The organism is Bacillus sp. MT94, assembly GCF_058792475.1.
In genome coordinates this window covers 823,316-880,986 of record NZ_JBXAEZ010000002.1, presented here as the reverse complement: position 1 = coordinate 880,986, position 57,671 = coordinate 823,316, and the positions used below count along the sequence as shown (strand labels likewise).

Below are 57,671 nucleotides of genomic sequence, written 5' to 3'. Positions count from 1 at the left end.
ATTGCGGATTTTCCAGAGAGCCAACCTTTCTCCATTGGGCGGTTTGTACGAAAGTATTTTGTTTTGTAGAAGAGATACAACATAAATGAGACGATAATACAGAAGACTAATACTGGCATAATGAACACTCCCATCGTTTTATGAAAAAAATAGTGGAGAAAAAAGAAATATCTAAACTTTCTAACTTTTATTATAAAGCAATTGTTCGCATGTATGAAATACTTTCCGTTATAATGAGAGATAAAGTGAAGAAGTTGATTAAAAAGGAGATTATACATATGCATGAGCAAATTTTAGGAGCAATTAAAGAGTTTGATACAATTATTATTCATCGCCACGTGCGTCCGGATCCAGATGCATTAGGTTCACAGGGTGGCCTTGGTACAATTCTAAAAGAATCGTTTCCAGAGAAAAATATTTATACGGTTGGGTACAATGAACCGTCGTTAGCATACTTACGAGTAATGGATGATATTGAAGATAGTATATACGAAAATGCGCTTGTTATTGTTTGTGATACTGCGAATCAAGAACGTGTTGACGATCAACGCTATACAAAAGGGAAGATGTTAATTAAAATTGATCATCATCCAAATGAAGATCCATATGGAGATATTACGTGGGTAGATACGACAGCGAGTTCGACAAGTGAAATGATTTATGAGTTTTATAACTATGGAAAAGATAAAGGATTAAAAATAACAAAAGAAGCAGCCCGCCTTATTTTAGCAGGAATTGTTGGAGATACAGGTCGTTTCTTATTCCCAAATACGACAGCAAAAACACTTCGTTACGTAAGTGAGCTTGTTGACATGGGTGTGAAATTCACAGATTTATACAATGAAATGTATAAGACAAAAGAAAAAATTGCTCGTTTAAACGGTTATATTTTACAAAACTTTACGATGGTAGAAGAAGGAGCAGCTTACATTAAATTAACGAAAGAAGTATTAGAAGAATTTGATGTACTTCCTTCTGAAGCATCTGGTGTTGTTGGAGCGCTTGGCAATATTGATGGATTAAAGGCGTGGGTTCTATTTTTAGAGGAAGACGACGTAATTCGTGTTCGTCTTCGTTCAAAAGGACCAGTTATAAACAAATTGGCAATGCAATATAACGGCGGAGGACATCCGATGGCTTCTGGTGCCAAGGCATCTTCTTGGGAAGAAGCGGATCGTCTTTTTGCTGATTTACGTGAGATTTGTAAATAAGGGACTATATGTTAGAACGAAAAGAAGGAGCGGCGCTAAAGCCCTCCTTCTTTATTTTTCCTTTTCTATAGTAATGCTAATTTCAAGCACTGTATCAAAAGATATTGTATCGACTTTAAAACGGTATAGTCGATCGTAATGTTTGTACGTTTTGTTTTCGATTACCTTTTTGAGTAGGTCTTTATTTTTTGCGATACTTTGAATGTTTTTCGTTAAAAGATGCTGGAGATCATTATGGATAGATGTAGTCATATTTTCGAGTGTAAGATTGTCTAAATCGTATTTTTCTCGATTGATAAGTTTTATTTTAATCTCTTGAATGGTTAAGAGCCGTTTATTTTCAGTGTTCAATTTTTCTTGATCTTCGAGAAGGACGTGGAGCTTTGCTTCTTGTTTTTCTATAATTTCTCTTTGTTCTGCTATTTTACTAGCTTGTTCTTCTTGAAAAACACCGTATATGTACAAAAAAATAAACCAGCTCAACACGCCTCCGACAGCAGCACCAGCTAATACTAAGTACCATCTTTTTGCTGTATTGGCACTTGGTACTCTCATACATGTTCCTGCGTTAGCCATTTAATAATAATGAGACCTGTTTGCATACCACCAGTTGCGAAAAAAATAAGGAGAATTTGTTTTACGATATCTTTCATATCTCCGCCAAAGAAACTTCTTTCAAAGCTATAAAAGGTATCGAATGTTCCACCAATTGCTGCAACGAGTGCCCAAATTCTTAAATTTTGGGCGAATTGATTAATGTAAGTTAGAGCTGGTTTTCCGATAAGAAACGCACCAAATCCACCAATTAATGAACCGCCAAGTATAACCCCAAAGGCAATAAAATAACTAATAATAAGCAGAGAGAAAAAAGTATGTTCTCTTACATCCATCGTCATTCCCCTTTCTTCTTCATATATATGGACAAAGTATAAGAAGTATGTTTTGATTTCCGCTTTCCTCATCACCTATAATAAAAGTAGTCAAATAGGTAAAGAGAGGGTACAACAGTGAAGTTTGTGCATTTACAATGTCAAACCGTTTTTAGTTTATTAAAAAGTGCTTGTAAAATTGATGAGCTTGTAGTCAGGGCGAAAGAACTTGGTTTTTCATCGCTGGCTATTACGGATGAAAATGTTATGTATGGCGTTATTCCGTTTTATAAAGCATGTAAGAAACATGGTATACAGCCTGTTATTGGATTAACCGCTTCTATTTTTAGTGAAGAAGAAGAAAGGTCTTATCCACTTGTATTACTTGCTGAGAATGAAATAGGCTACCAAAATTTATTAAAGATTTCTAGCAGTATTATGACAAAATCCAAAGAAGGTATTCCTAAGAAGTGGCTTGCGCATTATGCGAAAGGATTAATTGCTATTTCACCAGGTAAAGATGGCGAAATTGAGCAATTATTACTAGAAGACAATGAGAGTCAGGCTGAAGAAGTAGCTCGCACATATCAAAATATGTTCGGCCATTTTTATATGAGTTTGCAGCATCATGCGATTCAAGATGAGTTGCTTTTACAAGAGAAAATACCTGAATTTATTAGTAGGGTTAATATTCCAGTCGTTGCAACAAACGATGTGCGCTATATCAATCAAAGTGACGCACTTGTTCACGAATGTTTACTATCTGTTGAAAGTGGAACGAAAATGACTGATCCAGATAGGCCGAGGCTGAAAACAGATCAATATTATTTAAAGTCATCGGATGAAATGGAAGCACTATTTTCCCATGCGCCGGAAGCAATCCAAAATACAATGAAAATTGCAGAGCGTTGCCAAGTAGAAATACCGTTCCATGTAAATCAACTTCCGAAGTTTCCTGTTTCGTCTAATGAAACGAGTGATATATACTTGCGTCGTGTTTGTGAAGAAGGTTTACGGAAACGATATGGTGCGCCGAAAGAAGTGCATATAAAGCGTTTAAATCATGAATTAAATGTTATTTCTCGTATGGGATTTAGTGATTATTTCCTCATCGTATGGGATTTTATGAAGTATGCACATGAAAATCATATTTTAACAGGACCAGGTCGTGGATCGGCAGCTGGTTCACTCGTCTCATACGTATTAGAAATTACAGATATTGATCCGATTGAATACGATCTATTATTTGAAAGGTTTTTAAATCCTGAACGTGTGACGCTTCCCGATATTGATATTGATTTTCCAGACGTAAGACGTGATGAGATGATTCGCTATGTGAAAGATAAATACGGTCAGCTCCGTGTTGCGCAAATTGTAACGTTTGGTACGCTTGCAGCAAAAGCGGCAATTAGAGACATTGCCCGCGTAATGGGGCTTCCGCCGCGAGATATTGATATATTTTCAAAACTTATCCCATCAAAGCTTGGTATAACGTTAAAAGATGCATATGAAGAATCACAATCACTTCGTGAGTTTATACAAGGGAATCTTCTGCATGAGCGTGTGTTTGAAATCGCAAAACGTGTAGAAGGTTTACCACGTCATACGTCTATTCATGCGGCTGGCGTTATTATGAGTCAAGAACCGCTAACAGGCAGTGTAGCAATTCAAGAAGGACATAACGATGTTTATGTTACGCAATATCCAGCCGATGCGCTAGAAGAACTTGGGTTGCTTAAGATGGACTTTTTAGGATTACGTAATTTAACGTTACTTGAAAATATTATAAAATTTATCGCGAACAAAACAGGAAAAGAAATCGATATAAGAAACTTACCTCTTCAAGATGAAAAGACGTTCCAATTATTAGGGAGAGGGGATACAACAGGTGTATTCCAGCTTGAGTCAGGTGGTATGCGAAATGTACTTCGCGGGTTAAAACCGAATGAGTTTGAAGATATCGTAGCTGTTAACTCATTATACAGACCGGGACCGATGGAACAGATACCGACCTTTATTGAATCGAAACATGGAAAAAGAAAAATTGAATATTTACATCCGGATTTAAAGCCAATTTTAGAAAGAACATACGGCGTCATTGTATACCAAGAACAAATTATGCAAATTGCATCGAAGTTAGCAGGGTTTTCGCTTGGTGAAGCAGATTTACTGCGCCGTGCAGTGAGTAAAAAGAATCGTGATATTTTAGATCAGGAACGTAAGCATTTTGTCCAAGGTTGTTTGCAAAATGGTTACAATGAGACGTCTGCTGAGAAAATTTATGATTTAATTGTAAGATTTGCGAATTACGGTTTTAACCGAAGTCACGCTGTAGCTTACAGTATGATCGGATATCAGCTTGCCTACTTAAAAGCGAACTATACGCTGGAATTTATGACGGCACTATTATCAAGTGCAATTGGAAATGAAGATAAAATTGTACAGTATATACGAGAAACGAAGCGAAAGGGTTTTCATGTTTTGCCGCCGTCTCTTCAAAAAAGTGGTTACAACTTCCAAATAGAGGGGAATGCGATACGTTACAGTTTACTTTCGATTCGAAATATTGGAATGGCTACAGTGACGGCATTATTAGAAGAACGAGAGAAAAAAATGTTCGAAGATTTATTTGAATTTTGTCTCCGTATGCCGTCAAAGTTTGTAACAGAGCGCAATTTAGAAGCTTTCGTCTGGTCGGGATGTTTTGATGATTTTGGTGTTTCGAGAACGAATTTATGGAAAAGTCTTAAAGGGGCGTTGGAGTACGCAAATCTCGCGCGTGATTTAGGGGATGCTGTTCCAAAATCAAAATACGTACAAGGAGAAGAGCTATCTTTTATTGAACAACTAAATAAAGAGAAAGAAGCACTTGGCTTTTATTTATCAAGTTATCCGACTGCGCAGTATGTAAAGTTATCAAAAGAATTAGAAATTCCATCTCTCGCTCAGGCGATGCGACACAAGAAAAAAGTACAAAGAGCTATTGTGTATATAACAAGTGTGAGAGTGATTCGTACGAAAAAGTTTCAAAAGATGGCATTTATTACATTCTGTGATCAAAATGATGAAATGGAAGCGGTCCTCTTCCCGGAAACGTATATACATTTCTCGGATAAGTTACAAGAAGGAGCAATTGTTTTAGTTGACGGCATGATTGAGCTAAGAAATCATAAGCTGCAATGGATTGTAAATGGACTATATCCGCTAGAGGAAATGGATGTTTATGAAGAAAAGAAAGATGCATCTGTTTACGTGAAATTGCCGTCTCAGTATGAGAAAAAGCTTTTAAATCAGGTTACGAAAATATTGTTCGACTATTCAGGTTTTGCGAAAGTACTAATTTATTATGAAAAGGAACATAAAATGGTACAATTATCTCGAAGTTTATCGATTCATCCAAGTGAAGAATGTTTAGGAGCACTTCGTAAAATTGTCGGGGAAGAAAATGTAGTTGTGAAAATATAATGGACAATTTCCCTACACTTCGATTATTATAGTAGTAGTGTTCGTGGTCAGACCACTTGGAGAAATTGATATCAGCAAGAATAATTTGAGGAGAGTGGATAGTTTGTCAACACTTCGTGAAGAAGCACTTCACATGCATAAAGTGCATCAAGGAAAATTAGAAACTGTATCAAAAGTAAAAGTAGAAAATGCAAAAGATTTAAGTCTTGCATATTCTCCAGGGGTTGCAGAACCTTGTAAAGAAATTTATGACGATAAAAGTAAGGTATATGAATATACGATGAAGGGAAATATGGTAGCAGTTGTGACAGATGGAACAGCTGTACTTGGTCTTGGTAACATTGGACCTGAAGCATCTCTTCCAGTAATGGAAGGTAAAGCTGTATTATTCAAGAGCTTTGCTGGTGTAGATGCATTCCCGATTGCCTTAAATACAAACGATGTAGATAAAATTGTTGAAACTGTAAAATTAATGGAGCCAACTTTTGGCGGCGTTAACTTAGAAGATATCGCAGCACCAAACTGCTTCATTATTGAAGAGCGTTTGAAAAAAGAAACAAATATTCCTATCTTCCATGATGATCAACACGGAACAGCTATCGTAACAGTAGCAGGTCTTGTAAATGCACTGAAATTAGTTGGAAAGAAAATGTCTGACATTAAAGTTGTCGCAAATGGCGCAGGTGCAGCAGGTATTGCAATTATTAAACTTTTATATCGCTATGGTGTACGCGACATTATTATGTGTGACCGTAAAGGGGCAATCTATGATGGTCGTCCTACAGGTATGAATCCGGTGAAGGATGAAGTTGCAAAATATACAAATAAGAATCGTATAGAAGGTTCTTTAGCTGATGTTGTACAAGGTGCGGACGTATTCATTGGTGTATCTGCAGAAGGTGCATTAACAGAAGAGATGGTTCGTACAATGAATGACAATGCGATTATTTTTGCAATGGCAAATCCAGTTCCAGAAATTATGCCAGAATTGGCAAAAGCAGCGGGCGCAGCTGTTGTTGGAACAGGTCGTTCTGACTTCCCGAACCAAGTAAATAATGTACTGGCGTTCCCTGGTATTTTCCGCGGTGCACTTGACGTACATGCGACACAAATTAACGAAGAAATGAAGATGGCAGCTGTACAGGCTATTGCTGAGCTTGTAGCAGAAGACGAGTTAAATGCAGACTATATTATTCCGGCACCATTTGACGCGCGTGTAGCGCCTCAAGTAGCGGCTTACGTTGCAAAAGCAGCAATGGAGACAGGAGTAGCTCGCCGTCAAGTAGATCCAAATGAGATCGCTGAAAAAACAAAACAATTAGCGCTGATTGGTAAAGAATAAGCGAGGAATTTCCATTGACATCATCAAATACAAAAGTATATCTCGAAATTGTAAAAAAAATTCGTTCCATTATGGAAGAGGATGGATTGGTAGCGGGGGATCGTTTGCCGTCTGAGCGCGAGTTAAGTTCACGTTTAAACGTAGGACGTTCCTCTGTAAGAGAAGCATTGCGTGCTTTAGAACTGGTAGGATTGATTGAAACGAGACGTGGTGAAGGGACGTTTATTCGAAACTTTTATGATAACGGTCTTGTACAATTAATTGCTCCGTTCTTACTGCAAGATGAGAAAACAATTCGTGATTTATTACAAACAAAACGATTGCTTGAGAAAGATATGATTCGAATTGTATGTAATTTACCGAAAGAAACGTTTTCTAAAGTACTAAGTAGATTACACCAAGTACTTGAAGAAAATGAAAGCTCAATCCCAACGCTTCATCAAACGTTCTTTAAAACACTTATTGAACAAGTCGATAATTATTTACTATATCGCATTTGGATGATCGTAAATGATTACGTAGCAACTCTTTCTTGTAAAGTTTCAAGAGATTCTATCGATATGTATAGAAAGCTTTATGCTACTTTGGAAGAAAAACAAGAAAATGATGCACTAAAAATTTACGATGAATTAGTAGAGAATATACAGTTTCACTCGTAATGTATAAAATTTGTCGAAATGACCATGACACGTTATGACAAACATTCTACCGCGTAGCGGTTAAAGTTAAACGTAAAGAGTGAGGTTATTAGACAGATTGAGAAGATAAGGCTAACATCAAACTTTGGTGTTAGCCCCATTTTCTTCTTACGCTAACCTTAGCTCTCAACGAAGGGGGTCAAATTGTGCTAAGAGATTTATTCGTGAAAAAGAAAAAGTACGCTGCAATACCTTCAGAACAAGTACGAAAAGATGTGCCAGATGGCGTTATGACAAAATGTCCGGAATGTAAAAAAATCATGTATACGAAAGAACTTCTAAAAAATTTAAAAGTATGTGTGAATTGTGGATATCATCATCCTATGAATGCATGGGAACGTCTTAATAGTATATTGGACGAAGGGTCATTCCGTGAGTATGACAAAGAAATGGTTTCATTAAATCCACTCGAGTTTCCAGGTTATGAAGAGAAACTAGAGAGCGATCGTAAGAAGACTGAATTGAACGAAGCGGTTGTAACTGGTGAAGGAACAATTGATGACATGCTTGTTGTTGTTGCAGTAATGGATTCTCGTTTTCGAATGGGGAGCATGGGCTCTGTAGTAGGAGAAAAAATCGCCCGTGCGGTTGAAAAGGCGTACGACTTACAAGTTCCATTTATTATCTTTACTGCTTCGGGTGGTGCCCGTATGCAAGAAGGGATATTAAGTTTAATGCAAATGGCAAAAACAAGCGTAGCTTTGAAAAAGCATAGTAATGCAGGAGGGTTATTCATTTCTGTTATGACTCACCCAACGACGGGCGGGGTTTCAGCGAGTTTCGCTTCACTTGGTGATTATAATCTTGCAGAACCAGGTGCACTTATCGGATTTGCTGGTAGACGTGTAATTGAACAAACGGTGCGTGAGAAACTACCGGAAGATTTCCAAACGGCAGAATTCTTACTAGATCATGGTCAATTAGATGCGGTGGTGCATCGTGATGATATGAGAGAATCGCTTCGCAAGATTTTAGAAGTTCATCAAGGAGGGGAAATGGCTGTATGGCAGAGCTAGAATTTGAAAAACCAGTTGTTGAGCTAAGAAATAAGATTCGTGAACTGAAAGACTATACGAAAAACAGCCAGATGGACTTCAGTGAGGAGATTCGTATTTTGGAAGAAAAGCTAGAAAATTTAGAGGAAGATATATACGGCAATCTAAAAGTATGGGACCGTGTTCAAATTGCTCGTCATGCAGAACGACCGACAACGCTCGATTATATTGAGCACTTATTTACTGATTTTTTCGAATGTCATGGAGATCGTCTATTTGGCGATGATGCAGCGATTGTCGGCGGCATTGCGAAATATAAAGGGATGCCTGTAACTGTAATTGGGCATCAGCGCGGAAAAGATACGAAAGAAAATATTCGCCGTAACTTTGGAATGCCTCATCCAGAAGGATATCGAAAAGCACTGCGTCTCATGAAACAAGCGGAAAAGTTTAATCGTCCTATTATTTGTTTCATCGATACGAAGGGAGCTTATCCTGGTAAAGCAGCTGAAGAACGTGGACAAAGTGAAGCTATTGCCCGCAACCTATTTGAGATGGCAGGTTTAACGGTACCAGTTATTTGTATCGTTATCGGTGAAGGCGGTAGTGGTGGTGCGCTAGGTCTTGGAGTAGGAGATTACATTCATATGCTAGAAAATTCCACTTATTCTGTTATTACACCAGAGGGTGCAGCGGCAATTCTTTGGAAAGATGCAGGAAAAGCAAAGGAAGCTGCAGAAGCAATGAAAATTACAGCAGCAGATTTGAAAGAATTAGGTGTAATTGATGAAATTATTCCAGAGGCAAAAGGTGGAGCTCACCGTAATCTTTTAAAACAGTCAGAAAATATAGACTTAATGATTAGAAAAACTTTTGAACAATTAAACGGAATTTCGAAAGATGAATTAATCGAAAAACGTTATGAAAAATATATGAAAATTGGGCAAGTTTCGTTTTCAAACGCTTCCATTGGGATAAAATAAGAAAAGCGTGCGTTCCTCTTCGCGAATGCACGTTTTTATTATGAAAAGACACATCTTCTCCATTGTGTTTTTATATTTTTTCGTGTTATTTTATTATAAGGCAAATAATCTTTATGAGGTGAGTACAAATGAAACGTATTGGTGTATTAACAAGTGGTGGAGATTCACCTGGTATGAATGCTGCCATTCGTGCAGTTGTTCGTAAAGCGATTTTCCATGATATTGAAGTATATGGTATTTACCATGGATACGCTGGATTAATTTCTGGTCACATTGAAAAATTAGAACTTGGTTCTGTTGGCGATATTATCCACCGCGGTGGTACGAAATTATATACAGCAAGATGTCCTGAGTTTAAAGACCCAGAAGTACGACTAAAAGGTATCGAGCAATTAAAGAAACATGGTATCGAAGGACTTGTTGTTATTGGTGGAGATGGTTCTTACCAAGGCGCTAAAAAATTAACTGAACAAGGATTCCCATGTGTTGGTGTACCAGGTACAATCGACAATGATATCCCTGGAACAGACTTCACAATTGGTTTCGATACAGCTTTAAACACTGTTATTGATGCAATTGATAAAATCCGTGACACAGCTACATCTCATGAACGTACATATGTTATCGAAGTAATGGGACGTCACGCTGGTGATATTGCATTATGGGCTGGTTTAGCTGATGGTGCAGAAACAATCTTAATTCCAGAAGAAGAGTATGACATGGATGATGTTATCGCTCGTCTGAAGCGCGGTAGTGAACGTGGTAAAAAACACAGTATTATCGTTGTAGCTGAAGGTGTTGGAAGTGCAATTGACATCGGTAAGCACATTGAAGAAGCAACAAACTTTGATACTCGTGTAACTGTATTAGGTCACGTACAACGTGGCGGATCACCAAGTGCACAAGACCGTGTATTAGCAAGTCGTCTTGGCGCAAGAGCAGTTGAATTATTAATTGCTGGTAGAGGTGGACGTTGTGTAGGTATTCAAGATAACAAACTTGTTGATCATGATATTATCGAAGCGTTAGCTCAAAAGCATACAATCGATAAAGATATGTATCAATTATCTAAAGAATTATCCATCTAATCGGCGTAATGTCAGATATTTGGGAACGGTTTCATAATTTTCGGAGGTGCAATATGCGTAAAACTAAAATTGTATGTACTATAGGTCCTGCTAGTGAAAGTATTGAAAAATTAGAGCAATTAATCGAAGCAGGTATGAACGTTGCTCGTTTAAACTTCTCTCATGGTAGCCATGAAGAGCACGGAGCTCGTATTAAAAACATTCGTGAAGCTTCAAAGAAAACTGGTAAAACAGTTGGTATCTTACTTGATACAAAAGGTCCAGAAATCCGTACTCACGACTTCGTAGACGGACAAGCTGAGCTTGTAACAGGTGCAGAAGTAGTTCTTTCTACTGAGCAAGTATTAGGTACTGCAGAGAAGTTCTCTGTATCTTATGCTGGTCTTTATGACGATGTAGACCCAGGTTCTCGCATTCTAATCGATGACGGTCTTATCGAACTAGAAGTAATCGAAAAAGCTGATGGAAACATCCGTACAAAAGTTCTTAACAGCGGAACTGTAAAAAATAAAAAAGGTGTTAACGTACCAAACGTAAGCATTAAGCTTCCTGGTATCACTGAAAAAGACGTAAAAGATATCATCTTCGGTATCGAGCAAAAAGTTGATTTCATCGCAGCTTCATTCGTACGTAAAGCGTCTGACGTATTAGAAATCCGTGAATTATTAGAAGAGCATGGCGCTCAATACATCCAAATCGTACCGAAAATCGAAAACCAAGAAGGTATCGACAACATCGATTCAATCTTAGAAGTTTCTGACGGTTTAATGGTAGCTCGTGGTGATATGGGTGTAGAAATTCCACCAGAAGAAGTACCATTAGTACAAAAACGTCTAATCAAAAAATGTAACGTGTTAGGTAAACCAGTTATTACTGCGACACAAATGTTAGACTCTATGCAACGTAACCCACGTCCAACTCGTGCTGAAGCAAGTGACGTAGCTAACGCAATCTTCGATGGTACAGATGCAATCATGCTTTCAGGTGAAACAGCTGCTGGTCAATATCCGGTAGAAGCAGTAACAATGATGGCTAACATTGCAGTACGTGTTGAAAAATCATTACAATACGAAGATATGTTCAAAAAACGTATTAAAGAGTTCACTCCAACAATTACAGATGCAATTAGCCAATCTGTTGCGCATACAGCACTTGCTCTTGATGTAGCTGCAATCGTAGCTCCAACAGAAAGTGGACATACTGCGAAAATGATCTCTAAATACCGTCCAAAATCTCCAATCGTAGCTGTAACATCTGACGAGCAAGTAGGACGTCGTCTTGCACTTGTTTGGGGTGTACAAGCATTTATGGCTGAGAAGCGCGCAGCTTCAACTGACGAAATGTTAGATACAGCAATTCAAACAGGTATGGATGCAGGTCTAATCGGCCTTGGAGATACTGTAGTAATTACTGCTGGTGTTCCAGTTGCTGAAACTGGTACAACAAACTTAATGAAAATCCACGTTGTTGGTGAAGAAGTTGCTAAAGGACAAGGAATCGGTCGTAAAGCTGCAAAAGGTAAAGTAGTTGTAGCAAAAACAGCTGCTGAAGCTGTAGCGAACGTAAACGAAGGTGATATCCTTGTTACAACAAGCACTGATAAAGATATGATTCCTGCAATCGAAAAAGCTGCTGCTTTAGTTGTAGAAGAAGGTGGCTTAACAAGCCATGCTGCTGTTGTAGGCGTATCAATCGGTATTCCTGTTATCGTTGGTGTAAACGGCGTAACAGCAACTTTAAAAAATGGCCAAGAAGTAACAGTTGATGCAGCACGCGGAATTGTTTATAATGGACATGCGGAAGTGCTATAAGTAATACGGAGAGAAGGATCGGAGTCCTTCTCTTTTTTTTACACAAAAACGAGATAGAGTTAGCTTAAAACGCCTAGAATTGCTTTTAAAAGCTGTTTGTTATGGGTTTTAATATGAAAGGGTATTATATTTCATATGATGTATATAGGCGTTGTGAGGGCGTTAAAAGTGAGTTGTGAGAGAGGTGTAGAACTATGAAGTGGTTACTATTCTTGTTTATTTTAATACCGGCGATTGAGATTACGGTCTTAATCGGATCAAGTCATGTAATAGGTTTATGGTCTACGTTCGCTATGATTGTATTTACAGGTGTAGTAGGTGTGTATTTGGCGAAAAGACAAGGATTTAAAGTGCTTGGAGAGATTCAATCTAAGTTGAATAGAGGGGAAATGCCAGGTGAGGCAGTACTAGATGGTATTTTTGTATTTGTAGGAGGTATTCTCTTAGTGCTTCCTGGTTATGTGACAGATGTGCTAGGGTTTATCTGCGTGATCCCTATTACGAGAGCTTTATTGAAGCCGCTTGTTATGAAGTGGATGGAATGGAAGTTTAGAAAGAACTCTACTATTATCATTCAGAAGTAGCGCTTAGATTATAACGATCTAAGTGCTATTTTTTTGTCTTGTAAGAGGAGGGGAGCTTTCTGATTGAGGCTTTGCTTTACCGCACTATTTGTGGGGGGATGATGAGTGGGGATGAACAAAATGTCCGCTTATTATATTTGCTATATAATTTTCGTTTGAACTCTTGTTGTGCTTCGATTAAACGTGTGATTTTTTAGTGCTATTAATTTGGATGAATAAGATGGTGCGAAATGCAGCCAAATTAAAGTTTTGCTTTTGTATATAAAGGAGCGATTGGTGTAAAGAATTCATATAAAAGGTGGTGATTGTTAGTTGAAGCCTTATTTTATGCCATTTTGTATATTTATTCATTTACATAAAAAGTAATAAATGTAAGTAATAATTATAGATAAAATAGAATAAAAATGTATTTTTAGCTAGAATATGTGTTTTTTTTATGCAAAAAAACAAGAGGATTATCCTGTTTCTGGGTAATGCTCTTGTTGCGTGTAAGTAGTGTGAAAAATAGGTAAAAGGAATAATCAGTGGGAATTTCCCACTGATTATAGCTTGATTTTTTGTATGAATTAGAAACTGTTATTTTGAAGGTGAACCTTTAATATATTTCCACAAGTCATGGAAGACATTAGCTTTGTGTAATGTATTAAGTAGTACTAAGGTGACTGGACCGATGATTAATCCTAAAAAGCCAAAAAGTTTAAAGCCGACAAATAGAGCGACGAGTGTTGCTAATGGATCGAGACCGATGTTAGATGAAAGTACTTTCGGTTCCATAATTTGTCTTTGGACAATCACGACGATGTATAAAATGAGAAGACCAATGGCGAATGCGGTATCGCCAGTGAAAAATACGTATATAACCCATGGAACGAAGACTGCGCCTGTTCCTAAATATGGTAGTAAATCTACAACTCCTGTAATAATCGCAATAGTAATGGCGTATGGTACGCGTAATATTAAAAGTCCGATCAGTACAATAACGGTTGTCATAGATACGAGTGTAAGTTGTGCTTTCACAAAACCGAATAAAGCTTTTTTTAAGTCGACAAAAATAGTTTTTCCGTAGCCATGTACACGATTTGGTAGTAATTTTCTTGCTTTTTGAGCAAGACGGTGCCAATCGTAACTAATGAAGAAAGTGGCTAATAAAATGAATACAAGGACAGTTAAAGTTGTTGGCAGTGCACTAATGAAATTCGTTAACCCGCTTATAATGGCGGTTAAAAGTTCTTTCATTTGTGTTGTTGCCTCTGTTCCTAAGTTTTGAATGTTTTGTGTAATTGTATAGCGCTGTGGTTCTCCAAGATGATTAAATTTAGAGATTAAATCATCGTAGAGAGGCATAATATGATTAAGTGCAAATTGCTGGGCGAATGTAACGATATCTGGAAACTTTACTGTAACAAGTTGTAGTAAGTATGTTGTGGCAGATATTGCTTCAGTCACAAGATATGTAACAAGTCCAACGATAGCTCCAAATACGAGAATTAAGCTAACGAGTACTGCTAGTGCGCGAGGAAATTGTAGTTTTTGATTAAGGAAATTGACGACAGGATTAATCAAATAAGCAAATGCAAAAGCGATAATAAAAGGATAGATAAGCCCTGACATGTATAGTAATACATAGAACCCAGCTACCGTTGCTACAATGACAAATATGAGTCGCAATATCATATATAGTAAGTTTCGGTTCAAAGATGTATACCTCCCATTCCAATTTGGATTATCCTAATTCGTTCAACTTATAACGAGTGTGCCCCACTGATTAAAGTTTCACTTTACCCCGCATTAACGGGCAGTAAATCTCCTACCCGAAGTGCGGCTGGATCAAAGGAGTTAGATGGAGATAAACTGCCCGTAAAAGCCCGATTGGTTCAACTAATAATCAGTGGAAAATGCCCCACTGATTAAAGTTTCACTTTATGTTATAGTGGAATGATGGATTTTTCTTGCTTTTTCAGTATGTGAGTGACTGTGAAAGCTTGGTGTTGATGCTTCTACTATATGGTAAAAACTTCATTTTCTCTTCTTTTTATTTTACCTGTTTCTAATTAGAAAAGAAAGAAGAGACGCCTGTTTTTTAAAATGTATACATGCTTAAATTTTTATGGTGAAAGTCTCAATTTATCATTTTAAAATACATAAAAAATGAAGTGATTCATGTTGAATAGGCATCGATATATCATGTATAACGATAGGTTTAAAGGTATTTTTGTTTGGAAATGAGTTCATTATTTTCAGAAAGGAAGTGCAAACATGATTAGTCAGTCAACGTTATTTTTATTCATACTACTTATTATAGGACTTATTGCGAAAAACCAATCGCTTACTGTGGCTATTGGTGTGTTATTTTTATTGAAGTTTACGTTTTTAGGAGATAAGGTCTTTCCTTATCTACAAACGAAAGGAATTAACCTAGGTGTAACGGTCATTACAATAGCGGTGCTCGTACCGATTGCGACGGGGGAAATAGGTTTTAAACAACTTGGAGAAGCGGCAAAATCTTATTATGCGTGGATTGCTTTAGCTTCAGGTGTAGCGGTCGCTTTGTTAGCGAAAGGCGGCGTACAATTGTTGACAACGGATCCTCACATTACAACTGCGCTTGTTTTTGGGACAATTATAGCGGTTGCGCTATTTAATGGGGTTGCTGTTGGTCCGTTAATTGGGGCTGGAATTGCCTATGCGGTTATGAGTATTATACAAATGTTTAAATAAGGAATTTTATAGTAATATAAAATTTTTGAATTCTTTCTGTTCACAAAAGTCAGATAATTGTTTATAATAGGATTAGAAACTTTGAAAAGTTACATAACAGCAGAGACTTTACACCAGATAAAATAAAAACAACATAAAACAATTTTATAATGATATTGTTTTATGTTGTTTTTATCATAAAACTCTTCGGAATGTATTTTCCTCACTAACTTGTTGTTTTGAGCGTGAGGATTCGGGGAGACATTCACGCTCATGCTTTCCATGTAAACAATGGACAATAAGAGGGGAACATCGCAACAAATTTGCATGATCGTGCATTTTGCTTGCCTAAAGAGTGAACGGGCGTTCATAATTCATAAGGGGAGCAAATAGATATAAGGAGCAAGGTTGGGAGAATTTTCAGGAAAAGGAGAGAATGTCATGACTGTTATTCGAGGTTTAGAAGGGGTAGTAGCAACAACATCATCTGTGAGCTCTATTATTGATGATACATTAACTTATGTTGGGTATAATATTGATGATTTAGCTGAGAATGCTACGTTTGAAGAAGTAGTGTACTTATTATGGCACCGCAAGCTTCCTAATGAAAAAGAACTAGCGGAATTTAATGAAATTGTATCTGAATACTATAAAGTTCCAGGTGAGATTTTAACATATTTGAAACAAGTAGATTTAAAAATTGCACATCCGATGTCTGTTTTACGAACTGCAATTTCCATGCTATCATTATACGATGAGAGCGCTGAAATTATGGATGAAAAGTCCAATTATTTGAAAGCGGTTAAATTACAGGCTCAAGTGGGAACTTTAGTTGCTGCTTACGCGAGAATCCGTAAAGGTTTAGATATTGTTGAGCCAAGAAAAGATTTATCATTAGCTGCAAACTTCTTGTACATGTTAAATGATCGCGAGCCAAATGAAGTTGAAATTGAAGCTTTTGATAAGGCACTTGTACTTCATGCAGATCATGAGTTAAACGCTTCTACATTTACTGCACGTGTTTGCGTAGCTACACTGTCAGATGTATATTCTGGTATTACAGCAGCAATCGGTGCATTAAAAGGTCCTCTTCACGGTGGGGCAAATGAAAATGTAATGAAGATGTTAACTGAAATTGGCGAAGAAGAAAATGTAGAGTCATATATTCATAATGCTCTTCAAAATAAAGTGAAAATCATGGGCTTTGGCCACCGTGTGTATGAGCAAGGTGATCCACGTGCAAAACACTTACGTGAAATGTCTAAGAGATTATGCGTGCTTTTAGGAGAAGACAAATGGTATAATATGTCTATCAAAATTGAAGACATTGTAACAAAAGAAAAAGGTCTTCCACCAAATGTCGATTTCTATTCAGCTTCTGTATACCATTGTTTAGGAATTGACCATGACTTATTTACACCTATTTTTGCAATTAGCCGTATGTCAGGCTGGTTAGCTCATATTCTAGAACAATATGAAAACAACCGTTTAATCCGTCCGCGTGCTGATTATAATGGACCAACGCATCAAGTGTATGTTCCAATCGCACAAAGATAAGTGAAAAACACTATTTCGATAGTGAAAATACGCTTTCAAAAGTCTGATTTTTTCGGAAAGATGTAATGATTAGAATATTTTAATTTGACTAACGGTTTGAACTGAGGGGTTATTCCCTCAGTTTCATACATATGAAATTTCAAACATGGGGGTTATCACATTGACGACAGGTGAAAAAATTACTGTAACTAATGGTGTTATGAATGTACCAAACAATCCGATTATTCCATTTATTGAAGGAGATGGAATTGGTCCTGATATTTGGGCAGCTGCATCTCGCGTAATAGAAGCAGCAGTTGAAAAAGCTTATGATGGTGAGAAGAAAATCGTTTGGAAAGAAGTGCTTGCAGGGGAAAAAGCATTCAACCAAACAGGCGAGTGGTTACCAGAAGAAACTTTAAATTTAATTCGCGAATATTTAATCGCAATTAAAGGTCCACTTACAACTCCAGTTGGCGGTGGTATTCGTTCTCTAAACGTAGCACTTCGTCAAGAATTAGATCTATATGTATGTCTACGTCCAGTTCGTTATTTTGAAGGTGTTCCTTCACCTGTAAAACGTCCGGAAGATACTGATATGGTTATTTTCCGTGAAAATACAGAAGACATTTATGCTGGAATTGAATATGCACAAGGATCTCCAGAAGCAGAAAAAGTTCTTACTTTCTTAAAAGAAGCAATGGGTGTTAATAAAATCCGCTTCCCAGAAACATCTGGTATTGGTATTAAACCAATCTCAGAAGAAGGGACAAAGCGTCTTGTTCGTGCTGCAATTCAATATGCAATTAATGAAAAACGCTCTTCTGTTACATTAGTTCATAAAGGAAACATTATGAAATTTACAGAAGGTGCTTTCAAAAACTGGGGTTACGAAGTAGCGGAACAAGAATTCGGCGACAAAGTATTTACTTGGGCTGAATATGATCGCATTGTTGAAAAAGATGGTAAAGATGCAGCAAATAAAGCGATGGCAGACGCTGAAGTGGCTGGAAAAATCATCGTAAAAGATTCTATTGCAGACATCTTCTTACAACAAATTTTAACTCGTCCACGTGAGTTCGATGTTGTTGCAACAATGAACTTAAATGGTGACTATATCTCTGATGCACTTGCTGCACAAGTAGGTGGAATTGGTATTGCACCTGGTGCAAACATTAACTATGTGACTGGACATGCTATCTTTGAAGCTACACACGGTACAGCTCCAAAATATGCAGGTTTAGATAAAGTAAACCCATCTTCAGTTCTTCTTTCAGGTGTATTATTATTAGAACACTTAGGATGGAATGAAGCAGCGAAATTAGTAACAGATTCAGTTGAGAAAACAATTGCATCAAAAGTAGTAACATATGACTTCGCTCGCCTAATGGAAGGCGCAACAGAAGTGAAGTGTTCTGAGTTTGCTAATGAGCTTATTAAAAACATGGATGTAGCGATAATCAAAAACGCATAATTAAAGCGGGGGGTAAATTATGACAATCAAACGCAAGAAAGTTTCAGTCATCGGTGCAGGATTTACAGGAGCAACAACGGCATTCTTATTAGCACAAAAAGAACTTGCAGATGTTGTATTAGTGGACATTCCACAACTGGAAAATCCAACAAAAGGGAAAGCGTTAGATATGTTAGAAGCGAGCCCAGTACAAGGTTTTGATGCTAACATTATTGGAACATCTGATTACGCAGATACTGCTGATTCTGACGTTGTCGTTATTACAGCAGGTATTGCACGTAAGCCTGGTATGAGCCGTGATGACTTAGTAGCAACGAACTCTAAAATTATGAAAAGTATTACGCGCGACATTGCAAAACATTCACCAAATGCAATTATTGTTGTGTTAACAAATCCAGTTGATGCAATGACATATTCTGTATTTAAAGAAGCAGGATTCCCGAAAGAGCGTGTAATTGGCCAATCGGGCGTATTAGATACAGCTCGTTTCCGTACATTCATCGCACAAGAATTAAATCTTTCTGTGAAAGACATTACAGGATTTGTTCTTGGTGGACACGGTGACGACATGGTACCTCTTGTGCGTTATTCTTATGCAGGCGGTATTCCGTTAGAAACGTTAATTCCGAAAGAGCGTTTAGAAGCAATCGTAGAACGTACACGTAAAGGTGGCGGTGAGATTGTAGGCTTATTAGGAAACGGTAGTGCATATTACGCACCAGCAGCTTCTTTAGTTGAAATGACAGAAGCAATCTTAAAAGATCAACGCCGTGTATTACCAGCTATTGCGTACCTTGAAGGTGAGTATGGTTATAGTGACCTTTACTTAGGGGTACCAGTAATTCTAGGTGGTAACGGAATTGAAAAAATTATTGAATTAGAACTTCTTGCAGATGAAAAAGAAGCGTTAGATCGCTCTGTAGAATCTGTACGTAACGTAATGAAAGTTCTTGTTTAATAATTGAATAGTAGTGAAAAAGATTCGGGATTCCGAATCTTTTTCTACTATTTACCGAATTGTTTTTTTGAAATAATATGAAAACGCTATCATTTGTAGTATCCTATAATGAAACTATAGATTTATACTATACATTGCCCTCATCATAGTAAATTTCGGATAAGGTATCGCTTTTAGTAGGATAATAAGGTGAAAAAATCGGAGGGGGTTGTAACATGTTAAAGAAAAAAGTTCAAATTGGTCGTAAAATGGATGAAATTACAGTAGGAGAGAAATTATCTATCACTGAAAAAATTGAGGATAAAGATTTGTTATTGTACTTAGGGTTAACGAATGATGCCAATCCATTATATATTCAGCATGATTACGCATCCCAAACTCCGTATGAAAAGCCGATTGTACCAAGCATTATGCTAACGGGAATGATTACAACGGCGGTTACGAAATATTTACCGGGTCCAGGAAGTCATATTACGAGAAAGGACCTTACGTTCGTGAAGCATGTTCACCATTATGAAACGTTACAAATCCACTTTGAAGTTGTGGCTGTTTCTGAGGAGGAACATACAATTGATATGCTTGTATCTGCTCATGATGAAAAAGGAGAAACTGTTGTAAAAGGTTCATTAACAGTCACGCCGCCTTTTAAATCTGTTTCCATTATGGAAAAAGCATTAGATAATTTTTAAAAGATGAAAATATGAATAGCGCTAGCATACCTTGAATAAGGATGCTAGCGCTATTTTTAGTTGAAAAATCCTTCTTTGAACCCTTCAGCAAATTCTGAGCACCCCGTTTTAATCGTATCCCAGCTCGGTACGTTAAAAGTAAGGAAACATGTTACTACTAAAGTTAAAATAGGTAGTAATAGTCGCATAATAGACCCCTTTTTATATTCAGATTATTGGATTAACAATATTTACTATATTATAATTTAATAATTTAAGTCAATGGAAGGAGTGATTCTTTAAGATGAGGTGGAAAGGAGAAAACGTTATCTTTGAAACGGTAAGAGAAGCTGAAGTGTGGGCAGACGGGGTTGCGAATGAAATGTACGGGAGAGTATTTGATGGATATGAAACACCGGATTATAAAATAGCGTATGCTCTTTCGTTTTTCCTAGCACAAAATCAAGATTTTATAGTTCATACGGAAGTGAGCTTTAAAGAAGAGAGAGTAATCTATAAAGTTTGGCAAAATCCTGTATAGTTGCAGGTGAATCGTAATTACTTCTATTTTCTCAATTCTACACAAACGATCTCCATGAATAGACAATTATATTGAGAGGGACCTTGTTTTCTAGTATGATGAGAATAACGGGGAAAATACTAGGATGAAGAAGGTTTCAAGTCTATAACTTGGAGGAAAAGAATGAACAATCGTATTTTAGTAGTTGATGATGAGGAATTTATCTTAACTTTAATCGAATTTAATTTACAACAAGCTGGGTTTGAAGTTATAACAGCGATGGATGGAGAAATGGCGCTTCAAAAAGCGACAACAGAACGCCCAGATTTAATTATATTAGATTTAATGCTTCCGAAAATGGATGGTATGGAAGTGTGTAAAGAATTACGATTGCAGCGCGTTATGACGCCGATTTTAATGTTAACGGCAAAAGATGATGAGTTTGATAAGGTGCTAGGCCTTGAACTTGGGGCAGATGATTATATGACGAAGCCATTTAGTCCAAGGGAAGTTGTTGCTCGTGTGAAGGCGATTTTGCGCCGCACGAAATTACAACAAGAAGAACAAGTTGCAGAAGCGCCAGATGAAGATAGCATCACAATTGCAGAACTTAAAATTTTACCGGAGTTTTATGAGGCTTATTTCCAAGGAAGAAAGCTTGAATTAACACCAAAAGAATTTGAACTACTTGTGTATCTTGCGAAAAATAAAAGTCGCGTGTTGACGCGTGATCAATTATTAAGTGCTGTATGGAATTACGATTTTGCTGGTGATACACGAATTGTTGATGTTCATATTAGCCATTTGCGCGATAAAATTGAACAAAATACGAAAAAACCGACGTACATTAAAACGATACGTGGTTTAGGATATAAATTAGAGGAGCCAAAAGGGAATGAATAAATTTCGTTCCAGGCTTCTTTTTACATTTGTTTCTCTTATTGTATTTATTTTAGTTGGACTAGGTTTATTGCTAGAAACTGTGTTTGAAAACTACTATATAGATCATGCTAAAGAGAGAATGGTAAAAGAGACGGAGTATGTTGCGGCGTTAGCAGAAGAGCAAGGTTTTGATAATGTCTTAAAAAATCCATACGTATTTGAAAAGTTAGAAGAAAAAATACCAGCTTCTATCGTATTTGTGGATGAAAAAAAGAAAGTTCAATATAGAAAAGGACAAGAATTGGCATTTAGTCCAGAGACGATTAAAGAACTTACTTCGGAATTGGCAAAACAACGAAGTAAAGTGATTACGAAAGAGACAGATCGAAAGAATGAATTTTATCATGCGGTGTTCGTTCAAGATGTAGAAGGAAAACAAGGATACGTTTTGGTGAAAAGTACAATCGATCCTTTAAAAGACGTACATCAAAAAACGTGGGGATTATTAATTATCGGATTTGTTATTGCTTGTCTCGTAGTTGTATTTTTAGGTATGAAAATTACAGGGCAATATATTAGGCCGATTGAATCGGTTACAAAAGTTGCAATTGAATTGGCAAAGGGTAATTATAAAGCACGTGCATACGAAAGTCATTCGGATGAAACAGGAATGCTGAGTAAAGCGATTAATATTTTAGCTCGTAACTTACAAGAGATGACACTTGAACAAGAAATGCAGCAAGATCGTCTGCATACGTTAATTGAAAATATGGGAAGCGGAATGATTTTAATTGATAGCCGCGGGTATATAAACCTTGTAAACCGCTCTTATAAGGAAACTTTCCACGTAACAGATGAAGAATATTTAGATCGCTTATATTATGAATCGTTTCATCATACAGAAATTATTGAGCTTGTAGAAGAAATCTTTATGACAGAAGTGAAAGTGCGTAAACAAATGTTATTGCCACTTGGAATTGAGCGGAAGCATTTCGAAGTATATGGAGCGCCGATTATCGGGACAAACCATGAATGGAAAGGGATTGTTCTCGTATTCCATGACATAACAGAGTTAAAGAAATTAGAACAAATGAGAAAAGACTTTTTAGCGAATGTTTCTCATGAATTAAAGACACCGATTACTTCTATTAAAGGTTTTTCAGAAACACTCTTAGACGGAGCGATGGATAATAAAAAATTCTGCGAACATTTCTTGCACATTATTTTAAAAGAAAGTGAGCGCATGCAAGGATTAATTGAAGATTTATTAGATTTGTCAAAGATCGAACAACAAGGATTTAAATTAAATATGGGAACCGTTGACATGAAGGGGCTGCTTGAAGATATTCATATGGTGCTTGATAATAAAGCAGGAGAAAAAGAAATCTCTTTACAAGTGAATGTATTAAAACGTGCTTCTGTTATTGGAGATCCAAGTCGTTTGAAACAAATCTTTATTAATTTAATAAATAACGCGATCGTATATACACCGGCTGGAGGCGTTGTTTCAGTAGAGTTAGCGGAAGATAAGTATAATGCTTATATAAAAGTATCGGATACTGGAATTGGTATTAGTAAAGAGGAAATTCCGCGTATTTTTGAACGCTTTTACCGAGTGGATAAAGCGAGAAGTAGAAATACTGGTGGTACAGGCCTCGGATTATCAATTGTAAAGCATTTAGTAGAGGCGCATCACGGTACAATTACAGTGGATAGTGAAGTTGGGGAAGGGACAACATTTACAGTTGTTTTACCAAAATCAGCAACTGAAAAATAGGATGAAGGATGTTTACAATATATTAACAATGGCTTAATTAAATATTAATAAAGCTCTGTTAATATAATACATGAAAACCCCTTCATCCAAGGAGTAATTTTGGACGAGAATAGTTAAGCTGTTCTCGTCACTTCCCTTTATGCCAATATAAGTCTGTTTTATATATGAAAGAAAATAACCGTTATTTTTCTTCTCTCTATTAGTCATGTTAATATAGAGAGAGGAAAGGAACGGTTTTTTTCTGTGAAAAAAATCATTTCAAATTTGTATGGGGAGGTTTCAATTTTGGAAAAAAAGGTCGTATTAGTAGATGGTAATAATATCGCGTATCGTGCTTTCTTTGCACTACCGCTTTTAAATAACGACAAAGGTATACATACGAACGCAATTTACGGTTTTACAATGATGTTAATGAGAATATTAGAGGAAGAAAAGCCAACTCATATGTTAGTGGCGTTTGATGCAGGCAAAACAACCTTCCGTCATAAAACGTATAGTGAGTATAAAGGAGGACGTCAAAAGACTCCACCTGAATTATCAGAGCAGTTCCCGTTTATTCGTGAGATGCTGGATGCATTCAACGTACCGCGTTATGAATTAGAAAATTATGAAGCGGATGATATTATGGGAACGCTAGCAAAAGAAGCGAGTGAACAAGGAGCAAGTGTAAAAGTTATTTCAGGAGATAAAGATTTACTTCAACTTGTTTCTGATAACACGCTTGTATGTATTCCGCGAAAAGGGATTACGGAAGTAGATGAATATACGAAAGAAGCTTTATTTGAAAAATATAGCTTATCACCAAAGCAAATTATCGATATGAAAGGTTTAATGGGAGACCAATCAGATAATATTCCGGGTGTACCAGGAGTTGGTGAAAAAACGGCGATTAAATTGTTAACACAGTTTGGAACGGTTGAAGAAGTGTATGAAAATCTAGATCAAGTAAGCGGGAAGAAATTAAAAGAAAAACTAGAAGAAAATAAAGAACAAGCTCTTATGAGTAAAGATCTTGCGACTATTATTACAGATGCGCCGATTACAGTTCATGTGGATGATATGGCGTATAAAGGATATGAAGCAAGTGATGTGATTCCAATGTTCGAGAGTTTAGGATTTACATCTCTTTTAAATAAATTAGGCGTTACGCCAGAAGAAACAGCTCCAGCTGAATTAGATGATATTACATTTGATATTGTGGAAGAAGTTACAGAAGAAATGCTTCAGCAAGATAGTGCGCTTATCGTAGAAGTGCAAGAAGATAATTATCATAAGGCGGACATTCAAGGCTTTGGTATTCAAAATGAAAATGGTTGCTACTTTATTCAGAAGGATATTGCTCTTGCATCGGATGCATTTAAAGCATGGCTTGCAAATGGAGAAATGAGAAAGCATACATTTGATGCGAAGCGAGCAATCGTTGCACTGAAATGGAATGGGATAGATATGCAAGGGATTGACTTTGATCTATTAATCGCTGCTTATTTACTTGACCCGGCTGATACAGATAAAGATTTCCGTACTGTAGCGAAAATGAAAGAAACGCATGCTGTGAAATCAGATGAAGAAGTTTACGGAAAAGGTGCGAAGCGTGCTGTTCCAGAGTTAGAAGTAGTAGCGGAGCATGTGGCTCGTAAAGTGCATGTATTATATGATGTAAAGCAAACATTCGTTGAAGAGTTAAAGAAGAATGAGCAATATGAACTGTTTACAGAGTTAGAACTGCCACTTGCGCGTGTATTAGCTGATATGGAAGTAAAAGGTGTAAAAGTTGATACGGAGCGTCTTCGTAATATGGGAGAAGAACTCGCAGGTAGATTAAAGGAAATGGAACAGGAAATTTATAAGCTTGCGGGAACAGAATTTAATATTAATTCACCGAAGCAGCTTGGTGTAATTCTGTTTGAGAACTTAAACTTACCGGTTATTAAAAAGACGAAAACAGGTTATTCTACGTCAGCTGATGTATTAGACAAGCTTATGGATCGCCATGAAATTATTCCAAACATTTTACATTATCGTCAATTAGGGAAGCTAAATTCAACTTATATTGAAGGTTTACTGAAAGTTGTACATGAAGATTCATCTAAAATTCATACTCGCTTTAATCAAGTGTTAACGCAAACAGGTCGATTAAGTTCAACGGATCCGAACTTGCAAAATATCCCGATTCGATTAGAAGAAGGAAGAAAGATTCGTCAGGCATTTGTTCCATCAGAAGAAGGTTGGATTATGTATGCGGCTGACTATTCACAAATCGAACTGCGTGTATTAGCTCATATTGCAAATGATAAAGGGCTAGTTGAAGCATTCCAGCATGACATGGATATTCATACGAAAACAGCTATGGATGTATTTGGCGTTGAAAAAGATGAAGTCACTTCAAATATGAGACGACAAGCGAAAGCTGTTAACTTCGGAATTGTGTATGGTATTAGTGATTATGGTCTTTCACAAAACTTAGGAATTACAAGAAAAGCAGCAGCGGAATTTATTGAAAAGTATTTAGAAAGTTTCCCTGGTGTACAAGAATATATGGAGGACATCGTAAAAGATGCGAAACAAAAAGGATATGTGGCTACATTATTAAATCGTCGCCGTTATATTCCAGAAATTACGAGTCGTAATTTCAATTTACGTAGCTTCGCTGAGCGTACAGCGATGAATACACCAATTCAAGGTACTGCAGCAGATATAATTAAAAAAGCGATGATTATTATGGCAGATCGTTTAGAAGAAGAAGGATTACAAGCGCGTCTTCTTCTGCAAGTACACGATGAATTAATATTTGAAGCACCAAAAGAAGAAATTGAAAAATTAGAGCAGCTTGTACCTGAAGTAATGGAGCATGCAATTGAACTCGCAGTTCCGCTGAAAGTTGATTATTCTTACGGTCCAACTTGGTACGACGCAAAATAAGGAAGTGATGAAATGCCTGAATTACCAGAGGTTGAAAACGTCAGACGGACACTTGAAAATCTTGTAACAGGAAAAACGATTGAAGATGTTATTGTTACTTATCCAAAAATAGTGAAACGACCGGATGATGCAGAAATCTTTAAAGAAATGCTAAAAGGCGAGAAGATTGAAAATATAAAGCGAAGAGGAAAGTTTTTGCTTCTATATGTAACAAATTATGTTATTGTTTCACATTTGCGTATGGAAGGTAAGTTTTTACTACATCAAGAGGACGAGCCGATTGATAAACATACGCACGTCCGTTTCTTATTTACAGATGGAACTGAATTACATTATAAAGATGTGAGAAAGTTTGGTACGATGCATCTCTTTAAGAAAGGTGAAGAGATGAACCAAATGCCTCTTGCTGACTTAGGTCCGGAGCCGTTTGATGCTGAAATGACACCACAGTATTTACAAGAAAGATTGCAAAAGACAAATCGTAAAATAAAAGTTGTGCTATTGGACCAGCGTCTTTTAGTAGGGCTTGGAAATATATATGTAGATGAAGTTTTATTCCGTTCTCAAATTCATCCGGAACGAGAAGCTTCGTCTTTGACAATAGAAGAAATTGAGCGAATTTATGAGGCTACCGTTACAACGCTAGGCGAAGCAGTGAAGCGTGGCGGAAGTACAATTCGAACGTATATCAACTCACAAGGGCAAATTGGTTCGTTCCAAGAACTCCTAAATGTATACGGAAAAAAAGGAGAACCGTGTGTAACTTGCGGTACGATATTAGAAAAAACAGTTGTTGGCGGAAGAGGAACGCATTACTGCCCAATTTGTCAGCCAAGAATATAGAAAAGAGATAACATCGGATAGGCATTTGTCATATACATACAGCAGAGCTATGTATAAGGGAGGAGCTTACCGATGTACCTTTATTTATCTCTTATTTTATTAGCTTTTACATTAAGCTTAGATAGCTGTAGTGTAGGGCTAACATATGGTTTAAGAAGCGTAAGAATTCCACTAAGATCAATTATAATTATCGGAATGTGTTCAGCGGCTGTTATGCTTGTTTCAATGGGAATTGGACATATGATCGCGAAAGTATTTTCACCTGTTATAGCAACGCGTATCGGTGGGCTTGTTCTTATTGGAATAGGGATTTGGGTATTGTATCAATTTTTTCGAAGTGAAAAAAAAGAAGAACCGAAGCAAGAGGAGAAGGTCTGGAAATTAGAGATTGCCTCGCTAGGGCTAGTGATTCAAATTTTACGGAAACCGACTGTAGCAGATTTTGATAAATCAGGCACCATTTCTGCAGGAGAGGCATTGCTTCTTGGTATCGCTCTTTCTGTAGACTCATTTGGTGCCGGAATTGGTGCATCTTTATTAGGGTATGCACCCGCTATGATGGCGATATTAGTAGCGATTATGAGTTCTTTGTTTTTATTTATTGGAATGAAACTTGGAACGGTTTTATCGAATATGAAGTGGTTACAAAAATTTACATTCCTGCCTGGGGTATTACTCATTATAATTGGAATTTGGAAAATGTAAGTATGGGCGTGGAACATTAGTTTCGCGCCTTTTATTATGAGGAGGCTTATTATGACAGTAGTAATTGGATTAACAGGAGGCATTGCAAGTGGAAAAAGTACAGTATCTCAAATGTTTCGTGAACTAAGCATACCGGTTATTGATGCAGATATTATTGCACGAGAAGTTGTAGAGCAAGGAAAACCAGCATATAACAAAATAGTAGAAGTATTTGGAACGGAAGTGTTACAAGAAGATGGAGAACTAGATCGTCCAAAACTGGGAAGTGTCGTTTTCTATAATGAAGAAAAACGATTGCAGTTAAATAAAATTGTTCATCCTGCAGTGCGTGAGGAAATGAATAGGCAAAAGGAGATGTACATAAAAGAAGATATGCAAGCGGTTGTGTTAGATATTCCTCTCTTATTTGAAAGCAAATTAACAAGTCTTGTTGACCGCGTTTTAGTTGTAGCAGTTAAGCCGCATACGCAATTAGAGCGTTTAATGAAACGAAATAACTTTTCAGAAGAAGAAGCAACAGCTCGTATTCAATCTCAAATGCCGTTAGAAGAAAAAGTGAAAAATGCAGATGAAGTGATAAATAATGATGGCACAATTATGGGAACGAAAACACAATTGCAGGTAATTTTAAAGAAGTGGAACATTATTGACTAAAAAATTGTGAAATTAATGAAAATGCTTAGTGACATATCTTCTTTTTGTGTTATACTATTATTGGGATTGGAGATAAATAGTATAACGCATTCAAGGGGGATAACATATTATGACTCGTGTGGCAATTAATGGATTTGGACGTATTGGGAGAATGGTATTTCGTCAAGCAATAAAAGAAAGCGCATTCGAAATTGTAGCAATCAATGCAAGCTATCCATCTGAAACGTTAGCACACTTAATTAAATATGATACAGTTCATGGCAAGTTTGACGGAACAGTAGAAGCATTTGAAGATCACTTATTAGTTGATGGAAAAATGATTCGCCTTTTAAACAACCGCGATCCAAAGGAATTGCCTTGGACAGATTTAGGTGTTGAAGTTGTAATTGAAGCAACTGGTAAATTTAATTCGAAAGAAAAAGCAATTCTTCACGTTGAAGCTGGAGCGAAAAAAGTTATTTTAACAGCGCCTGGTAAAAATGAAGATGTAACAATTGTAGTTGGTGTGAATGAAGACCAATTAGATATTACAAAACATACTGTTATTTCAAATGCATCTTGTACAACAAACTGTTTAGCGCCTGTTGTGAAGGTGTTAGATGAGCAGTTTGGAATTGAAAACGGTTTAATGACGACAGTTCACGCTTATACAAATGACCAAAAAAATATTGATAACCCACATAAAGATTTAAGAAGAGCACGTGCTTGCGGACAATCAATCATTCCGACAACGACAGGTGCTGCGAAAGCGCTAGCAAAAGTTCTTCCGCACTTAAACGGAAAACTTCATGGTATGGCACTTCGTGTACCAACACCAAACGTGTCTCTTGTGGACTTAGTAGTAGATGTAAAACGCGATGTGACAGTTGAAGCTATTAATGATGCATTCAAAACTGTTGCAAACGGTGCGTTAAAAGGTATTGTAGAATTCAGCGAAGAGCCTTTAGTATCTATCGACTTTAATACAAATACACATTCAGCTATTATCGATGGTTTATCTACAATGGTAATGGGTGATCGTAAAGTGAAAGTACTTGCTTGGTATGATAACGAGTGGGGCTACTCTCGTCGTGTTGTAGATCTTGTAACGTTAGTTGTTGAAGAGTTAGCGAAACAAGAAAATGTGCAACACATTTAAGTGAATAAGGGAGGAGAGGGCAAGGCAATATTTGCCCTCTTTTTTTATTTTTTTCTGAAAAGGAAAAAAATTATATAAGTATATTTTAAAAAGTGGACATACCACGAAACGTTGTGATTACTGCATTTGTGAATCGTTTATTTTTTTTAGGGAAAAGTAAAGAGGAAAATATGACAGAAAATCGAAAAAACTGTTGTTGCAAAATGAAAATAAACAAAGTATACTAACACTCGTAAACTTAAGAGCTGAGGTACGTAGTCACTACTTAAAGGGTTAGGACCTCTCTGGACTAACTTTCCCCCGTGGTAGTGGAGCAAGCCAAATTGCAAATTAGTTTTCAATTCGAACAGTTAGAATAAATTTACAAGGGGGAACTGTAGAATGGATACTATGGATACGATGGGTCGTCACGTGATCGCTGAACTTTGGGATTGCGATTTCGACAAGCTTAATGACATGCCGTATATTGAACAATTATTTGTGGATGCAGCACTAAGAGCTGGTGCTGAAGTGCGTGAGGTTGCTTTCCATAAATTTGCACCACAAGGTGTAAGTGGAGTAGTAATTATCTCAGAATCACATTTAACAATTCATAGCTTTCCGGAGCACGGTTACGCAAGTATTGATGTTTATACTTGTGGGGATCGTATTGATCCAAATGTTGCTGCAGAATATATTGCAGAAGGTTTAAACGCGAAAACGCGTGAGAGCATCGAGCTTCCTCGAGGCACTGGTAGCTTCGAAATTAAGCAGAGAGAAACAAAAGCTCTTTAAAAAAGAACATAATTGATTTAAAATGTAAAGAGGTGTATAATGCACCTCTTTTTTAGTTTATAAAAAAGGAAAAATATAACGTACTCGTTAGTTGAATACATTGGACTCTTGCAAATGAGGTAGTGCCCTATATACCATCTTATTTTTAAGTATGAGATGATAAAGTGATGCGCTGAAACTTAAAGTGGTAAGAGAGTTAGAATGAGTTATATAATATTGTATATATATTTTAGGTGAATTGAGTAGAGAAAAATAAAGAGTATAGTGTAAAGGAGTGAATGAATTGCGTTGTCCATCCTGTTCTCATAATGGTACAAGAGTGTTAGATTCGCGTCCGGTAGACGAGGGGCGCTCTATTCGAAGAAGAAGAGAGTGTGAAAGTTGTTTAAGTCGCTTTACGACCTTTGAAAGGGTAGAAGAGTCACCTCTTATCGTTGTTAAAAAAGAAGGCACACGAGAAGAGTTTAATAAAGAAAAGATTTTACGCGGTTTAATTAAAGCGTGTGAAAAAAGACCAGTATCTTTAAGACAATTAGAAGAAGTAACACAAAGCGTGGAACGTGAACTGCGTAATTTAGGTATATCAGAAGTGAAAAGTGATATGATTGGTGAAATTGTTATGGAAGAACTTCGCGATATTGATGATGTTGCTTATGTACGTTTTGCTTCTGTATATCGTCAATTTAAAGATTTAAATGTATTTATTGAAGAATTAAAAGATATACTGCAAAAAGAAAGAGAGTAGAAGTTGTATTTTATTCTCTTTACATACCGTAAGTAATAGGATAAGAGAGCTAGAAGCGAAAGCTAATAGCTCTTTTTCACTAAGAATTTATATAATGAAGATAGAAGGAATGAAGTAGAGGATAGATTGGATGAGAGAAAGGAAAAGCAAGAATGGAAAAACAGTCATGGATGGAGCTATTGCCGATTGATCGTTATAAAGTAAGTGCGAAAGGGCTACTGCATAATTACGACCGAAAAGTATTGACGATGTTGTATCAGCCGTTAATAGGTAGTAGAGCTTTTAGCTTATACATGACACTATGGGGGGAGCTAGAGCAAGATCGTGTATTTGGAAAAGAGAATACACATCATTCCCTTATGGTGACTATGCAAATGCAACTTCCTGAAATATATGAGGAACGAGTAAAGTTAGAGGCAATTGGGCTTTTGAAGGTATATATTAAGAAAGAAAAAGATATTCGAATGTTCATATATGAGTTGCAACCACCTTTATCTCCGAAGCAGTTTTTTGATGATATTGTTTTAAGTATCTTTTTATACAATCGATTGAGTCGGACAAAATATAATCAAGTAAAGCAATATTTCTTAGAAGAAGAATTTGATTTTGCTTCTTATGAAAATGTTACGCGCTCTTTCAATGATGTGTTTGGTTCGTTTAATCCAGGACAGCTTGAGCATGCGCAAGAAGACCTTCGTATTCCAAAAACGACAACTATGCCAAGTAACGAGAAGGGAGACGCTCCGAAAGTTTGGAATGATTTCTTTGATTTCTCTTTATTTGTAGATGGATTGTCCGCTCTTGTTCCTAAAAAGGCGATTACAGATCAAGTAAGAGACTGCGTTATAACACTTGCTTACGTGTATGGTGTAGATGTGTTATCGATGCAAAATATCGTTCTTGGTGCGGTGACGGAGATGCAAACAATTGATATGGAAAGGCTTAGAAAAGGAGCGCGCGATTGGTATCAATTTGAAAATGGTCAAGCATTACCGGTACTAAGTGAAAGAGTACAGCCTCATGCTGCACGTACGATGAAAGAGAAAGAGCCTTCATCACAAGAGGAGATGTTAATAAAGCAGCTAGAGGAAATCTCGCCAAAACAACTATTGAAAGAGATTTCTGGTGGTGCAGAGGCAACGAAAGCGGACTTGCAAATCGTTGAAGATGTCATGATTAATCAAAAATTGACACCAGGAGTTGTGAATGTACTTATTTATTACGTTATGCTACGCTCAGATATGAAACTTGCGAAAACGTATGTCGAGAAGATTGCTGGGCATTGGGCACGTAAAAAGGTCGGTACAGTAGCGGACGCGATGGCGTTAGCGAAAGAAGAGAACCGTCAATATCAAGAGTGGGCTGAGACGAAGAAAAAAGGCCGTACGGCGAAGAAAACGGTACGAAAAGAAATGGTGCCAGATTGGCTTAAGGAAGAAGAGCTGAAAGAACAAGAGAAAGAAACGGCGAAGAAAGATGTAAGTGTAGAAAAAGATGCAAGTACGCTAGAAGATGAACGAAAACGATTAGAAGAAGTGTTAAAAAAATATAAGCGTGATTAATAGAAGAGAATGAACGCTCTTTGAGGTGAGAAAATGGAGCATATTCAAAATTCATTTACAAAATTAATGGAAAATGAAAACTTTAAAAATAGATATGAAGTATTAAAGGCAGAAGTAATGGCGCACCCGCGTGTGAAAGAATTTATAGACGAACATAAAGGTGAAGTAACGACTTCTATGATTGAGCGCAGTCTTGTGAAGTTATATGAATATATTGGACAAAGTGTAGGTTGCGTGGATTGTCCGGATTTAGGTGCATGTAAAAATATGCTGCAAGGATACGAGCCAAAGCTTGTTATTCAAGGGAAGATGATTGATATTCAATACGATCGTTGCGTTAGAAAAGTAGCATATGACGAGAGAAAGAAATATGAAAAACTCGTTCAAAGTGTATATATGCCAACGGATATTTTACAGGCAACTATGGAAAACTTAGACCCTTCTGACTTAAATGCACGTATCGATGCAATTGGCGCAGCGAATGAATTTTTAAGTACATATGAACCAGGTAAAAAAGCACAAGGTTTATATTTGTACGGTAAATTTGGTGTAGGAAAAACGTACCTTTTAGGAGCAATTGCGAACGAGCTTGCTCGAAAGAAAATAAGTTCGATGCTCGTATACTTCCCGGAATTTTTACGTGAAATTAAAAGTTCGATTCAAGATAATTCGATTGGCGAAAAGATTGATGCGGTTAAACGCGTGCAAGTTTTAATGTTAGATGATATCGGGGCAGAAGCGATGTCGAGCTTTGTGCGTGATGATGTGCTTGGTGCAATCTTGCAATTCCGTATGTTAGAAAACTTACCGACGTTCTTTACGTCTAATTTTGATTTTAAACAATTGGAACATCATTTAACGTATACACAACGTGGTGAGGCTGAAGAAATGAAGGCAGCACGTATTATGGAACGAATTAAATATTTAGCGAAACCAATTCCAATTGGTGGGAAAAACCGTCGTCATAAGTAAAAGAGCAAGCTGAGAAGCTTGCTCTTTTGTATTATAGTGATATTTTCTTTTCAAATATGAGATCGAAATATTCAGGTTGTCCAGAACTGCCAATCGTAGGGGCAACAATCTGTACGAACCTCCAGTCATCTCTAGCATGTTCTTGAATAATTTCTTGGTAGTCTTCAGCTAGTTTTGAGCGAGTGAGCCCCCAATGAAATTCGACTTTTACGAATTTATATTCAAACATTCAGATACCTCCCTTTAGTAATAAGTAAAGTATACAATAAAAAAATTCATAGTAGCTTGTATCATTTTTTTCTCCCTCCCTTAATATATATAAAATTAGCAAGCCATATTGAGTGGATTTTCTAACGATAGGAAATGTAATTCTACTAAGAGTGAACTTCACGCGGGACGGACTCTTATAGGATTTGTAACGTATAGATACAGTCCTTTAGAGCAGGGATAAAAGGGGGGACAAAAGTGATTGAAATTTGCTTCGAAGAAAAAAATGATGCTATGCACGTATATAGACAATTGCTGAAAAGAGCGGAAGTATTATATAAGGAAACGAGTGTGTATTTACAGGAACAAAAAGTGGTGATTCACATACCAGTACGTGAATCAAATTATATTGAAAAGATCTTATTGCCGGTAATGGTGTATTTTATTGTGAATGTGAAACAAAATGAGTGGATTTATACGATCTTAAAAGAAAAGTTTTTTTATGAAGAACAAGAAGAGTGTCATCAAATATTGCACATGGCACATGAGATTTTAAAGGGAAGAAGAAAAGGGGTAGCTCAGGATTTAACGCGTAACGCATTTGAGTCATATATTAAGTCTTCTTTAAATAATTGGCTTTGTGATCCGCTCTCATTCTCGTTTTCATCATATATCCGTTTTCGTCTTCGTACATATAGGGAAATGGTGGCTAAACTTGCGGAAGTGGCAATTGATGAATATAAGATGGAGCAAGAATACCAAATGTTCATTGAGACGCTTCGGCAACAAGTAAGTAGCCGTAAATCACGCTTGTCCTGCGTGCATCTTATTTTTGATGAAAGCTTTATCTTTTATGATGATAAAGGTAGACGTTTAAAACAGGAGAAGTTGGTCCAATATATAGATGAGGAATTGTTAAAGCAAAATGATGTATATATTGATACGAAAGTAATTGCGCCGCTTCTTTCTATTTCGCCCAAAAAGATTTATTTATATACGAAAGAACAAGACCATAATATGATTATTACTTTGCGAAATGTGTTTCAAGAACGGGTCCAATTACATGGATTACATGATTTTGAGCGCAATGTGAAAAATTTAAAAAATAAAGGTAACGCCCTTGATTTTCTAAGTTTTTGAGCATATAATTACCTACATAAATGAAATATATCGAAATGTTATGATGAGGACATGAGTAGTTTTCTACGATTTTCAGAGAGGGAAGCCTTAGGGTGTGAGCTTCCTAGTACGGGATTATTACTTACCACCTCTAAACTTTAGCAGTGAACGGTTTTTCTAGTAATTGCTAACGGACAACACCGTTATGTTGAACTTGAGCAATTAACAATTATGTTAATTGGAACAAGGGTGGAACCACGAATTCAACACTCGTCCCTTTTTACGGGATGAGTGTTTTTTATTTTGAGAAAAAGAGGAGTGACCAGTGATGGCAGATGTAGTTAAAATTACTTTCCCTGATGGAGCTGTGAAGGAGTTTCCAAAAGGCGTAACAACTGAAGAAATCGCAGCTTCTATTAGCCCAGGCTTAAAGAAAAAAGCTGTAGCTGGAAAATTAAACGATGAGATGATCGATCTTGTTACACCAATCGAAGAAGATGGTGCAGTTTCTATTATTACATTAGATTCTGAAGATGGCTTATATATTTTACGCCATTCAACAGCCCACCTTTTAGCACAAGCGTTAAAACGTTTATATAAAGATGTTAAGCTTGAGCTTGGCATTGGTCCAGTAATTGAAAATGGCTTCTATTACGATATCGATATGGAAGAAGCAATTACAGTTGAAGACTTCAAGAAAATCGAAAAAGAAATGCAAAAAATCGTGAACGAAAACTTAGAAATCGTTCGTCATGAAGTACCACGTGCAGAAGCACTTCGTCGCTTTGAAGAAATTGGTGATGAGTTAAAATTAGATTTAATTAACGATCTTCCAGAGGATGCAGTTATTTCAATCTATGAGCAAGGCGAATTCTTCGACCTTTGCCGTGGTGTTCACCTTCCATCTACAGGGAAAATTAAAGTGTTTAAATTATTAAGCGTTGCAGGTGCTTACTGGCGCGGCGATAGCAATAATAAAATGTTACAACGTATTTACGGTACTGCATTCGTTAAGAAAGCAGAATTAGATGAGTATTTACGTATGCTTGAAGAAGCGAAAGAGCGCGATCACCGTAAATTAGGTAAAGAATTAAAACTATTTACTAATAGCCAAAAAGTAGGACAAGGTTTACCACTTTGGTTACCAAAGGGTGCAACAATTCGTCGTATTATCGAGCGTTACATCGTTGATAAAGAAGCAAGCTTAGGCTATGATCACGTATACACTCCAGTATTAGGAAGTAGAGAGTTATATGAAACTTCTGGTCACTGGAATCACTACCGTGATGGCATGTTCCCATCAATGGAAATGGATAATGAAGAATTAGTTCTTCGTCCAATGAACTGTCCTCACCATATGATGGTTTATAAAAATGATATTCACAGCTACCGTGAATTACCAATCCGTATTGCGGAACTTGGAACAATGCACCGTTATGAAATGTCAGGTGCGTTATCTGGGTTACAACGTGTACGCGGAATGACTTTAAACGATGCGCACATTTTCGTTCGTCCAGATCAAATTAAAGAAGAGTTAAAACGTGTTGTAAACTTAACTCTAGAAGTGTACAAAGATTTCGGTTTAGAGAACTACTCATTCCGTCTATCTTATCGTGATCCAGCAGATACTAAAAAGTATTATGCGGATGATGAGATGTGGGAAAAAGCACAAGGTATGTTAAAAGAAGCTATGGATGAAATGGGTCTTGATTACTATGAAGCTGAAGGTGAAGCAGCATTCTACGGTCCAAAACTTGATGTTCAAGTTCGTACTGCTCTTGGAAAAGACGAAACACTTTCAACTGTACAATTAGACTTCTTACTTCCAGAACGCTTTGAATTAACTTATGTTGGCGAAGACGGTAAGCAACATCGTCCAGTTGTAATTCACCGTGGTGTTGTATCAACTATGGAACGCTTCGTAGCCTTCTTAATTGAAGAATACAAAGGTGCATTCCCAACTTGGTTAGCTCCAGTTCAAGTACAAGTAATTCCAGTTTCTCCGCAAGTACATTTAGACTATGCGAAGAAAGTACAAGACGAATTGCGTCGTGCTGGTATCCGTGTTGAATTAGACACTCGTGAAGAGAAGATCGGTTACAAAATCCGTGAAGCACAAATGCAAAAAATTCCGTACATGCTTGTAGTAGGTGATAATGAAGTAACTGAAAACGGCGTAAACGTACGTAAATATGGTGAACAAAAATCAGAAACAATCGCATTAGATGCTTTTGTTGATATGATTAAAGTAGAAGGAAAACGATAAGAAAAAGCCGCGGTATACCGCGGCTTTTCTTTGTAATATAAAAGAGAAAAACTAGAAAAAATAACCATGTAACACTTATCATAAAAAAGTATTGCAAGTATGTTAGTTGTTTGTTACAATATTTCTTGTTGTTAGTAAAACACATCGCGTCTTCTTGACAGACGTCATGTCCTATGATAAACTCATCAAGGATAATAGAATATTGTTTTGTGGAACAAGTAGAAGCACCCGCTTCTCACCTGATGGACGCATTCGCAGTTAGCAGGTAAATGTATTTCTTACTTAAGATTTTACAAGTGTGGGTGTCGTATGCCCGCACTTTTTTTGTCGGGTTCTATGACTACAAAATATGTTCTGAGAAAACCTTGGAGGTGGCTTACTATTAGCAAGGATATGATGATTAACGAGCAAATTCGTGCACGTGAAGTACGTTTAGTTGGCGCAAATGGCGATCAACTTGGAATCAAGTCTCGTAATGACGCTTTAGACTTAGCTGCAAATCTTAATCTTGATTTAGTATTAGTTGCTCCAAATGCGAAACCGCCAGTATGCCGCATTATGGACTACGGTAAATTCCGCTTTGAGCAACAGAAGAAAGAAAAAGAGCAGCGCAAAAATCAAAAAGTAATTAGCATGAAAGAAGTTCGTTTAAGTCCAACAATTGATGAACACGACTTTAACACAAAACTTCGTAATGCTATCAAGTTTTTAGAGAAAGGCGACAAGGTTAAAGCGTCAATTCGCTTTAAAGGACGTGCCATTACTCATAAAGAAATCGGTCAACGTGTTTTAGATCGCTTCTCAGAAGCTTGTGCTGAAGTTAGTACAGTTGAATCTAAGCCTAAAATGGAAGGACGCAGTATGTTCTTAGTTTTAGCACCGAAAAACGATAAGTAATAGATAGAGGAGGAAATACCTATGCCTAAACAAAAAACTCATCGCGGCGCTGCAAAGCGTTTCAAAAAGACTGGATCAGGTAAACTGAAACGTTCTCACGCTTACACAAGCCATTTATTCGCTAACAAATCTACAAAAGCTAAACGTAAACTACGTAAAGCTGGTGTAGTAAGCGCTGGTGACTTCAAACGCATTCGTCAAATGCTTGACAACTTAAAATAAGTTCGGCTGATATATAGAACAATTAGGAGGTAATATTATGCCAAGAGTAAAAGGTGGTACAGTTACTCGTCAACGTCGTAAAAAAGTAATTAAATTAGCAAAAGGTTACTACGGTTCAAAAAATACATTATTCAAGGTTGCTAACCAACAGGTTATGAAATCTCTAATGTATGCATTCCGTGACCGCCGTCAAAAGAAACGTGACTTCCGTAAATTATGGATTACACGTATCAACGCAGCAGCTCGTATGAATGGTCTTTCTTACAGCCGCTTAATGCACGGTCTTAAAAATGCTGGCATCGAAGTTAACCGCAAGATGCTTGCTGACTTAGCTGTTCATGACGAAAAAGCTTTCGCTGAATTAGCAACAGTTGCAAAAAACAACATTAACTAATTAATTAGTTGAAACCTTAGAAGAATTTTCTTCTAAGGTTTTTTGTTTGTGTTCAGAGAGAAGTTTGAAGTTCTAAAGATTAACGGATGTGTTGTTATCGATATGACAAAATCAACATAAAAACTATAGTGATATAGAAGAATATACATATGAAGTCAGGAGAATCCTCCTGGCTTTTTTTAATTATGCACGTTTGGAAAGAAGAGTATCTTTCCTAGCCGAAACGACACTGCTATAATGGAAAGATGATATGGAACTTTCATCAGATGAACAATTTAAGAGTGATGACTGAAACGTATTTGCAAATTAAGGACAAGCTATTTTATAAAGAGGTAGATAGCTGACTTATTCATAAGAACTGAAACATAATAATGAACTTTGAGATGAAACAACATTGTTGCGTAAAATGCGATGTTGGAGGAGGACAATAGAATGGACTTACTACAACTATTTAAATTACAAAAAGAATTAGATGACCGTATTGCAAAAGAACATGACTTACAACCGAAAAAATTGTTAAAAGAAAAAATGTTAGCTCTTCTTGTAGAAATTGGTGAACTTGCAAATGAAACACGTTGTTTTAAATATTGGAGCAACAAACCAGCTTCGGAACGTGAAGTAATATTAGAAGAATACGTAGATGGTTTGCATTTTATTTTATCAATCGGAATTGATTTAGGTATTGATAAAAACTTCTTATTCTATAAATGTGCACAAACGAATAAAACACAAGTGGAAATTTTCTTAGACACATATGCGAAAGTAATTCGTTTTACAGATCAACCATCTATTACAAACTATATTGAATTATTTACGAGCTATCTTCGACTTGGACAAGCACTTGAATTTGAGCAAGAAGAGATTGAAAAAGCATATTTAGATAAAAATGAGGTAAATCATCAGCGTCAAACACAAGGATACTAATTTAATTTTTGAATATTTCAATTTAATTATTGTATAATGAATTGACTGAAGAAAAAGGAGGGTGTTGGCAATGACAAAATTAGACGCGACATTGACAATGCTAAAAGAATTAACGGATGCACGTGGTATTGCTGGTAACGAACGTGAACCACGTGAAGTAATGAAGAAATATATCGAGCCGTTTGCGGACGAACTTTCTACTGATAATTTAGGGAGTTTAGTTGCGAAAAAAGTAGGGGAAGAAAACGGTCCGAAAATTATGGTTGCAGGTCATTTAGATGAAGTTGGATTTATGATTACACAAATCGATGACAAAGGTTTCCTTCGCTTCCAAACGGTTGGTGGCTGGTGGTCACAAGTTATGCTTGCACAGCGCGTGACGATTGTAACGCGTAAAGGAGATGTAACAGGTGTAATTGGTTCAAAACCACCGCACATTTTACCTCCAGAAGCTCGTAAAAAGCCAGTTGAAATTAAAGACATGTTCATCGATATCGGTGCTTCTAGCCAAGAAGAAGCGATGGAGTGGGGCGTACGACCAGGAGATCAAGTTGTACCGTACTTTGAATTCCAAGTGATGAAGAATGAAAAAATGTTACTTGCAAAAGCGTGGGATAACCGAATTGGTTGTGCAATTGCAATTGACGTATTAAAACAATTAAAAGATGAAAAGCATCCAAACGTTGTATATGGCGTTGGAACTGTACAAGAAGAAGTTGGTCTTCGTGGCGCAAAAACATCTGCGAATTATATTAAACCAGATATCGCGTTCGCAGTAGATGTTGGTATCGCTGGAGATACACCGGGTGTAACGTCAAAAGAAGCACAAAGTAAAATGGGCGATGGACCACAAATCATTTTATATGATGCTTCTGTTATTGGACATACAGGTTTACGTGATTTCGTAGTTGATGTTGCTGATGAATTACAAATCCCGTATCAATATGATTCAGTAGCGGGCGGAGGAACGGATGCGGGTGCGATTCACATTGCTGTAAATGGTATTCCTTCTATGGCAATTACAATTGCAACGCGCTATATCCATTCTCATGCGGCAATGTTACATCGTGATGATTATGAAAATGCAGTGAAGTTAATTGTAGAAGTTATTAAACGTCTTGATAAAGAGGCTGTACATAACATTACATTTAATTAATAGAAAAAGCGAAGGAGATTCTCCTTCGCTTTTTTATGTTTTAAAAAGGCCGTTCTAATCCCGCTGCAGTATGAGCGCCTAAAATAATTAAACGAGTTAATTGCATCGCCATAAAATGCGGGGTATATATCATTCCTCTTTTAAGCCATGACATAATCATCCCTAGATGGGCACCAGTAACATAACTAATGAGAATATCGCGTGGAACCATTAGTTTTTCATCGTTAGGTTGTGAAATAGAGAGGCTTAATGTTAAATGCGTTTGAATTGCTTTCATCATCTTATACGTATAGTTTCCGGCAGCTTTATCACCAAGCATGACGTTATAGAAGTTAGTGTTTTCTGCAATATGTTCGAACAAGGCCAAAAAACTTGGATGTGGCGAATCAAATGTTAGTTGGAAATCTTCTTTATTTCTATTTCTCGGTTTAATTACTTCAGTTAGCTTTTCTAACATTTCTTCAATGCTTTTGTCTAGTAAGTCATATTTATCGTGGTAATGGCTATAAAATGTAGCGCGGTTTACAGGAGCGCGTTCTGCAATATGTTGAACAGTAACATTTTCAAAACCTTTTTCGCCTACTAAAGCGACAAAAGCATCCTGTATGAGTTGTCTCGTCCGTTTTACACGTGGATCATTTGTATTTTTAATAGACATTTTTATTTCTCCTCGTTTAATTTTCTGTACTTAAACAACATATTGGTATTATATTGTTGTTTAAACGACATTTCATACGTAAATTGTCGGTTGTAGATTCAAAATAATTATTTATAATTATAAACGATAGTCCTTCAGAAATCAGCACCGCTCGCAGGTAGATAAATTTCGATTTACGCTGCAGATGGTGTGATTTTTTTGTTAAAAGGTTAATATAATTAACAATTAAACAATCTAAACAATAAGGACATAAATAGTTTAGAAAAAAATTATATGCGATATAAGGAGAGGAATGCAATGAATCAGTTTCGAAGAATGGTAATTATCAACATTATCACATTAATTGTACTAGTTGGCGGCGGTATTGGCGGTTATTACTATTACAACCAAACGGAAAATTACTTAAAAACAGACAATGCAAAGATTGATGGGAAGGTAATTCCGGTTGCTTCACCAGTAGCAGGTAAACTAACTGACTGGAAAGCTGAAGTAGGAAAAAATTATAATGAGAACGATAAACTAGGTACTGTTACTGTAGCGGCAGCTAATGGAGAACAAACAGTAGATGTAACAATTCCACAAAATGCAACGGTTGTACAATCAAACGCAACAACAAATGCTTTCGTTGGAGCTGGTAGCCCGATTGCTTACGCATTCGATATGAACAATTTATGGGTAACAGCAAACATTGAAGAAACAGATGTTGATGATGTTCAAAAAGGTCAAGATGTAGATGTGTATGTAGATGCATACCCAGATACAACGTTAACAGGAAAAGTAGAACAAGTTGGCTTAACAACAGCGAATACATTCTCTATGTTGCCATCAAGCAACGCAACAGCGAACTATACGAAAGTAACACAAGTAGTACCAGTTAAAATTTCTTTAGATCATAGCAAATCAGTAAATATTGTTCCTGGCATGAATGTGACAGTTCGTATTCATAAGTAAGGGGGAGATGAGATGTCCTCAATTGTAATTGCAGGATATGCACTATTTTGTATAATCGTCTTCTTCCTTGTAAATCGTCTTTTACGAAAGAAAAAAACGAAAATGGGAGAAGAACAAGTCCCAGCCGTAAGTAAAATAGAAGTAAGTAAAGTTGAAACAGAAGAGAAAGAAATTGAACGAAAGCAAGAATCGGAAATTTCTAATGTAGTTGAGTTAGAAACAGGAAAGCAAGAAGAAGTAAAACAAGAAAAAGAAGTGCCGAAAAAACAAATGTCTATGCCTGTAGAGAATGTGAACGTAAAAGCAGTTGTAGCTGTATTAATTCTCGGTATGTTCGTTTCTATTTTAAACCAAACAATCATTAACGTTGCATTACCTCCGTTAATGAATGAATTTAATGTATCAACTTCAACAGCACAATGGTTAATTACAGGCTTCATGCTTGTAAATGGTATTTTAGTACCGATTAGTGCCTTTTTAGTTTCACGATTTACGTATCGTAAATTATTCGTAGCAGCAATGTTATTCTTCACGGTAGGATCTATCATTTGTGCTACTTCAGGAAACTTTACAATGATGATGACAGGTCGCGTAATTCAAGCAGTTGGTGCGGGTATTTTAATGCCGGTTGGTATGAATATCTTTATGACGTTATTCCCGCCTCATAAACGCGGAGCGGCGATGGGATTACTAGGTGTAGCGATGATTTTAGCGCCAGCTATCGGACCAACTGTAACAGGTTGGGTGATTGAAAACTATAGCTGGAACTTAATGTTCTATGCGATGTTTATTATTGGTTTAATTATTACGTTCCTATCTTTAAAATTCTTTACACTAGCTCAGCCAGTGTCTAAAACGAAATTAGATATATTCGGTGTGGTTAGTTCAAGTATTGGACTAGGAAGCTTATTGTACGGATTTAGTGAAGCTGGAAATAATAGTTGGACTAGTGCAGAAGTCATTATTTCACTTGTTATCGGTGTAATTGGTTTAGCGTTATTTATTTGGAGAGAGTTAACAACGGACAATAAAATGCTTGATTTACAAGTATTTAAATATCCAGTATTTACTTTTACTTTAGTAATTAACGCAATCGTTACGATGGCATTATTCGGAGGTATGTTATTGCTTCCAGTATATCTGCAAAACATTCGTGGCTTTACGCCAATTGAATCTGGTTTACTACTTCTTCCAGGATCATTAATTATGGGGATCATGGGACCAGTAGCGGGTAAATTATTCGATAAATATGGCATTCGTCCATTAGCGATAATTGGATTGGCAATTACGACGTATGCGACATATGAATTTACAAAATTATCGATGGATACACCGTATAGCGTTATTATGACGGATTATATTATACGTTCAATTGGTATGTCATTCATTATGATGCCAATTATGACAGCTGGTATGAACGCGCTACCGATGAAATTAATTTCTCACGGTACAGCAACGCAAAATACGTCAAGACAAGTAGCTGGTTCAATCGGAACAGCGATTTTAATCACACTTATGACGCAACAAACGACTGCTCACGTAGCAGATTACGGCAACATGTTAACAACATCAAACCCAATTTTAGTTGATAAAGTACACGGCATGGGTCAAAGCTTAGCGGCCTTAGCTGGATCAGCTCAAGCAGGAGACGCGATGAGCACACAACTATTATATGGACAAATTTCAAAGCTATCTGCAATTAACGGTATTAACGATGCCTTCTTAATTGCAACGATACTTGCAGGGATTGCTTGGGTGTTATCGTTCTTCTTACCATCAGGCAATAAACCAAATAGAAAAGCAGGGAATTAATTTCCCTGCTTTTTTGCCTTTTTAAAGAGTGAGATATAAAAAATGATAACCAGTTACGGAGCACAGCCCTGTTATAAACAAAATTGTCCCCATAGAACAAATACTCGATATTTGCCTGCCGCTTATAATAGCTAATAGTCCAGCTAAAGAGAAGAAGCACCAATATAAAGTTCCCGAAATTGGAACCATCCCCTCTAAATCTATTCCAGAACCTATACAAACAATAGGAACAACGATGAGTAATATGCTAGTGAAACCAGCTATAATGGTAAGTAATTTACGATGTTTCATGCCAGCAATAATTAAAAAAATACCAACGATAAATACGCATAACATTAAAGTAAGAGCTAAAATCATCCAAGTTAATATTCCAAACACTTCTGTATTACCTCCGATTTGTAGGTTGCTAAAAAATATTATATATAGAATGAATCACCTACAGACATGAGCTCCCAGAAGATAACACCTAATATTCCAATGGTAAAAATAATGAATCCCATATTACGTATACTTTTAATTTTGGCTTGTACTCCACTTACCCCTGCTAATAATCCAGTTAAAGAAAATAGGGTCCAGTAAAGAGCAGTTGGAATCGGGAAAATTGTATCGATATGAATCCCTACACTTAAAAGAACAAAAGGTAGTGTGACAAAGGATAGGCTAAGTAGCCCCATTAAACCAACGAGTAATTTCCGATATTTAATCCCTGTTACTATTAAAAAAATACCACCAGCAATCCCGCATAGTAAGAGAAGTGGCGTGAAAAGCATCCAAATAATACTGAACATATGTAAACTCCTTTATGTGAATTAAGTTATATTTTACTACATGAGGTTTATTTTGGATATTATTAATGAGTATATATAAATTGAAGGAAATGGGTAATAACGATACGGATTATCAAAAACGCTAACCGCAGAAGAGTTTGAAGTTATGATAAAAGAGTAAAGAGAGGTATCGCGATGATACCTCTTTTTAACTCAAGAATGCCAACATGTTATTCATAATATGAAATAACATAGCTGGAATAATGGACTTTGTTTTTTTACATAAAATGGCCATTAATAATCCCATAAAGAAAGTAATTACCATTACCCCAAGTGAGTATGTATGAGCGATACCGAAGAAGAAACTTGTTACGATGGCTGCAATCCAAAATGGAAAGCGTTCTGAGAAGAAGCGAAGTATAAAACCACGGAAAATAAGTTCTTCAAAAATGGGTGTGAGTATTGCAAAGCTGAGAAGTAATAATATTTGATATTGCTTAAAGACGTCTAAGCTTAGTGCGGAAGATTGCTGCTTTGTTGCGTCTTGGAACACATAATTTAACAAGATGTAATTGAGTATGATGTTGATAACGAAGAAAAGAAGTAAGTATACGTATGTGCGCCATTCTTTCAGTGTTTTAAAGTTAAAAGATTTTAGTAGTAATTTTTTTGCGGGTTCGAATTTAAAAATGAAGAATAACAATACAGCTAGTTGTAATACGGTACTTGCAGTATTTGCAATAGATTCATACAGGGCAACTTGTTTTTTATCTGTAAGACCTGCTGTATAAATTGTTAATGGCATTGCGAGGAACACAGTAATAAGTCCAGTTCCAAAAAAGGCGAATAAAACAGAGCTAATAAATTGTCCCCATGACATCGAGTGTTTTTGTTCATTAGAAAGCTGTGTAGCGGGTTGCATTTGTAAAATCACCTCTTTTATATTTGTATATTTAATTATAAAGTAAAATGTTTTTGAATGTAACATTTAAATATTACATATAAAGTGAAACTTTAATCATTGGGGAGGTTCATCCCCCACTGATTATCAGCCCTCACCAATCGGGCTTTTACGGGCAGTTGATTCTCCACCTAACTTCCTCGTCTTTGCTGAATTTCGAGGTGGGGGTCTTACTGCCCGTTAATGCGGGATAAAGGTTTATTTTCCATAAAATAATAAAAGAGGTATCACCCTGTAGTGATGCCTCTTTCTCATTGATAACTATGTTTTGTCTTGTTATTCAATTTTGCTTGCTCTATTTGCAATTCACGCTCTACCAATCGATCTAATTGCTGAATAGCTTTAAGTGCTTTTTCATAAGAAATCGTTCTATAATGATGAGCTCCGCCTGGTTCTTCATCTGCTTCGTCTGCCCATTTAATAATGTTTTGAAGAGATGTTCTTTCAATTTCTTGTTCTACTAAGAAAGAATCTGTATGAAGAAGAATTGCGATAGAAATTTCTTTTGCTAGTTTTGGATGTTCTCCTAATCTAATAAGCAATTTATGTGCTCTTTCAGCACCTTTAATTGCATGGATATCATTCTTTTTATATAAGTCATAGTCCCATTCGCCGCCTGTATACCACGTATGATGTCCGATATCATGAAGGAAACCGGCTTTTGTCGCAGCATCGACTGAGGCGTGATGCTTTTTGGCTAGGTGAAACGCATGGTAAGCGACAGCGATCGCGTGGACCATTCCAGAACGGTTTACGTATTTTTGTGTAATGTGATGTTTAAAAACTTGTTCAAGCGTAATACGGTGCATAAAACATTCACTCCTTTTATCTAATGATGTATACGAAGAAAAATCGATCGGTTTAAATGTATTTTGAACATTGTACTCCATCATAGTTCGTTAGTAAAGTAGAAATGTTTAGGAGAAGAAAAGTTTTTTTCGTAAAAAAATCACCTTAGCTTATGCGAAGGTGATTTTCAAATTGCTTATTTTTTTAATCCTTGCTCTAGTGTTTCTAACATTTCGTGCTTTTCATTTTCATCAGCGTTTTTCCAAATGACTTCAAATAAAACGCCAAGACCTGGAAGCATTTTTTCTTCACCGCTTTGAATTGCATCGACAATTGTTTCTTGTAATTGATCTTGTGAATTACCAGATACATTCGCTAATACGGCACCGCGTAAATTAAAACTCATTGCTTTCACCTCTTCTTCAGAATTGAAACTGACGTTAGTTTTTGTTCTTTTTTATGTAAATATGTATGAAAAATAGGCTATAATGATAAGACAAGAAGAGAGGGAAATACATATTATGAAAAACATTGATTCAGTACAAAATCCGCGTGTAAAGCAGTGGAAAAAACTGCAAACGAAAAAAGAACGCGATAAAAAAGGTTTATTTTTTGTAGAAGGATTTCACTTAGTCGAGGAAGCTCTGAAGGCAGGAATTGTAACAGAACTTATCGTTTCAGATCAGACAGACCTTCCGAAAGATTGGACAGTTAATGATGTGGAAATGTATATCGTGCCTGAGGCGATTGTAAAAATACTTCGTGAAACAGAAACGACGCAAGGTGTATTTGCTGTTTGTGAGAAGCATGAGAAAGAAGTAGCTCTTACTGATGGGAAATTCCTTTTATTAGATGGCCTGCAAGACCCAGGTAATTTAGGAACAATTATTCGTACAGCTGATGCAGCTGGTATTCACGCCGTTGTGCTTGGAGAAGGTTGTGTTGATGTTTACAATAGTAAAGTACTCCGCTCTACACAAGGTTCTATTTTCCACTTGCCAATTGTAAAAGGGAACTTAGAAGAATGGGTAGACAAGTTAAAAGAAAATAACGTTCCTGTATATGGAACAGCTCTTGAAAATGGAGTTCCGTATGGTGAAGTAACTCCAACCGGAAGTTTTGCATTAATTGTTGGAAATGAAGGAAATGGCGTACGCCAAGAAATTCTTGCAAAAACGGATCAAAACTTGTATATTCCGATTTACGGTAGGGCAGAATCATTAAATGTTGCGGTTGCAGCAGGGATTTTAACGTATTATTTGCAAAGCCCGGTTGCGAACAAATAAAAAACTTCTTATAATAAGTTGAAGTACATTATATTAAAAGTTAAATAACGAAAAACGTTGATAGAGAAGAGTAGCTTACAAAATCGCCATATAGGGAGAGAATGCCGTAGACTGAAAGCATTCTTATGGTAGACGGAAGTGAATTCACCTCTGGAGTTGACGCCAGGACCATGTATATGTAAAGGCGTTCCGGTCAGAATTGATCGTTATAACTAATGAGTGGGCAGACTTGTTCTGTCAATTTAGGGTGGTACCGCGAATTTACCTCGTCCCTTTTTGGGAGCGAGGTTTTTTTATTTTTAAAATTAGGAGGGTTCCAAAATGGAAGCACGTTTAAAAGAGCTAAAGCAAAAAGCGTTAGAGCTTATTGAAGAAGCGAAAGAGCTAAAGGGCTTAAACGATGTACGCGTAGCGTATTTAGGAAAAAAAGGTCCAATTACAGAAGTATTACGCGGCATGGGAAAATTATCAGCAGAAGAGCGTCCACGTATGGGAGCATTAGTAAATGAAGTACGTGAAGCGATTCAAACGCGTCTAGAAGACAAAATTGGTAACTTAGAAAAAGCAGTAATTGAAGCGAAATTGGCTACGGAAACAATTGATGTTACATTACCAGGTCGTCCTGTTGAAACAGGTTGTCACCATCCGTTAACAGCTGTTGTTGAACAAATTGAAGATGTATTCATCGGTATGGGTTATGAAGTAGCTGAAGGAACAGAAGTAGAAAAAGACTACTACAACTTCGAAGCACTAAACTTACCGAAAGATCACCCAGCACGTGACATGCAAGATACATTCTACATTACAGAAGAAACGTTACTACGTACACATACATCTTCTGTGCAAGCACGTACGATGGAAAATAATAAAGAAAAAGGCCCAATCAAAATTATCTGTCCTGGTAAAGTGTATCGCCGCGATGATGATGATGCGACGCATTCACATCAGTTCATGCAAATTGAAGGTCTTGTAATTGATAAAAACATTCGTATGAGTGACTTAAAAGGTACACTGCAAGTATTCGTGAAAAAGATGTTCGGTGAAGATCGTGAAATCCGTCTTCGTCCAAGTTTCTTCCCATTCACAGAGCCATCTGTAGAGATGGATATTTCTTGTATGATGTGTCATGGCAAAGGTTGCGGCACTTGTAAAGGAACTGGCTGGATTGAAATTTTAGGCGCAGGTATGGTTCACCCGAACGTACTTGAAATGGCTGGTTATGATTCAAAAGAATATCAAGGTTTCGCATTCGGTATGGGCGCAGAGCGTATCGCAATGTTGAAATACGGCGTAGATGACATTCGTCATTTCTATACAAATGATGTACGTTTCTTACAACAATTCAAACGAGCGTAAGGGAAGGAGAGGATAAATATGTTCGTATCATATCGTTGGTTACAAGAGTATGTAGATATTAAAGATGTAACAGCACAAGAACTAGCAGACAAAATCACGAAAAGTGGTATTGAAGTAGAAGGCGTTGAAGTATTAAATAAAGGTGTAAAAGGTGTTGTAGTTGGTCACGTATTAGAATGTGAAAAACACCCAGAAGCTGATAAATTAAGCAAATGCTTAATCGATATCGGTGAAGAAGAGCCAGTTCAAATTATTTGTGGAGCTGCTAATATTGCAAAAGGTTTAAAAGTACCAGTTGCAAAAGTTGGTGCTGTACTTCCTGGTAACTTCAAAATTAAAAAAGCAAAACTACGTGGTGAAGCTTCTCACGGTATGGTTTGTGCTCTTCAAGAGCTTGGCATTGATGGAAAGTTAGTTTCAAAAGAATATGCAGATGGTATCTTCATCTTCCCAAGTGACGCTGAAGTTGGTGCAGATGCACTTGAAATTTTAAACTTACACGATGAAGTACTTGAGCTTGGTTTAACACCAAACCGTGCAGATTGCTTAAACATGTTAGGTGTTGCATATGAAGTGGCTGCTATTTACGGGCGAGAAGTAAAACTTCCAGCTATCGAATTACAAGAAACAGCAGAAAAAACTTCTAATTATATTTCTGTAAATGTAGAAGCGAAAGAAGAAAACCCATTATACATTGCAAAAATGGTTAAAAACGTAAAGATTGGTCCATCACCAATGTGGATGCAAACTCGCCTTATGGCAGCTGGCATTCGTCCAATTAGCAACGTAGTTGATATTACAAACTACATTTTAATGGAATACGGTCAACCGTTACATGCATTCGATTACGATAAATTAGGTTCAAAAGAAATCGTTGTTCGTCTTGCAAAAGAAGGCGAAAAAATTGAAACGTTAGATGATCAAGAGCGTACATTACAAAGCCACCACCTTGTAATTACAAACGGAACAAAAGCTTTAGCTGTTGCTGGTGTAATGGGCGGAGCGGATTCTGAAGTTACAAATGAGACAGTAAACGTTCTAATTGAGTCTGCATACTTTGCAGGTCAAACAGTGCGTCGTACATCAAAAGACTTAGGTCTTCGTAGTGAATCAAGTGCACGTTTCGAAAAAGGAATCGACCCAACACGTACATTTGAAGCAATTCAACACGCAGCTGCTTTAATGGCGAAATATGCTGGCGGTGAAGCGCTTGAAGGTGTAGTAGAAGCTGACAACTTACAAGTACAAGAGCGTACAGTATCTGTTACTGCTGAAAAAGTAAACCGTGTATTAGGTACAAATATTTCTGCGAGTGAGATGGGTACAATGTTCACAAACTTGAAATTCCCATTCACAGAAGTAGAAGGAACATTCCATGTAAATGTACCAGCACGTCGTCCTGATATTACAATTTCCGAAGACTTAGTAGAAGAAGTGGGCCGTCTATACGGTTATGACCACATTCCAGTTACATTACCTTCTGGAACGATGACTCGTGGTAAATTAACATCAGCACAAACGAAACGTCGTAAAGTACGTCGCTTCTTAGAGGGTGCTGGTTTATATGAAGCAATTACGTATTCATTAACAAGCGCTGACAAAGCGAAACAATACATGGTTGAGCCAAACGAAAAAGCACCTGTAAACCTTGCGCTTCCAATGAGCGAAGAGCGTAGCCAACTTCGTTTAAGCTTAGTGCCGCAATTGCTAGAAGCAGTTTCATACAATGTTGCTCGTAAAAACGACAGCGTTGCTTTATACGAAGTAGGTTCTATCTTCTTACCAACAGAAGCAGGAGAACTTCCGAAAGAAGAACAACACCTTGCAGGTGTTATGACAGGTCTTGCTCTTCACCATGCATGGCAAGGTGAGAAGAAAGTAGTAGACTTCTTCGTTATGAAAGGTGTACTAGAAGGACTATTCGATGTACTTGGCGTTTCAAACCAAATCACATATGCACCAGCAAAACGTGAAGGTATGCATCCAGGCCGTACAGCTGATATCGTATTAGATGGCGAAGTAATTGGTTTCATCGGTCAATTGCACCCAGAAGCAGAAAAACAATTAGATGTGAAAAATACATTCGTATTTGAACTATCTCTTGTAAAAGTATTCGGTGCAGACGCTGAAGAAACTTACTACTCATCAATTCCACGTTTCCCATCTATGACACGTGACATGGCTGTTGTGGTAACAAAAGAAACAAAAGCTGGTGAAATGAAGCAAGTCATTGCTGAAGCTGGCGGAGAACTTCTGAAAGACGTAACACTATTCGACTTATACGAAGGTGAAAAAATGGAAGAAGGCAAGAAATCACTTGCATTCTCTATGACTTACTTCGATGCAGAACGTACGTTAACAGATGAAGAAGTAACAGAAGCGCATAACCGTGTATTAACAACGGTAGAAGAGAAATTTGGTGCGGAGTTACGTAAGTAATTAGAAAATTGCCGGATTCATTCCGGCAATTTTTTTTATTGCACAATCGTCGAAAGATGTCGGTAAGTCGATATATTACAAAAATCGCTTATATATTTTCTGGCATCTTGCATCTTTCTCTCGAATGTAGTACATTAATTTTAGTTTAACAAAATGAAAGACGATGATAAGGAAAAGTAGTATATACTATAATCCAAAGCGAGTCAGGGGCGGTGAGAGCCTGATGAGGCGGTATATGTGAAGAACACCTTGGAGTTGCTAACCGAAATTGAATTTTGTATTCAAGAGTAGACTTAGACGGGAATCCGGCCTGTTACAAACCGGGAAGTATGTATTACATACGAGTTAAAGTTGGTCTTTATGACAAATTGGGTGGTACCGCGAAGTTTAACCTTTCGTCCCTTTATGGATGAAAGGTTTTTTTGTATTTAAATATATCAGCAAAGGAGAATTTTACTATGGAAAACACATTAGTAAAAAGTCTGTATAGAGATACAGAAAAGTATGCAGGTCAAACAGTACAAGTATCAGGGTGGATTCGTAACTTACGTGATTCAAAAGCATTTGGTTTCATCGAATTAAACGACGGTAGCTTCTTCAAAAGCGTTCAAATCGTTTTCGATACAGAATTAGAGAACTTTAAAGAAATTGCAAAGCTTCCACTTAGCTCTTCAGTGAAAGTAGAAGGTAAAGTAATTGCAACGCCTGGGGCGAAGCAACCATTTGAAATTAAAGCAGAAAAAATTGATATCGAGGGCTTATCAGATTCTGATTACCCACTTCAAAAGAAGCGTCATACGTTTGAATACTTACGTACAATCGCTCACTTACGTCCAAGAACAAATGCATTCTCTGCAACGTTCCGCGTACGTTCTATCGCAGCATTTGCGATTCACCAGTTCTTCCAAGAGCGTGGATTTGTACATGTTCACACACCAATCATCACTGGTAGTGATACAGAAGGTGCTGGCGAAATGTTCCGCGTAACAACACAAGATTTAAACAACGTACCAAAAGGTGAAGACGGACAAGTTGATGAATCAAAAGACTTCTTCGGTAAAGAAACAAACTTAACAGTAAGTGGACAGCTGAACGCTGAAGCGTATGCATTAGCATTCCGTGATGTATATACATTCGGACCTACATTCCGTGCGGAAAACTCAAACACAACTCGCCACGCTGCTGAGTTCTGGATGGTTGAGCCTGAGATTGCATTCGCTGAGTTAGGCGATGTAATGGATCTTACAGAAGATATGCTGAAATATGCAATGAAATATGTATTAGAGCATGCACCAGAAGAAATGGACTTCTTCAACAGTTTCGTTGATAAAACAGTTCTAGAGCGTATGAACAACGTGATTAACTCTGACTTCGGTCGCATCACATATACAGAAGCAATTAAAGTACTTCAAGAATCAGGTGCTGACTTCAAATACCCAGTAGAATGGGGTATTGACTTACAAACAGAGCATGAAAGATACTTATCAGAAGAGATCTTCAAACGCCCTGTATTCGTAACTGACTACCCGAAAGACATTAAAGCGTTCTACATGCGTATGAATGAAGATGGAAAAACAGTAGCTGCTACTGACCTTCTAGTTCCTGGCATCGGCGAATTAATCGGCGGAAGTCAACGTGAAGAAAGAATGGACGTTTTAGTAGACAGAATTAAAGAATTAGGTATGAACGAAGAGGACTACTGGTGGTACTTAGAACTTAGAAAATACGGCGGTACAAAACACGCTGGATTCGGTCTAGGTTTCGAGCGCTTCCTAATGTACATCACTGGTATGGCTAACATCCGTGACGTAATTCCATTCCCAAGAACTCCAGGTTCTTCTGAGTTCTAAAATGTGAAAAAAGCGAGAGGATTTCCTCTCGCTTTTTATTTTGCATAGTTTATTACCCTGTAGCAAAAAGTAACGCGAAGGGGTGAATATAAATGAGTAAAAAAGTAAAAAAAGATCATTCAAGATCGGGCCTAGGTTCTCCAGAAGTAGAAGGACAAGGAACGACGACACATGAAACAGGTTCTCATAAAGTACCTTCATCTAATAAGAAGCAGAAACGAAGCTAATATAACAAAGGAGAGTCTTAAGGGCTCTCCTTTGTTATGTGTTACATCATATTATCGTTAATTTCTTTTGTAATCTTATTTATGTCTTTGTCTAATCGATCGAAATAGAAAAACCAAAGTAAACTTATGAATACGTAATAGATGGCCATAACGCTAAGGCTATCAGATATGTTTTCGAATGTGGATTTAGTAGTGAAGAAAGTGCCCCAAACAGTAGAAATAATGAAGTAAGAAAGTGGACCTACGAGGTGTATGAAAACATATAATAATTTTTTAACTTTCACAGCGTCCATATGAATTCCCTCCTTATGTAAACAATCCTTTTCTTCTAATCATGAATTCAAATTCCTCACAGAAGTGTTGTAGCTTGTTGTGCATCGTGTTTCACGATAAATTTTCGAATCCGAAAATTTAATAGGAATGATCTACCATATCTTTCGATTAAATTTTGGAACTCCTGTTGCTCACTTAATAGTTGGATATTCTCCCTAATTTTGAATTGTCTTTCATGGGATTACCTAGTAAGATGTTTAGAATCATTTATAGAAATAGTAATAGGAATTATCTTCTTTAATTTTAATAATATGTATAATTATGTTGTGACATAATTACAAGGACAATAGTAGGGTGAAACAAAAAACAGGAGTTTGTAGGCTCCTGTTTTTGTCGATACTATTTTAATAAGCGAAACGCCTTCTCTGTATTAGCAAAATGCAGTTTCACAAACTCAGGTAATCGTTCTTTACCAAGCTTTTGAATTAATTTAGCAGCGGCGATATCAACTTGTTTACCAGCACCTTTTGGAAGTGGCATACCAGCTTTTTTACTTAGTTCGTCAAACTGTTTTACGAATGAGTAGCGAGCTAAAATAGAAGCAGCGGCTACTGCTAAATGGACGCTTTCACCTTTCGTAGCGAAATAAACATTTTCACGCTGTACCTGTTTTTGTTTTGCTAAATATTTATAGTATGTATCAGGTTGTGTGAATTGATCGATTAAGACGCCTTCAGGTTTTGTAGGTGCCATTTTAGCTAATAAGTTTGTAATAGCTTTATTGTGTAGTAAAGCTTTTAACTTACCTTGGTTGTTTCCTTTATCAAATAGCTCGTTATATTTTTCATTATGAAGGACAAGGGAGCTGTAAGGAACAACGTGTAGAAGTTGTTTCGCAATGGCAGTAATTTGATCGTCATTTAAGTTTTTAGAGTCTTTTACACCAAGTTCTTTTAGTAGTGGAATTTGCTTTGCATCCACATATACAGCAACGACTGTCATCGGTCCAAAGAAATCTCCCGTACCAACTTCATCAGACCCTACAATAGACATTGTACCGATGGAAGCGGGCGGCGCATAACGATGGGAATCGACAGATTTTTTTACAGCTGTTTTCGGTGTTTGAGAGACAGTTTGCCAACGAGAAGCTTCTGCTTCAGCGCGGCCTCCTTGGAACATTACTTTTCCAGATTTATACGCTGTAATTGTGCAAGATGGTACCTTTGCCATGAAGATTCCGCCTTGTGGAATTTTTGGGCTAAGCGAATGTTTATATTGTTGTTTCATGTCTTCAATTACTGTAGAATTTGTTTGAATTACGATAGAATTTGACATAATGGTCGCCCCTTTTTTTATATTGTTATTTTTATCATATCGGATTGTTCTTTCTGTTTCCATATTATGAAGGTTCATGGTATGATAAACTTTAGGATTCTGTACGTGATTGGAGGCCGGTGAGTTGTCACAACAAAAGGGAAAGAAAAGTCGAATTAATGTAGAAATCTATGGTCAGCAATATTCAGTTGTTGGCGATGAAAGTACAAGTCATATCCGCATGGTAGCAGCGATTGTGGATGATAAAATGCGCGAACTCAATGCCAAGAATCCTTCGCTTGACACGAGTAGACTAGCGGTATTGACGGCGGTAAACGTCATACACGATTACATAAAATTAAAAGAAGAACATGAGAAATTGAAAGAAAGTATGACAAAAAAAGGAATGGAATAACATGATTGATATTATTATCATTTTACTGCTTGTTATGGGATTTTTCCTCGGCTTACGCAGAGGGTTTATTCTGCAACTTGTAAAGTTAACAAGCTTTATTATCGCATACCTTGTTGCATACTGGTACTGTAAAGATTTAGCGCCAGCACTTGCGAAATTTATTCCGTATCCATTTGATAAAAACGTATCTGTTCCAGAATGGATTGATGCAAATAATATTGAGACAGTATTTTATCAAGCGCTTGCGTTTATCATATTGTTTATTATCACTAAAATTGCACTTTCATTACTTGGTAATTTGTTAAATATGTTTGCAGAAATACCGGTTTTAAAGCAAGTAAATGCGTTTGCGGGGGCAATCCTCGGATTTTTAGAAGTATATATTATTTTGTTTGTCTTAATTATCATTGGAAATATTCTTCCGATTGAACAAGTACAAACACCATTACAAAAATCATCAATTAGCAAAATAATTGTAGACGATACACCGATTCTATCTGAAAAGGTGAAGGAACTATGGCAGACAGGTAGCAGAGTATAACTTCTCTTTTTTCGGAAAGAGAAGTTTTTTTCTATGAAAGAAAGGCGGGGCAATGATGAAAGTAAATAAAAAACAAGTTATCAAATTATTAGAGACAATCGGGCTTTTTATGGAACTAAAGGGTGCGAATCCATTTAAAATATCTGCATTTCGTAAAGCGGCAGCAGCATTAGAAAGTGACGATCGTAGTCTTTCTGAAATTGAAGATTTCACAAAGATTCCAGGAATCGGAAAAGGAACAGCAGCCGTTATTCAAGAATATATAGAATCGGGAACATCTGAAGTATTGCAAGAACTTGAGAAAGAAGTACCAAGTAGCTTATTGCCGTTATTAAAACTACCAGGACTTGGTGGTAAAAAGGTGGCTAAGTTATATAAAGAACTTGGTGTTGTTGATATGGAATCGCTAAAAGCTGTTTGTGAGGAAAATAAAGTACAGGCTTTAGCAGGTTTCGGTAAGAAGACAGAAGAGAAAATATTAGAAGCAATCGATCAAGTAGGCTCTCGTCCAGAGCGTTTACCAATTGCGAAGGTATTGCCTATTGCCGGGGAAATAGAGGAGAAATTGTCGAATATTGCTGAAGTAATTCGTTTCTCTCGCGCTGGTAGCTTACGCCGTGTTCGTGAGACAGTGAAAGATTTAGATTTTATCATTGCAACGACAGAACCAGCAGCGGTACGTGAGCATTTACTACAATTCGATAACATGATTGAAGTAATCGCGAGTGGAGATACGAAAGTTTCTGTCCGTCTTCAATATGAATATGATATTTCAATTGATTTTCGTTTAGTAAAACCAGAAGAGTTTATTACAACTCTTCACCATTTCACAGGATCAAAGGACCATAACGTAAAAATGCGTCAAATCGCAAAAGATAAAGGCGAGAAAATTAGTGAGTACGGTGTAGAGAACTTGGAAACAGGTGAAGTGAAAACATTTGAGACTGAAGAAGACTTCTTCGCTCATTTCGGTCTGC

57 protein-coding genes, 1 pseudogene and 4 other annotated features (2 of these 62 running past the window's edge) are annotated in these 57,671 nt (G+C 36.9%); of the genes and pseudogenes, 43 read left to right on the top strand and 15 right to left on the bottom strand.

The genetic code is table 11. The features are described 5' to 3' along the window. Window positions 1-119: the 5' portion of a YtpI family protein gene (locus AC1Q51_RS10270; protein ID WP_001144766.1), read on the bottom strand. It extends 187 nt beyond the left edge of the window; only the first 119 of its 306 coding nucleotides appear in the window; it begins with the start codon at window positions 117-119; its stop codon lies beyond the left edge, outside the window. Between the two features lie 159 nt (window positions 120-278). Between AC1Q51_RS10270 and AC1Q51_RS10265 the strand changes: the two genes are divergently transcribed. Then, window positions 279-1,211, top strand: coding sequence for a DHH family phosphoesterase (locus AC1Q51_RS10265; protein WP_053563565.1), 933 nt, complete (start codon window positions 279-281; stop codon window positions 1,209-1,211). Between the two features lie 51 nt (window positions 1,212-1,262). On the opposite strand, the gene ytrI is transcribed toward AC1Q51_RS10265, so the two are convergent. Beyond that, window positions 1,263-1,766, bottom strand: a complete 504-nt coding sequence (ytrI, locus tag AC1Q51_RS10260) for a sporulation membrane protein YtrI (protein ID WP_001265736.1) — start codon at window positions 1,764-1,766, stop codon at window positions 1,263-1,265. Next, complete coding sequence (locus AC1Q51_RS10255) at window positions 1,763-2,176, bottom strand: YtrH family sporulation protein (RefSeq protein ID WP_002005839.1); 414 nt, start codon at window positions 2,174-2,176, stop codon at window positions 1,763-1,765. The genes ytrI and AC1Q51_RS10255 overlap by 4 nt, the downstream gene beginning before the upstream one ends. A gap of 42 nt (window positions 2,177-2,218) precedes the next feature. Between AC1Q51_RS10255 and dnaE the strand changes: the two genes are divergently transcribed. The 8 genes from dnaE (at window position 2,219) to AC1Q51_RS10215 (ending at window position 13,046) form a co-directional block, all read left to right on the top strand. Then, window positions 2,219-5,545 carry a DNA polymerase III subunit alpha gene (gene dnaE, locus AC1Q51_RS10250; protein ID WP_492331485.1) on the top strand — a complete coding sequence of 1,109 codons (3,327 nt, stop codon included), beginning with the start codon at window positions 2,219-2,221 and terminating at the stop codon, window positions 5,543-5,545. Window positions 5,546-5,678: 133 nt separating this feature from the next. Next, a complete protein-coding gene (gene ystJ, locus AC1Q51_RS10245) occupies window positions 5,679-6,887 on the top strand; it encodes an NADP-dependent malic enzyme (protein ID WP_161114790.1) in 1,209 nt (402 codons plus the stop codon). 14 nt (window positions 6,888-6,901) lie between these two features. Further along, complete coding sequence (locus AC1Q51_RS10240; RefSeq protein ID WP_000204444.1) at window positions 6,902-7,546, top strand: FadR/GntR family transcriptional regulator; 645 nt, start codon at window positions 6,902-6,904, stop codon at window positions 7,544-7,546. 185 nt (window positions 7,547-7,731) lie between these two features. Continuing rightward, window positions 7,732-8,601: an acetyl-CoA carboxylase, carboxyltransferase subunit beta gene (gene accD / locus AC1Q51_RS10235; RefSeq protein WP_000942859.1), complete on the top strand. Its 870-nt coding sequence runs from the start codon at window positions 7,732-7,734 to the stop codon at window positions 8,599-8,601. Then, window positions 8,589-9,563 (top strand): acetyl-CoA carboxylase carboxyl transferase subunit alpha, encoded by a 975-nt coding sequence (accA, locus tag AC1Q51_RS10230; RefSeq protein WP_000818801.1) that lies wholly within the window; start codon window positions 8,589-8,591, stop codon window positions 9,561-9,563. Before accD ends, accA begins: the two co-directional genes overlap by 13 nt. Window positions 9,564-9,691: 128 nt before the next feature. Next, on the top strand, window positions 9,692-10,651 hold the full coding sequence (pfkA, locus tag AC1Q51_RS10225; protein ID WP_000821158.1) for a 6-phosphofructokinase: 960 nt from the start codon (window positions 9,692-9,694) through the stop codon (window positions 10,649-10,651). 53 nt (window positions 10,652-10,704) lie between these two features. Further along, entirely contained in the window at window positions 10,705-12,462 is a 1,758-nt protein-coding gene (gene pyk / locus AC1Q51_RS10220; protein ID WP_001232667.1) for a pyruvate kinase, read from the top strand. A gap of 194 nt (window positions 12,463-12,656) precedes the next feature. Beyond that, a complete protein-coding gene (locus AC1Q51_RS10215; protein WP_000871631.1) occupies window positions 12,657-13,046 on the top strand; it encodes an FxsA family protein in 390 nt (129 codons plus the stop codon). 576 nt (window positions 13,047-13,622) lie between these two features. Here AC1Q51_RS10215 and ytvI read toward each other — a convergent pair. Next, window positions 13,623-14,741 (bottom strand): sporulation integral membrane protein YtvI, encoded by a 1,119-nt coding sequence (ytvI, locus tag AC1Q51_RS10210; protein ID WP_006926492.1) that lies wholly within the window; start codon window positions 14,739-14,741, stop codon window positions 13,623-13,625. A 561-nt stretch (window positions 14,742-15,302) separates the two neighbouring features. Here ytvI and AC1Q51_RS10205 point away from each other — a divergent pair. The 5 genes from AC1Q51_RS10205 to AC1Q51_RS10185 all read left to right on the top strand — a co-directional run bounded on the left by AC1Q51_RS10205 (window position 15,303) and on the right by AC1Q51_RS10185 (window position 20,400). Next, the gene (locus tag AC1Q51_RS10205) at window positions 15,303-15,764 is read left to right on the top strand and encodes a DUF441 domain-containing protein (RefSeq protein ID WP_000625507.1); all 462 of its coding nucleotides are present in this window, start codon (window positions 15,303-15,305) and stop codon (window positions 15,762-15,764) included. 387 nt (window positions 15,765-16,151) lie between these two features. Next, on the top strand, window positions 16,152-17,300 hold the full coding sequence (gene citZ, locus AC1Q51_RS10200) for a citrate synthase (protein ID WP_000503651.1): 1,149 nt from the start codon (window positions 16,152-16,154) through the stop codon (window positions 17,298-17,300). 160 nt (window positions 17,301-17,460) lie between these two features. After that, window positions 17,461-18,753, top strand: a complete 1,293-nt coding sequence (gene icd, locus AC1Q51_RS10195) for an NADP-dependent isocitrate dehydrogenase (RefSeq protein ID WP_071731427.1) — start codon at window positions 17,461-17,463, stop codon at window positions 18,751-18,753. Window positions 18,754-18,772: 19 nt separating this feature from the next. Beyond that, the gene (mdh, locus tag AC1Q51_RS10190; RefSeq protein WP_000153232.1) at window positions 18,773-19,711 is read left to right on the top strand and encodes a malate dehydrogenase; all 939 of its coding nucleotides are present in this window, start codon (window positions 18,773-18,775) and stop codon (window positions 19,709-19,711) included. 215 nt (window positions 19,712-19,926) lie between these two features. Further along, entirely contained in the window at window positions 19,927-20,400 is a 474-nt protein-coding gene (locus tag AC1Q51_RS10185) for a MaoC family dehydratase (protein WP_000914180.1), read from the top strand. A 56-nt stretch (window positions 20,401-20,456) separates the two neighbouring features. On the opposite strand, the gene AC1Q51_RS10180 is transcribed toward AC1Q51_RS10185, so the two are convergent. Then, a complete protein-coding gene (locus tag AC1Q51_RS10180; RefSeq protein WP_001238014.1) occupies window positions 20,457-20,588 on the bottom strand; it encodes a hypothetical protein in 132 nt (43 codons plus the stop codon). A gap of 95 nt (window positions 20,589-20,683) precedes the next feature. Between AC1Q51_RS10180 and AC1Q51_RS10175 the strand changes: the two genes are divergently transcribed. The 12 genes from AC1Q51_RS10175 (at window position 20,684) to dnaI (ending at window position 33,870) form a co-directional block, all read left to right on the top strand. Beyond that, window positions 20,684-20,920 carry a hypothetical protein gene (locus AC1Q51_RS10175; protein ID WP_053563568.1) on the top strand — a complete coding sequence of 79 codons (237 nt, stop codon included), beginning with the start codon at window positions 20,684-20,686 and terminating at the stop codon, window positions 20,918-20,920. A gap of 162 nt (window positions 20,921-21,082) precedes the next feature. Continuing rightward, complete coding sequence (gene phoP, locus AC1Q51_RS10170; RefSeq protein WP_001065220.1) at window positions 21,083-21,802, top strand: two-component system response regulator PhoP; 720 nt, start codon at window positions 21,083-21,085, stop codon at window positions 21,800-21,802. Beyond that, a complete protein-coding gene (gene phoR / locus AC1Q51_RS10165) occupies window positions 21,795-23,558 on the top strand; it encodes a sensory box histidine kinase PhoR (protein ID WP_001032099.1) in 1,764 nt (587 codons plus the stop codon). Before phoP ends, phoR begins: the two co-directional genes overlap by 8 nt. 285 nt (window positions 23,559-23,843) lie before the next feature. After that, window positions 23,844-26,477 carry a DNA polymerase I gene (gene polA / locus AC1Q51_RS10160; RefSeq protein ID WP_053563570.1) on the top strand — a complete coding sequence of 878 codons (2,634 nt, stop codon included), beginning with the start codon at window positions 23,844-23,846 and terminating at the stop codon, window positions 26,475-26,477. A gap of 12 nt (window positions 26,478-26,489) precedes the next feature. Further along, entirely contained in the window at window positions 26,490-27,320 is an 831-nt protein-coding gene (mutM, locus tag AC1Q51_RS10155; RefSeq protein ID WP_090976929.1) for a DNA-formamidopyrimidine glycosylase, read from the top strand. A 72-nt stretch (window positions 27,321-27,392) separates the two neighbouring features. Further along, the gene (ytaF, locus tag AC1Q51_RS10150) at window positions 27,393-28,025 is read left to right on the top strand and encodes a sporulation membrane protein YtaF (protein WP_000281743.1); all 633 of its coding nucleotides are present in this window, start codon (window positions 27,393-27,395) and stop codon (window positions 28,023-28,025) included. Window positions 28,026-28,076: 51 nt separating this feature from the next. Next, the gene (gene coaE, locus AC1Q51_RS10145) at window positions 28,077-28,679 is read left to right on the top strand and encodes a dephospho-CoA kinase (protein ID WP_053563572.1); all 603 of its coding nucleotides are present in this window, start codon (window positions 28,077-28,079) and stop codon (window positions 28,677-28,679) included. A 109-nt stretch (window positions 28,680-28,788) separates the two neighbouring features. After that, window positions 28,789-29,817, top strand: coding sequence for a glyceraldehyde-3-phosphate dehydrogenase (locus AC1Q51_RS10140; RefSeq protein WP_000198974.1), 1,029 nt, complete (start codon window positions 28,789-28,791; stop codon window positions 29,815-29,817). A gap of 390 nt (window positions 29,818-30,207) precedes the next feature. Further along, window positions 30,208-30,591: an adenosylmethionine decarboxylase gene (speD, locus tag AC1Q51_RS10135; RefSeq protein WP_002003660.1), complete on the top strand. Its 384-nt coding sequence runs from the start codon at window positions 30,208-30,210 to the stop codon at window positions 30,589-30,591. Window positions 30,592-30,874: 283 nt separating this feature from the next. Further along, entirely contained in the window at window positions 30,875-31,336 is a 462-nt protein-coding gene (gene nrdR / locus AC1Q51_RS10130; RefSeq protein ID WP_001203687.1) for a transcriptional regulator NrdR, read from the top strand. Between the two features lie 152 nt (window positions 31,337-31,488). Then, window positions 31,489-32,898, top strand: a complete 1,410-nt coding sequence (locus AC1Q51_RS10125) for a replication initiation and membrane attachment family protein (protein ID WP_090976935.1) — start codon at window positions 31,489-31,491, stop codon at window positions 32,896-32,898. A 33-nt stretch (window positions 32,899-32,931) separates the two neighbouring features. Continuing rightward, entirely contained in the window at window positions 32,932-33,870 is a 939-nt protein-coding gene (dnaI, locus tag AC1Q51_RS10120; RefSeq protein ID WP_000400120.1) for a primosomal protein DnaI, read from the top strand. A 31-nt stretch (window positions 33,871-33,901) separates the two neighbouring features. Here the strand turns inward: dnaI and AC1Q51_RS10115 are convergent, their stop codons facing one another. Next, window positions 33,902-34,099, bottom strand: a complete 198-nt coding sequence (locus AC1Q51_RS10115) for a DUF4177 domain-containing protein (RefSeq protein WP_000464454.1) — start codon at window positions 34,097-34,099, stop codon at window positions 33,902-33,904. A gap of 236 nt (window positions 34,100-34,335) precedes the next feature. Between AC1Q51_RS10115 and ytxC the strand changes: the two genes are divergently transcribed. From ytxC to AC1Q51_RS10080, 7 genes are all read left to right on the top strand, one after another. Further along, complete coding sequence (ytxC, locus tag AC1Q51_RS10110; protein WP_000569629.1) at window positions 34,336-35,217, top strand: putative sporulation protein YtxC; 882 nt, start codon at window positions 34,336-34,338, stop codon at window positions 35,215-35,217. 31 nt (window positions 35,218-35,248) lie between these two features. Next, window positions 35,249-35,477, top strand: a binding site (T-box leader). A 47-nt stretch (window positions 35,478-35,524) separates the two neighbouring features. After that, complete coding sequence (gene thrS, locus AC1Q51_RS10105; protein ID WP_090976937.1) at window positions 35,525-37,462, top strand: threonine--tRNA ligase; 1,938 nt, start codon at window positions 35,525-35,527, stop codon at window positions 37,460-37,462. 210 nt (window positions 37,463-37,672) lie between these two features. Then, window positions 37,673-37,793: a sequence feature (ribosomal protein L20 leader region), on the top strand. A gap of 62 nt (window positions 37,794-37,855) precedes the next feature. Next, window positions 37,856-38,359: a translation initiation factor IF-3 gene (gene infC / locus AC1Q51_RS10100; RefSeq protein WP_000973215.1), complete on the top strand. Its 504-nt coding sequence runs from the start codon at window positions 37,856-37,858 to the stop codon at window positions 38,357-38,359. 21 nt (window positions 38,360-38,380) lie between these two features. Further along, window positions 38,381-38,581 carry a 50S ribosomal protein L35 gene (rpmI, locus tag AC1Q51_RS10095; protein ID WP_001125945.1) on the top strand — a complete coding sequence of 67 codons (201 nt, stop codon included), beginning with the start codon at window positions 38,381-38,383 and terminating at the stop codon, window positions 38,579-38,581. Window positions 38,582-38,618: 37 nt separating this feature from the next. After that, window positions 38,619-38,975 (top strand): 50S ribosomal protein L20, encoded by a 357-nt coding sequence (gene rplT / locus AC1Q51_RS10090; RefSeq protein ID WP_001138362.1) that lies wholly within the window; start codon window positions 38,619-38,621, stop codon window positions 38,973-38,975. A gap of 432 nt (window positions 38,976-39,407) precedes the next feature. Further along, complete coding sequence (locus AC1Q51_RS10085; RefSeq protein WP_000365050.1) at window positions 39,408-39,899, top strand: dUTP diphosphatase; 492 nt, start codon at window positions 39,408-39,410, stop codon at window positions 39,897-39,899. A 70-nt stretch (window positions 39,900-39,969) separates the two neighbouring features. Continuing rightward, window positions 39,970-41,055, top strand: a complete 1,086-nt coding sequence (locus AC1Q51_RS10080) for a M42 family metallopeptidase (RefSeq protein ID WP_000163555.1) — start codon at window positions 39,970-39,972, stop codon at window positions 41,053-41,055. A 40-nt stretch (window positions 41,056-41,095) separates the two neighbouring features. On the opposite strand, the gene AC1Q51_RS10075 is transcribed toward AC1Q51_RS10080, so the two are convergent. Beyond that, entirely contained in the window at window positions 41,096-41,713 is a 618-nt protein-coding gene (locus AC1Q51_RS10075) for a TetR/AcrR family transcriptional regulator (protein ID WP_000023672.1), read from the bottom strand. Between the two features lie 297 nt (window positions 41,714-42,010). Between AC1Q51_RS10075 and AC1Q51_RS10070 the strand changes: the two genes are divergently transcribed. Further along, entirely contained in the window at window positions 42,011-42,664 is a 654-nt protein-coding gene (locus tag AC1Q51_RS10070; protein WP_001071419.1) for an HlyD family secretion protein, read from the top strand. Window positions 42,665-42,676: 12 nt separating this feature from the next. After that, entirely contained in the window at window positions 42,677-44,476 is a 1,800-nt protein-coding gene (locus AC1Q51_RS10065) for a DHA2 family efflux MFS transporter permease subunit (RefSeq protein ID WP_000095293.1), read from the top strand. Window positions 44,477-44,497: 21 nt separating this feature from the next. On the opposite strand, the gene AC1Q51_RS10060 is transcribed toward AC1Q51_RS10065, so the two are convergent. The 5 genes from AC1Q51_RS10060 to sspI form a co-directional block, all read right to left on the bottom strand. Then, a complete protein-coding gene (locus AC1Q51_RS10060; protein WP_090976939.1) occupies window positions 44,498-44,854 on the bottom strand; it encodes an ammonia permease in 357 nt (118 codons plus the stop codon). A gap of 38 nt (window positions 44,855-44,892) precedes the next feature. Then, window positions 44,893-45,264, bottom strand: a complete 372-nt coding sequence (locus tag AC1Q51_RS10055) for a hypothetical protein (protein ID WP_000491395.1) — start codon at window positions 45,262-45,264, stop codon at window positions 44,893-44,895. Window positions 45,265-45,451: 187 nt separating this feature from the next. Continuing rightward, complete coding sequence (locus AC1Q51_RS10050; protein WP_001182112.1) at window positions 45,452-46,165, bottom strand: CPBP family intramembrane glutamic endopeptidase; 714 nt, start codon at window positions 46,163-46,165, stop codon at window positions 45,452-45,454. A gap of 290 nt (window positions 46,166-46,455) precedes the next feature. Further along, window positions 46,456-47,013 carry an HD domain-containing protein gene (locus tag AC1Q51_RS10045; protein ID WP_090976943.1) on the bottom strand — a complete coding sequence of 186 codons (558 nt, stop codon included), beginning with the start codon at window positions 47,011-47,013 and terminating at the stop codon, window positions 46,456-46,458. Between the two features lie 176 nt (window positions 47,014-47,189). Then, complete coding sequence (gene sspI / locus AC1Q51_RS10040) at window positions 47,190-47,399, bottom strand: small acid-soluble spore protein SspI (protein WP_000009509.1); 210 nt, start codon at window positions 47,397-47,399, stop codon at window positions 47,190-47,192. A gap of 82 nt (window positions 47,400-47,481) precedes the next feature. Here sspI and AC1Q51_RS10035 point away from each other — a divergent pair, with 82 nt between their 5' ends. From AC1Q51_RS10035 to AC1Q51_RS10015, 5 genes are all read left to right on the top strand, one after another. Then, window positions 47,482-48,279: a TrmH family RNA methyltransferase gene (locus AC1Q51_RS10035; RefSeq protein ID WP_492331484.1), complete on the top strand. Its 798-nt coding sequence runs from the start codon at window positions 47,482-47,484 to the stop codon at window positions 48,277-48,279. A 48-nt stretch (window positions 48,280-48,327) separates the two neighbouring features. After that, window positions 48,328-48,556, top strand: a binding site (T-box leader). A gap of 44 nt (window positions 48,557-48,600) precedes the next feature. Further along, complete coding sequence (pheS, locus tag AC1Q51_RS10030) at window positions 48,601-49,635, top strand: phenylalanine--tRNA ligase subunit alpha (RefSeq protein ID WP_000388220.1); 1,035 nt, start codon at window positions 48,601-48,603, stop codon at window positions 49,633-49,635. Between the two features lie 18 nt (window positions 49,636-49,653). Further along, window positions 49,654-52,074 carry a phenylalanine--tRNA ligase subunit beta gene (gene pheT, locus AC1Q51_RS10025; protein ID WP_097821754.1) on the top strand — a complete coding sequence of 807 codons (2,421 nt, stop codon included), beginning with the start codon at window positions 49,654-49,656 and terminating at the stop codon, window positions 52,072-52,074. 154 nt (window positions 52,075-52,228) lie between these two features. Further along, window positions 52,229-52,480 (top strand) — a binding site (T-box leader). Window positions 52,481-52,532: 52 nt separating this feature from the next. Next, window positions 52,533-53,924, top strand: a complete 1,392-nt coding sequence (gene asnS / locus AC1Q51_RS10020) for an asparagine--tRNA ligase (RefSeq protein ID WP_000432189.1) — start codon at window positions 52,533-52,535, stop codon at window positions 53,922-53,924. A gap of 92 nt (window positions 53,925-54,016) precedes the next feature. Continuing rightward, window positions 54,017-54,151, top strand: coding sequence for a YuzL family protein (locus AC1Q51_RS10015; protein WP_000039588.1), 135 nt, complete (start codon window positions 54,017-54,019; stop codon window positions 54,149-54,151). A 41-nt stretch (window positions 54,152-54,192) separates the two neighbouring features. Here the strand turns inward: AC1Q51_RS10015 and AC1Q51_RS10010 are convergent, their stop codons facing one another. From AC1Q51_RS10010 to rnhC, 3 genes and pseudogenes are all read right to left on the bottom strand, one after another. After that, on the bottom strand, window positions 54,193-54,444 hold the full coding sequence (locus tag AC1Q51_RS10010; RefSeq protein ID WP_000340262.1) for a hypothetical protein: 252 nt from the start codon (window positions 54,442-54,444) through the stop codon (window positions 54,193-54,195). Between the two features lie 13 nt (window positions 54,445-54,457). After that, window positions 54,458-54,691: pseudogene (locus AC1Q51_RS10005) on the bottom strand (hypothetical protein). Window positions 54,692-54,823: 132 nt separating this feature from the next. Further along, entirely contained in the window at window positions 54,824-55,759 is a 936-nt protein-coding gene (gene rnhC, locus AC1Q51_RS10000) for a ribonuclease HIII (protein ID WP_053563578.1), read from the bottom strand. 124 nt (window positions 55,760-55,883) lie between these two features. Between rnhC and zapA the strand changes: the two genes are divergently transcribed. The 3 genes in view from zapA to polX are tightly spaced (at most 55 nt apart) and all read left to right on the top strand, a layout consistent with a single transcriptional unit that may run on beyond the window. Further along, a complete protein-coding gene (zapA, locus tag AC1Q51_RS09995) occupies window positions 55,884-56,153 on the top strand; it encodes a cell division protein ZapA (protein ID WP_000082701.1) in 270 nt (89 codons plus the stop codon). Between the two features lies 1 nt (window position 56,154). Next, window positions 56,155-56,694 (top strand): CvpA family protein, encoded by a 540-nt coding sequence (locus AC1Q51_RS09990; RefSeq protein ID WP_000565409.1) that lies wholly within the window; start codon window positions 56,155-56,157, stop codon window positions 56,692-56,694. 55 nt (window positions 56,695-56,749) lie between these two features. Then, window positions 56,750-57,671, top strand: the 5' portion of a protein-coding gene (gene polX, locus AC1Q51_RS09985; RefSeq protein WP_492331483.1) for a DNA polymerase/3'-5' exonuclease PolX. Its footprint extends 797 nt past the window's final position; only the first 922 of its 1,719 coding nucleotides appear in the window; the start codon lies at window positions 56,750-56,752; the stop codon falls past the right edge of the window.

Coding starts and splice junctions, on each gene's coding strand:
- AC1Q51_RS10265 (WP_053563565.1), top strand. CDS start 279: ATGCATGAGCAAATTTTAGGAGCAATTAAAGAGTTTGATACAATTATT.
- ytrI (WP_001265736.1), bottom strand. CDS start 1,766: ATGAGAGTACCAAGTGCCAATACAGCAAAAAGATGGTACTTAGTATTA.
- ystJ (WP_161114790.1), top strand. CDS start 5,679: ATGCATAAAGTGCATCAAGGAAAATTAGAAACTGTATCAAAAGTAAAA.
- accA (WP_000818801.1), top strand. CDS start 8,589: ATGGCAGAGCTAGAATTTGAAAAACCAGTTGTTGAGCTAAGAAATAAG.
- pfkA (WP_000821158.1), top strand. CDS start 9,692: ATGAAACGTATTGGTGTATTAACAAGTGGTGGAGATTCACCTGGTATG.
- pyk (WP_001232667.1), top strand. CDS start 10,705: ATGCGTAAAACTAAAATTGTATGTACTATAGGTCCTGCTAGTGAAAGT.
- AC1Q51_RS10215 (WP_000871631.1), top strand. CDS start 12,657: ATGAAGTGGTTACTATTCTTGTTTATTTTAATACCGGCGATTGAGATT.
- AC1Q51_RS10205 (WP_000625507.1), top strand. CDS start 15,303: ATGATTAGTCAGTCAACGTTATTTTTATTCATACTACTTATTATAGGA.
- mdh (WP_000153232.1), top strand. CDS start 18,773: ATGACAATCAAACGCAAGAAAGTTTCAGTCATCGGTGCAGGATTTACA.
- AC1Q51_RS10185 (WP_000914180.1), top strand. CDS start 19,927: ATGTTAAAGAAAAAAGTTCAAATTGGTCGTAAAATGGATGAAATTACA.
- AC1Q51_RS10180 (WP_001238014.1), bottom strand. CDS start 20,588: ATGCGACTATTACTACCTATTTTAACTTTAGTAGTAACATGTTTCCTT.
- AC1Q51_RS10175 (WP_053563568.1), top strand. CDS start 20,684: ATGAGGTGGAAAGGAGAAAACGTTATCTTTGAAACGGTAAGAGAAGCT.
- phoP (WP_001065220.1), top strand. CDS start 21,083: ATGAACAATCGTATTTTAGTAGTTGATGATGAGGAATTTATCTTAACT.
- phoR (WP_001032099.1), top strand. CDS start 21,795: ATGAATAAATTTCGTTCCAGGCTTCTTTTTACATTTGTTTCTCTTATT.
- mutM (WP_090976929.1), top strand. CDS start 26,490: ATGCCTGAATTACCAGAGGTTGAAAACGTCAGACGGACACTTGAAAAT.
- ytaF (WP_000281743.1), top strand. CDS start 27,393: ATGTACCTTTATTTATCTCTTATTTTATTAGCTTTTACATTAAGCTTA.
- coaE (WP_053563572.1), top strand. CDS start 28,077: ATGACAGTAGTAATTGGATTAACAGGAGGCATTGCAAGTGGAAAAAGT.
- AC1Q51_RS10140 (WP_000198974.1), top strand. CDS start 28,789: ATGACTCGTGTGGCAATTAATGGATTTGGACGTATTGGGAGAATGGTA.
- speD (WP_002003660.1), top strand. CDS start 30,208: ATGGATACGATGGGTCGTCACGTGATCGCTGAACTTTGGGATTGCGAT.
- AC1Q51_RS10125 (WP_090976935.1), top strand. CDS start 31,489: ATGGAAAAACAGTCATGGATGGAGCTATTGCCGATTGATCGTTATAAA.
- dnaI (WP_000400120.1), top strand. CDS start 32,932: ATGGAGCATATTCAAAATTCATTTACAAAATTAATGGAAAATGAAAAC.
- AC1Q51_RS10115 (WP_000464454.1), bottom strand. CDS start 34,099: ATGTTTGAATATAAATTCGTAAAAGTCGAATTTCATTGGGGGCTCACT.
- thrS (WP_090976937.1), top strand. CDS start 35,525: ATGGCAGATGTAGTTAAAATTACTTTCCCTGATGGAGCTGTGAAGGAG.
- infC (WP_000973215.1), top strand. CDS start 37,856: ATGATGATTAACGAGCAAATTCGTGCACGTGAAGTACGTTTAGTTGGC.
- rpmI (WP_001125945.1), top strand. CDS start 38,381: ATGCCTAAACAAAAAACTCATCGCGGCGCTGCAAAGCGTTTCAAAAAG.
- rplT (WP_001138362.1), top strand. CDS start 38,619: ATGCCAAGAGTAAAAGGTGGTACAGTTACTCGTCAACGTCGTAAAAAA.
- AC1Q51_RS10085 (WP_000365050.1), top strand. CDS start 39,408: ATGGACTTACTACAACTATTTAAATTACAAAAAGAATTAGATGACCGT.
- AC1Q51_RS10080 (WP_000163555.1), top strand. CDS start 39,970: ATGACAAAATTAGACGCGACATTGACAATGCTAAAAGAATTAACGGAT.
- AC1Q51_RS10075 (WP_000023672.1), bottom strand. CDS start 41,713: ATGTCTATTAAAAATACAAATGATCCACGTGTAAAACGGACGAGACAA.
- AC1Q51_RS10070 (WP_001071419.1), top strand. CDS start 42,011: ATGAATCAGTTTCGAAGAATGGTAATTATCAACATTATCACATTAATT.
- AC1Q51_RS10065 (WP_000095293.1), top strand. CDS start 42,677: ATGTCCTCAATTGTAATTGCAGGATATGCACTATTTTGTATAATCGTC.
- AC1Q51_RS10055 (WP_000491395.1), bottom strand. CDS start 45,264: ATGTTCAGTATTATTTGGATGCTTTTCACGCCACTTCTCTTACTATGC.
- AC1Q51_RS10050 (WP_001182112.1), bottom strand. CDS start 46,165: ATGCAACCCGCTACACAGCTTTCTAATGAACAAAAACACTCGATGTCA.
- AC1Q51_RS10045 (WP_090976943.1), bottom strand. CDS start 47,013: ATGCACCGTATTACGCTTGAACAAGTTTTTAAACATCACATTACACAA.
- sspI (WP_000009509.1), bottom strand. CDS start 47,399: ATGAGTTTTAATTTACGCGGTGCCGTATTAGCGAATGTATCTGGTAAT.
- AC1Q51_RS10035 (WP_492331484.1), top strand. CDS start 47,482: ATGATAAGACAAGAAGAGAGGGAAATACATATTATGAAAAACATTGAT.
- pheS (WP_000388220.1), top strand. CDS start 48,601: ATGGAAGCACGTTTAAAAGAGCTAAAGCAAAAAGCGTTAGAGCTTATT.
- pheT (WP_097821754.1), top strand. CDS start 49,654: ATGTTCGTATCATATCGTTGGTTACAAGAGTATGTAGATATTAAAGAT.
- asnS (WP_000432189.1), top strand. CDS start 52,533: ATGGAAAACACATTAGTAAAAAGTCTGTATAGAGATACAGAAAAGTAT.
- AC1Q51_RS10015 (WP_000039588.1), top strand. CDS start 54,017: ATGAGTAAAAAAGTAAAAAAAGATCATTCAAGATCGGGCCTAGGTTCT.
- AC1Q51_RS10010 (WP_000340262.1), bottom strand. CDS start 54,444: ATGGACGCTGTGAAAGTTAAAAAATTATTATATGTTTTCATACACCTC.
- rnhC (WP_053563578.1), bottom strand. CDS start 55,759: ATGTCAAATTCTATCGTAATTCAAACAAATTCTACAGTAATTGAAGAC.
- AC1Q51_RS09990 (WP_000565409.1), top strand. CDS start 56,155: ATGATTGATATTATTATCATTTTACTGCTTGTTATGGGATTTTTCCTC.